The organism is Stutzerimonas marianensis, from assembly GCF_022810315.1.
Taxonomy (GTDB): Bacteria; Pseudomonadota; Gammaproteobacteria; order Pseudomonadales; family Pseudomonadaceae; genus Stutzerimonas; species Stutzerimonas marianensis.
This window is the reverse complement of the sequence record NZ_JALGRD010000008.1, coordinates 1-56,526: the sequence shown is the minus strand read 5'-3', so window position 1 is coordinate 56,526 and position 56,526 is coordinate 1. Positions and strand designations below refer to the sequence as shown.

The 56,526-nt window shown below is 62.1% G+C and carries 51 protein-coding genes and 1 tRNA gene (1 of these 52 only partly in view); 26 read left to right on the top strand and 26 right to left on the bottom strand.

The features are described from left to right. The 3 genes from MST27_RS14755 to MST27_RS14745 form a co-directional block, all read left to right on the top strand. Positions 1–768: the 3' portion of an SDR family oxidoreductase gene (locus MST27_RS14755; protein ID WP_275973241.1), read on the top strand. 291 nt of this gene lie to the left of the window's left edge; 768 of the gene's 1,059 nt are visible here — the last part of the coding sequence; its start codon lies off the left edge, out of view; its stop codon occupies positions 766–768. A 204-nt stretch (positions 769–972) separates the two neighbouring features. After that, positions 973–1,554: a class I SAM-dependent methyltransferase gene (locus MST27_RS14750; protein ID WP_243606702.1), complete on the top strand. Its 582-nt coding sequence runs from the start codon at positions 973–975 to the stop codon at positions 1,552–1,554. 32 nt (positions 1,555–1,586) lie between these two features. Next, positions 1,587–2,738, top strand: a complete 1,152-nt coding sequence (locus MST27_RS14745) for an alpha/beta hydrolase family protein (RefSeq protein ID WP_243606701.1) — start codon at positions 1,587–1,589, stop codon at positions 2,736–2,738. A gap of 180 nt (positions 2,739–2,918) precedes the next feature. Here the strand turns inward: MST27_RS14745 and MST27_RS14740 are convergent, their stop codons facing one another. Beyond that, on the bottom strand, positions 2,919–3,896 hold the full coding sequence (locus MST27_RS14740; protein WP_243606700.1) for an AraC family transcriptional regulator: 978 nt from the start codon (positions 3,894–3,896) through the stop codon (positions 2,919–2,921). Positions 3,897–4,460: 564 nt separating this feature from the next. On the opposite strand from MST27_RS14740, the gene MST27_RS14735 reads away from it, so the two are divergent. The 4 genes from MST27_RS14735 to MST27_RS14720 all read left to right on the top strand — a co-directional run bounded on the left by MST27_RS14735 (position 4,461) and on the right by MST27_RS14720 (position 11,122). Continuing rightward, complete coding sequence (locus MST27_RS14735; protein WP_243606699.1) at positions 4,461–5,549, top strand: efflux RND transporter periplasmic adaptor subunit; 1,089 nt, start codon at positions 4,461–4,463, stop codon at positions 5,547–5,549. Positions 5,550–5,552: 3 nt separating this feature from the next. Next, positions 5,553–8,711: an efflux RND transporter permease subunit gene (locus MST27_RS14730; RefSeq protein ID WP_243606698.1), complete on the top strand. Its 3,159-nt coding sequence runs from the start codon at positions 5,553–5,555 to the stop codon at positions 8,709–8,711. 61 nt (positions 8,712–8,772) lie between these two features. Next, the gene (locus tag MST27_RS14725; protein WP_243606697.1) at positions 8,773–9,894 is read left to right on the top strand and encodes a phospholipase A; all 1,122 of its coding nucleotides are present in this window, start codon (positions 8,773–8,775) and stop codon (positions 9,892–9,894) included. A 157-nt stretch (positions 9,895–10,051) separates the two neighbouring features. Continuing rightward, positions 10,052–11,122 carry an NmrA family NAD(P)-binding protein gene (locus MST27_RS14720; RefSeq protein WP_243606696.1) on the top strand — a complete coding sequence of 357 codons (1,071 nt, stop codon included), beginning with the start codon at positions 10,052–10,054 and terminating at the stop codon, positions 11,120–11,122. Positions 11,123–11,374: 252 nt separating this feature from the next. Here the strand turns inward: MST27_RS14720 and MST27_RS14715 are convergent. The 4 genes from MST27_RS14715 to rpsU form a co-directional block, all read right to left on the bottom strand. Further along, positions 11,375–11,451, bottom strand: a tRNA-Ile gene (locus MST27_RS14715). Between the two features lie 123 nt (positions 11,452–11,574). Next, positions 11,575–13,428: an RNA polymerase sigma factor RpoD gene (gene rpoD / locus MST27_RS14710; protein ID WP_243606695.1), complete on the bottom strand. Its 1,854-nt coding sequence runs from the start codon at positions 13,426–13,428 to the stop codon at positions 11,575–11,577. Between the two features lie 67 nt (positions 13,429–13,495). After that, positions 13,496–15,427, bottom strand: coding sequence for a DNA primase (gene dnaG / locus MST27_RS14705; RefSeq protein WP_243606694.1), 1,932 nt, complete (start codon positions 15,425–15,427; stop codon positions 13,496–13,498). Positions 15,428–15,565: 138 nt separating this feature from the next. Then, complete coding sequence (gene rpsU / locus MST27_RS14700) at positions 15,566–15,781, bottom strand: 30S ribosomal protein S21 (RefSeq protein WP_003283508.1); 216 nt, start codon at positions 15,779–15,781, stop codon at positions 15,566–15,568. 194 nt (positions 15,782–15,975) lie between these two features. Between rpsU and tsaD the strand changes: the two genes are divergently transcribed. Continuing rightward, the gene (tsaD, locus tag MST27_RS14695) at positions 15,976–17,001 is read left to right on the top strand and encodes a tRNA (adenosine(37)-N6)-threonylcarbamoyltransferase complex transferase subunit TsaD (protein WP_243606693.1); all 1,026 of its coding nucleotides are present in this window, start codon (positions 15,976–15,978) and stop codon (positions 16,999–17,001) included. 7 nt (positions 17,002–17,008) lie between these two features. Here tsaD and plsY read toward each other — a convergent pair whose 3' ends face one another. Beyond that, on the bottom strand, positions 17,009–17,578 hold the full coding sequence (gene plsY / locus MST27_RS14690; RefSeq protein ID WP_243606692.1) for a glycerol-3-phosphate 1-O-acyltransferase PlsY: 570 nt from the start codon (positions 17,576–17,578) through the stop codon (positions 17,009–17,011). Positions 17,579–17,653: 75 nt separating this feature from the next. Here plsY and folB point away from each other — a divergent pair, with 75 nt between their 5' ends. After that, on the top strand, positions 17,654–18,007 hold the full coding sequence (gene folB / locus MST27_RS14685) for a dihydroneopterin aldolase (protein ID WP_243606691.1): 354 nt from the start codon (positions 17,654–17,656) through the stop codon (positions 18,005–18,007). Beyond that, positions 17,998–18,543, top strand: a complete 546-nt coding sequence (gene folK, locus MST27_RS14680) for a 2-amino-4-hydroxy-6-hydroxymethyldihydropteridine diphosphokinase (protein ID WP_243606690.1) — start codon at positions 17,998–18,000, stop codon at positions 18,541–18,543. Before folB ends, folK begins: the two co-directional genes overlap by 10 nt. A gap of 11 nt (positions 18,544–18,554) precedes the next feature. Here the strand turns inward: folK and MST27_RS14675 are convergent, their stop codons facing one another. The 11 genes from MST27_RS14675 to MST27_RS14625 form a co-directional block, all read right to left on the bottom strand. Beyond that, complete coding sequence (locus MST27_RS14675; protein WP_243606689.1) at positions 18,555–19,730, bottom strand: multifunctional CCA addition/repair protein; 1,176 nt, start codon at positions 19,728–19,730, stop codon at positions 18,555–18,557. 85 nt (positions 19,731–19,815) lie between these two features. Continuing rightward, positions 19,816–21,369, bottom strand: coding sequence for a SpoVR family protein (locus MST27_RS14670; protein WP_243606688.1), 1,554 nt, complete (start codon positions 21,367–21,369; stop codon positions 19,816–19,818). A 10-nt stretch (positions 21,370–21,379) separates the two neighbouring features. After that, positions 21,380–22,651, bottom strand: coding sequence for a YeaH/YhbH family protein (locus MST27_RS14665; protein ID WP_243606687.1), 1,272 nt, complete (start codon positions 22,649–22,651; stop codon positions 21,380–21,382). Positions 22,652–22,731: 80 nt separating this feature from the next. After that, positions 22,732–24,654, bottom strand: coding sequence for a PrkA family serine protein kinase (locus MST27_RS14660; protein ID WP_243606686.1), 1,923 nt, complete (start codon positions 24,652–24,654; stop codon positions 22,732–22,734). Between the two features lie 269 nt (positions 24,655–24,923). Continuing rightward, a complete protein-coding gene (glpE, locus tag MST27_RS14655) occupies positions 24,924–25,253 on the bottom strand; it encodes a thiosulfate sulfurtransferase GlpE (protein WP_243606685.1) in 330 nt (109 codons plus the stop codon). Next, the gene (locus MST27_RS14650) at positions 25,250–26,071 is read right to left on the bottom strand and encodes a symmetrical bis(5'-nucleosyl)-tetraphosphatase (RefSeq protein WP_243606684.1); all 822 of its coding nucleotides are present in this window, start codon (positions 26,069–26,071) and stop codon (positions 25,250–25,252) included. The genes glpE and MST27_RS14650 overlap by 4 nt, the downstream gene beginning before the upstream one ends. After that, positions 26,068–26,448, bottom strand: a complete 381-nt coding sequence (gene apaG, locus MST27_RS14645; protein WP_243606683.1) for a Co2+/Mg2+ efflux protein ApaG — start codon at positions 26,446–26,448, stop codon at positions 26,068–26,070. Before apaG ends, MST27_RS14650 begins: the two co-directional genes overlap by 4 nt. Before the next feature lie 27 nt (positions 26,449–26,475). Further along, positions 26,476–27,270: a 16S rRNA (adenine(1518)-N(6)/adenine(1519)-N(6))-dimethyltransferase RsmA gene (gene rsmA, locus MST27_RS14640; RefSeq protein WP_243606682.1), complete on the bottom strand. Its 795-nt coding sequence runs from the start codon at positions 27,268–27,270 to the stop codon at positions 26,476–26,478. A gap of 133 nt (positions 27,271–27,403) precedes the next feature. After that, positions 27,404–28,402: a 4-hydroxythreonine-4-phosphate dehydrogenase PdxA gene (pdxA, locus tag MST27_RS14635; RefSeq protein WP_243606681.1), complete on the bottom strand. Its 999-nt coding sequence runs from the start codon at positions 28,400–28,402 to the stop codon at positions 27,404–27,406. An 86-nt stretch (positions 28,403–28,488) separates the two neighbouring features. Continuing rightward, the gene (locus MST27_RS14630; protein WP_243606680.1) at positions 28,489–29,796 is read right to left on the bottom strand and encodes a peptidylprolyl isomerase; all 1,308 of its coding nucleotides are present in this window, start codon (positions 29,794–29,796) and stop codon (positions 28,489–28,491) included. Continuing rightward, positions 29,777–32,551 (bottom strand): LPS-assembly protein LptD, encoded by a 2,775-nt coding sequence (locus tag MST27_RS14625; RefSeq protein ID WP_243606679.1) that lies wholly within the window; start codon positions 32,549–32,551, stop codon positions 29,777–29,779. The genes MST27_RS14630 and MST27_RS14625 overlap by 20 nt, the downstream gene beginning before the upstream one ends. Positions 32,552–32,682: 131 nt before the next feature. Here MST27_RS14625 and MST27_RS14620 point away from each other — a divergent pair, with 131 nt between their 5' ends. The 3 genes from MST27_RS14620 to MST27_RS14610 are packed head-to-tail and all read left to right on the top strand — an operon-like array spanning position 32,683 to position 35,147. Further along, positions 32,683–33,705 (top strand): aminoglycoside phosphotransferase family protein, encoded by a 1,023-nt coding sequence (locus MST27_RS14620; protein WP_243606678.1) that lies wholly within the window; start codon positions 32,683–32,685, stop codon positions 33,703–33,705. Beyond that, positions 33,702–34,376: an N-acetylmuramate alpha-1-phosphate uridylyltransferase MurU gene (gene murU / locus MST27_RS14615; protein ID WP_243606677.1), complete on the top strand. Its 675-nt coding sequence runs from the start codon at positions 33,702–33,704 to the stop codon at positions 34,374–34,376. Before MST27_RS14620 ends, murU begins: the two co-directional genes overlap by 4 nt. After that, positions 34,377–35,147 (top strand): DnaJ domain-containing protein, encoded by a 771-nt coding sequence (locus MST27_RS14610; RefSeq protein ID WP_243606676.1) that lies wholly within the window; start codon positions 34,377–34,379, stop codon positions 35,145–35,147. It abuts the gene before it with no gap. Between the two features lie 20 nt (positions 35,148–35,167). Here MST27_RS14610 and MST27_RS14605 read toward each other — a convergent pair whose 3' ends face one another. Beyond that, positions 35,168–36,196, bottom strand: coding sequence for a DUF3530 family protein (locus MST27_RS14605; protein WP_243606675.1), 1,029 nt, complete (start codon positions 36,194–36,196; stop codon positions 35,168–35,170). Positions 36,197–36,419: 223 nt separating this feature from the next. On the opposite strand from MST27_RS14605, the gene gabT reads away from it, so the two are divergent. The 7 genes from gabT (at position 36,420) to trpC (ending at position 43,313) form a co-directional block, all read left to right on the top strand. Next, positions 36,420–37,700, top strand: coding sequence for a 4-aminobutyrate--2-oxoglutarate transaminase (gene gabT, locus MST27_RS14600; protein WP_243606674.1), 1,281 nt, complete (start codon positions 36,420–36,422; stop codon positions 37,698–37,700). A gap of 102 nt (positions 37,701–37,802) precedes the next feature. Then, positions 37,803–38,477, top strand: a complete 675-nt coding sequence (gene rpe, locus MST27_RS14595; protein ID WP_243606673.1) for a ribulose-phosphate 3-epimerase — start codon at positions 37,803–37,805, stop codon at positions 38,475–38,477. Continuing rightward, positions 38,474–39,175, top strand: a complete 702-nt coding sequence (locus MST27_RS14590; protein ID WP_243606672.1) for a phosphoglycolate phosphatase — start codon at positions 38,474–38,476, stop codon at positions 39,173–39,175. The genes rpe and MST27_RS14590 overlap by 4 nt, the downstream gene beginning before the upstream one ends. A 181-nt stretch (positions 39,176–39,356) precedes the next feature. Then, entirely contained in the window at positions 39,357–40,841 is a 1,485-nt protein-coding gene (gene trpE, locus MST27_RS14585; protein WP_243606671.1) for an anthranilate synthase component I, read from the top strand. Positions 40,842–40,843: 2 nt separating this feature from the next. Then, entirely contained in the window at positions 40,844–41,437 is a 594-nt protein-coding gene (locus tag MST27_RS14580) for an aminodeoxychorismate/anthranilate synthase component II (RefSeq protein WP_243606670.1), read from the top strand. Next, positions 41,437–42,483: an anthranilate phosphoribosyltransferase gene (gene trpD, locus MST27_RS14575; RefSeq protein ID WP_243606669.1), complete on the top strand. Its 1,047-nt coding sequence runs from the start codon at positions 41,437–41,439 to the stop codon at positions 42,481–42,483. The genes MST27_RS14580 and trpD overlap by 1 nt, the downstream gene beginning before the upstream one ends. Beyond that, positions 42,480–43,313 carry an indole-3-glycerol phosphate synthase TrpC gene (gene trpC, locus MST27_RS14570; RefSeq protein ID WP_243606668.1) on the top strand — a complete coding sequence of 278 codons (834 nt, stop codon included), beginning with the start codon at positions 42,480–42,482 and terminating at the stop codon, positions 43,311–43,313. Before trpD ends, trpC begins: the two co-directional genes overlap by 4 nt. A 58-nt stretch (positions 43,314–43,371) precedes the next feature. Here trpC and crp read toward each other — a convergent pair whose 3' ends face one another. Next, positions 43,372–44,016: a cAMP-activated global transcriptional regulator CRP gene (gene crp, locus MST27_RS14565; protein WP_243606667.1), complete on the bottom strand. Its 645-nt coding sequence runs from the start codon at positions 44,014–44,016 to the stop codon at positions 43,372–43,374. 216 nt (positions 44,017–44,232) lie between these two features. Between crp and MST27_RS14560 the strand changes: the two genes are divergently transcribed. Beyond that, positions 44,233–44,655 (top strand): OsmC family protein, encoded by a 423-nt coding sequence (locus MST27_RS14560; RefSeq protein WP_243606666.1) that lies wholly within the window; start codon positions 44,233–44,235, stop codon positions 44,653–44,655. A 229-nt stretch (positions 44,656–44,884) separates the two neighbouring features. Then, positions 44,885–45,679, top strand: a complete 795-nt coding sequence (speD, locus tag MST27_RS14555) for an adenosylmethionine decarboxylase (protein WP_243606935.1) — start codon at positions 44,885–44,887, stop codon at positions 45,677–45,679. 54 nt (positions 45,680–45,733) lie between these two features. Here speD and coq7 read toward each other — a convergent pair whose 3' ends face one another. Then, on the bottom strand, positions 45,734–46,381 hold the full coding sequence (gene coq7, locus MST27_RS14550) for a 2-polyprenyl-3-methyl-6-methoxy-1,4-benzoquinone monooxygenase (RefSeq protein WP_243606665.1): 648 nt from the start codon (positions 46,379–46,381) through the stop codon (positions 45,734–45,736). 48 nt (positions 46,382–46,429) lie between these two features. Next, complete coding sequence (locus MST27_RS14545) at positions 46,430–46,771, bottom strand: histidine triad nucleotide-binding protein (RefSeq protein WP_243606664.1); 342 nt, start codon at positions 46,769–46,771, stop codon at positions 46,430–46,432. A gap of 79 nt (positions 46,772–46,850) precedes the next feature. Between MST27_RS14545 and MST27_RS14540 the strand changes: the two genes are divergently transcribed. Further along, complete coding sequence (locus MST27_RS14540) at positions 46,851–48,326, top strand: AAA family ATPase (RefSeq protein WP_243606663.1); 1,476 nt, start codon at positions 46,851–46,853, stop codon at positions 48,324–48,326. 6 nt (positions 48,327–48,332) lie between these two features. Here MST27_RS14540 and MST27_RS14535 read toward each other — a convergent pair whose 3' ends face one another. The 3 genes from MST27_RS14535 to hemJ form a co-directional block, all read right to left on the bottom strand. Beyond that, positions 48,333–49,280: a DUF805 domain-containing protein gene (locus MST27_RS14535; protein WP_243606662.1), complete on the bottom strand. Its 948-nt coding sequence runs from the start codon at positions 49,278–49,280 to the stop codon at positions 48,333–48,335. Between the two features lie 103 nt (positions 49,281–49,383). Beyond that, the gene (locus MST27_RS14530) at positions 49,384–50,346 is read right to left on the bottom strand and encodes an NAD(P)H-dependent flavin oxidoreductase (protein WP_243606661.1); all 963 of its coding nucleotides are present in this window, start codon (positions 50,344–50,346) and stop codon (positions 49,384–49,386) included. A gap of 14 nt (positions 50,347–50,360) precedes the next feature. Continuing rightward, positions 50,361–50,789, bottom strand: coding sequence for a protoporphyrinogen oxidase HemJ (gene hemJ / locus MST27_RS14525; RefSeq protein ID WP_243606660.1), 429 nt, complete (start codon positions 50,787–50,789; stop codon positions 50,361–50,363). Between the two features lie 132 nt (positions 50,790–50,921). Here hemJ and argC point away from each other — a divergent pair, with 132 nt between their 5' ends. Continuing rightward, positions 50,922–51,956: an N-acetyl-gamma-glutamyl-phosphate reductase gene (gene argC, locus MST27_RS14520; protein WP_243606659.1), complete on the top strand. Its 1,035-nt coding sequence runs from the start codon at positions 50,922–50,924 to the stop codon at positions 51,954–51,956. A gap of 117 nt (positions 51,957–52,073) precedes the next feature. Beyond that, positions 52,074–52,424 carry an iron-sulfur cluster insertion protein ErpA gene (gene erpA, locus MST27_RS14515; protein ID WP_243606658.1) on the top strand — a complete coding sequence of 117 codons (351 nt, stop codon included), beginning with the start codon at positions 52,074–52,076 and terminating at the stop codon, positions 52,422–52,424. Positions 52,425–52,452: 28 nt separating this feature from the next. Here the strand turns inward: erpA and MST27_RS14510 are convergent, their stop codons facing one another. Beyond that, positions 52,453–53,544: an anhydro-N-acetylmuramic acid kinase gene (locus tag MST27_RS14510; RefSeq protein WP_243606657.1), complete on the bottom strand. Its 1,092-nt coding sequence runs from the start codon at positions 53,542–53,544 to the stop codon at positions 52,453–52,455. Between the two features lie 2 nt (positions 53,545–53,546). Next, positions 53,547–54,941: a peptidoglycan DD-metalloendopeptidase family protein gene (locus MST27_RS14505; RefSeq protein ID WP_243606934.1), complete on the bottom strand. Its 1,395-nt coding sequence runs from the start codon at positions 54,939–54,941 to the stop codon at positions 53,547–53,549. Between the two features lie 172 nt (positions 54,942–55,113). Here MST27_RS14505 and tyrS point away from each other — a divergent pair, with 172 nt between their 5' ends. Next, complete coding sequence (gene tyrS, locus MST27_RS14500; RefSeq protein WP_243606656.1) at positions 55,114–56,319, top strand: tyrosine--tRNA ligase; 1,206 nt, start codon at positions 55,114–55,116, stop codon at positions 56,317–56,319. The last annotated feature ends 207 nt before the right edge of the window (positions 56,320–56,526 follow it).

Genomic DNA, 56,526 nt, shown 5'->3' with positions numbered 1-56,526 from the left:
ATCGACCGGATCAAACAGGAAGTGCCCAACGCCCAGGTGCAGTTCGAATCCGTTGACCTGTCCGATCTGTCCTCGGTCCGTGCGCTGGGCCAACGTCTCGGCACCACGCTGCCCCGACTGGATGGACTGATCAACAACGCGGCCATCATGGCGCCTCCCGAGCGCGGCACCTCTGCGGATGGCCTGGAGATGCAATTCGCCACGAACTACGCGGGGCACTTCGTTCTGACTGCCGAGCTGTTGCCGCTGTTGCGCAAGAGCGATTCTCCTCGCGTCGTAACGTTGTCCAGTATTGCCGTTCACCGTGGCAGCATCAATTTCGACGACCTTCAGTTCACGCAGGCGTACGAGCCGATGCTTACCTATGCCCAGTCCAAACTGGCATGTTTGATGTTCGCGTTCGAACTGCAACGGCGCAGCGATGCCGCAGGCTGGGGCATCCAGAGCCTGGCCGCCCACCCCGGCGTCGCGGTGACCGAACTGGTTGCGCGCGGCCCCGGCCTGGAAAGCGAACAGGGGCGTCAATGGTCTGCGATGCGTGAGCACCTCCAGACCGCGGCTCAGGGCGCAGTGCCTACGCTGTATGCCGCCACCGCACCCGAGGCGCAAGGCGGAGCCTACTACGGGCCGACTGGCCCCAACGAGATGGCGGGGCCGCTTGGCCTGGCGACCGTTCCCCCGCTCGCCAGCGATGCTGCGGCCGCTGCCCGTCTATGGACGATCACCGAAGAGATCACCGGCACGAGGTTCCCTGCGCGCGGCCGTTGATCGCATCGTCAGGGACAAGCGCCTCTTCTTCCTGATCGCAGTCGGCGGCACGCTCTGCGCGATCTTCGGCTCCTGGCTGTTGATCGAATCGGAACGGCTGCCTGACGTGTTTCTCCATGGACGAGGCGCAGGACTCCAGCGTCGCCATCATCCGAAATTAGTCCCTGCCGATCCGCTGGCCGTCCCTCAATCGAGTCTTGTCCGATGAACGAGCAACTTAGCTTTCTATGCAACTGGGTCAGTGCGCCGAGGCGCGTCGCAGCAATCGCTCCATCGAGCAAAGCGCTCGCCACGCTGATCACGAGCGGAGTCTCACTCGACGACGCGCCCGTGATCGAACTCGGCCCAGGTACGGGCGTGTTTACACGACAGCTCATTGAAAGGGGCATTCCACAGGAACAACTTGCCCTCGTCGAATTCGGCTCGCACTTCGCGCGAAGTCTGCGAGAGGAGTTCCCAGCGATCAGAGTCTTCTGCATGGATGCGGCCCGGCTCGGGGGTATACAGCCATTCGGTAGAGAAAAGGCCGGTGCGGTGGTCAGTGGCCTGCCCTTGCTTTCGATGCCGCCCTTGCAAGTTGTACGCATCCTGAGGGGAGCGTTCGCACATCTACGTCAAGACGGTGCGTTCTATCAGTTCACCTACGGCCCCCGTTGCCCCGTTCCTCGGGCGATCCTTGAGCGTTTCGGCCTCCGGGCGCGCTACGTCGGCGGGACTCTGGCGAACCTTCCACCAGCGGCTGTCTTTCAAATATCTCGCAATCCCATTCCGGCCAAGGGCTTCTAGCCGAAGCAGCGCGGTTTGACGCCAGGAGTCTTATGAGCGATATCCCAGAACGCGGGCCAGTCACCGGAGGCCTCAATCCTAAGGCGTGCGGCATCCCGCCGAAAACGCCAAAAATGCGGGGGAGCATGGGGCGGCGGTACGTGAATGCCATGCTGCTGTTGGCTGCGTTGACCTTGTCGCATCCGGCCGCGAGGGCACAGGGCACCGAGCCACCCTATCTGGTAATTGATTTCGACTGGGTCGATCAATCTCGATCGCGCCCGGTGCCAGCGCGCCTGTACTGGCCAACCGGTACCGTGCCTAATTCGTCGGTGCCATTGGTGGTGTTCTCGCATGGCATCGGCGGTTCTCGGCAAGGCTACAGTTACCTCGGCAAATACTGGTCGGCCCGTGGCGTCGCCAGCCTGCACGTCCAGCATGTCGGCAGTGACGTGGAGCTTTGGAGGGGCAACCCGTTCGGTGTGGTTGGTCGTTTGCAGGCCGCGGCTCAGGAAAAGGAGGCCATCGCACGTGCCGGCGATGTGCGCTTCGCGCTCGACCGAATGCTCTCGGACGAAATGGGCAGCCGTGGTGCTGCGGTAGACCGCCAGCGCCTGGTCGCGGCCGGCCATTCGTACGGCGCGAATACCACGCTGCTTACGGTCGGCGCGCAAGTCGTCAGAGACGGTCAGACCATCAACTACCTGGACTCTCGCTTCTCCGCGGCGGTCGTCATTTCGGCACCGCCGTTCTACGGCGAACCCGATCTGGCGGCAGTGCTGAGCAAAGTGTCGGTTCCGACCATGCACGTGACATCGACCGACGACATGATCGAGATTCCGGGCTATCGCTCGGGTGTGGAGGATCGACTGGCCATCTTCGATGCGATCGCCCATCCGAACAAGCTGCTAGCGGTATTCCATGGCGGCTCCCACAGCATGTTCACCGACCGTTCATTCACCGGCGGCCCATCGCTCAATGCCAAGGTGAAGGTTGCCACCGCAGATCTCACCTTGGCCTTCCTCGACTTGATCTATGAGCGTGACGGAACAGCGCTCGCGCAGTGGCAAACCAACTGGCAATACATCTTGATGCGGGCACCAAGCTCGAATGACACGCCGCGAAGCATGACGACACGGGCCGGCGTGAGGACAGGACTGCCCTCCTTGGAGGACGCCGACTCAACCCAAGCCAACGTGAGATGAAACAACTCCCGCTTTCGTCATGACTGGCTCGATGGTCGCTGCATGGTGCCCCTTCGATGGTCGGATTGTGCCAATAATCGAATACGCATGGGTGACGCTGAACATTGAGCCCATGGCGCTTGACCTTCCTGTATCGAACGCGCCATGGCATTGGCCCGACAGGATGCGATACTCGCACCATCAATCGCGAGCATCGAACTGGAGCTGCCTCGCACCCTTTACAAAGGTGGCAGGGCCGCTCGAAATGGGTGCCGTTCGCCGGCAATACTGTCGAGGCGAAGCGCCCATTACACGCTTGAACGCCGTGCTGAACGCGCTTTCCGATTCGTAGCCGAGCGACAAGGAGATGACGGATACCGGATCGCTGGAATTTTCCAGCTTGTCCCCCGCCAGCAGCATGCGCCAGCGCGTCACATACTCCATGGGTGCCACTCCCACCGTCTCCTTGAATTTCTGGGCGAACGCCGAGCGCGACATGCAGGCGTGTCCGGCCAGCGCTTGCAAGGTCCAGCGGTACGCCGGGTCGGCATGAATCGCGCTGATGGCCGGACCCAACTGCTTGTCCGCCACGCCGAACAGCCATCCCGCACCATCTGCTTCGCCCTTGGCGACATGCAGTCGCAGGGCCTGAATCAGCATCATGTGGGCGAGGTGCTGGGCGATCAAAGAGCTGCCGGCCTGTGGGGCGTGCAGTTCCAGCATCATCCGTTCCACCGACCAGCGCAGTGCGGCCTGTTCCGACTCGTTGTGGATATGCACGATGGGCGGCAGCATGCCCATCAGGATGCCGGCATGCCCGCCGCTGACGCCGAAACGGCTGCCGACGAGGAAGAAGTCACCTCCGCCGTTAATTTTCACGACGGCGCCAGGGCGCGGCGGGGGGAAGTAGTTGCTGGACGGCTCCGGTGCTAGCGCCAAGTCGCTCGCCAGGCGGAACGGACGTCCGCTCGGCAGGACGAAGCAGTCGCCTTGTTTCAGATGCGCGGCGTCAGGAACGCCATCGACGACCAGCCAGCATTCCCCGGTCACCACTGCGTAGCACTTGATGAGCTTGTTCTGGTCAGGGAACTGGATCGACCAGGTTCCCCCGGCATCCACGCCCGAAGATACGTAGCTGCGCGGCTTCAACAGCGAAAGAACATCTGAGAGCGGATCCATGGCATTCCCTGGACGATTGCAAAGATAAGGGGAACTTTATCGTATAGATAGCACAGCCACATTATGGCCTCGCAGACGAACTCGCAGCTGCTGGCGCAGCGATAAGGCGCTGACTGGGCAAGCCACAGGCTATGTGCGAGTCACCGGCGGCGGGTAGTAGGCGGGTGTAAGGGTGTAAGTGCGTTGTCTGGCGCCGCCGTCATGGACGATCGCAAAAGAAGTCCGGCTCATCTCGCATGGTTCGTATCGTTCAGGCCGCCTATTGTCGGAGCAACGGTGTACAGCGGACCCGCGGCCCACATGAGTGCAAGCGTGATCTAGCGAAGTCGGACATGAAGCATGGACGACGGTGCCCCGCATGCCCAGCAGGCTTTGCCTGTCACAAGCGTCGGACTCCACACCATCGTCCACTACCGGTGCCGCGACATCATGCAAAACAGTTGTTCGAGCCTCCACGCCCGATTGCCCGGATTGTCCTCTTCGACCTCATGCGCGATATGCGCTTCGCCCTCGGCCCTACATGCCTTCCGGGGCGCCGATGGGTACCCACCGGTACGCGCCGCGGTGCGGTCGGTTCTTTCGCTGACGCTCGCCTATCTGCTTGCCGCATGCGACAGCGCATCCGAGGATGACGGAACGAATCAGCCCGCCTCGGCAATGCGAGTGACCGTGGGCGTGGCTGAGCCGGCCGCGTTCGGCGAACGCTTCTCGCTATCGGGCACCCTGACCGCCGAACGTCAGGCGCGGCTGTCGGCACGCGTCGACGGGCTGGTTTCGCGTGTGCATGTCGATGCTGGTGCTCATGTCGAGGCCGGACAGGTACTGCTCGAGCTCGATCCGGCCATCTCCCGCCAGGTGCTGCTGCGCACGCGTGCGGAAGCAGCGGAGGCCGCCGCTTCCGTGCGCGAGGCCGAGCGCCTGGTCACCGAGGCGCAGCTGCTCGTCACGCACAACGCTATCGCCGCCACAGAGCTAGGGGCGCGAACCTCTGCCCTGGCGCTCGCTCGAGCGGCGGAAGAGTCCGCCCGCGCCAGTGCACGCGAGCAGGAGGAGATCGTCGCCCGGCATGCACTGCCGGCGCCGTTTGCCGGCGTGATCGCTGAAAAGCTCGCAGAGGCCGGGGAGTGGGTTCAGCGTGGCACGCCGGTGCTGGCGCTGGTAGCGACCGACCGTGTTCTCCTAGATATACGCGTGCCGCAGGAGCGCTTTGGTCAAATCGATGATGGTGCGCAGTTCCGCGTTTTCGCTGATGCGGTTGGTAGCGCGCCTTTGCCGGCGCGCGCAGCGGCGCGGGTACCGGTCACCGATCCCGGCGCAAGAGCCTTTCTGCTGCGGCTGCTGGTGGATGATCCCCAAGGCCGACTACTCCCCGGCACTTCCGCCCGTGCCGAAATCTCACTCTTGCCAACCCGCGGCACAGTGGCTATCAGCCGTGACGCCTTGCTGCGCCAGCCCGACGGTAGCCACAGCGTCTATGTAATCGAAGACGACGGAGACCAACCCGTGGCGCGCAGGCGCACCGTGCAGATGCTCTATGGGCGCAATGGCCGGGTCGCTATCGTCGACGACAGCGTTAGAGAAGGGGAACGGATCGTCATCCGTGGCAACGAGGCCTTGGCCGATGGCCAGTCCGTAGAAGTGGTAGAGCGCTGAGCAATGGTATTCGGACGCGTTCTTCAACACAGCACCCTGATCGCCGTTGCGGTCCTGATCATGTGTATACTGGGCGTCAGCGCCGCGCTGCGTGTACCGGTGCAGATGATTCCGGACTTGGAAGTACGCACCATCAGCGTGGACACGCGCTGGCCCGGTGCCTCGCCGCGGGATGTCGAGCAAGACATCCTGATCGAACAGGAACAGTATCTGCGCTCCTTGCCCGGTCTACGCCGCATGGTTTCGATCGCCAGCACTGGGCAGGCCACCATCGAGCTGGAGTTTCCCTTCGGCGCCGATATCAACGAGGCCCTGATCCGCACCAACAATGCGCTGAGCCAGGTATCCGGCTACCCGGAGAACGTCGATGCGCCGGCGCTGACCATGATCTCCTCGTCCAACCAGCCCTTTATGTACTTCCGCGTCGGCCCGCGCGGCGAAAGCGGCGCCAGTCTGGACCTGGCGATGATGCGTAGCTTCCTCGAAGACGAGGTACGGCCGCGCCTGGAACGTGTCGATGGCGTCTCCTTGGTGGAGATCCGTGGTGCTGAAGAACGGCAGGTGCGCATCGAAGTCGATCCGTATCGCCTGGCCGAACGCGGACTGGACATGAGCGACCTACGCAACGCGCTGCGCGCGCGTAACATCGACCGCTCCGCGGGCGACCTGGACAGCGGAAAGCGCAGCGTACTGGTGCGCACAGTCGGCCGCTTCCGCGAGCCTGCCGACATCGGTGCGCTGATCATCGCCGAGCACGACGGCGCTCTGGTGCGGCTGTCCGATGTGGCCGACCTGCAACTCAGCCACCATGAACTGCGTTCCCTTTCGTACTACAACGGATTGCCGGCGTTGATCCTCTCGGTTCAGCGCGAGACCGGTTCTAACGTTGTACAAACCAAGAACGCCATGCTGCCAGCGGTCGATGCCGTCAACACCGAGGTCTTGGCGCCGCTGGGTCTGGAGATGACGCTTGTCAACGAGGACGCGCGCTACGTGGAGGAGTCCGTCGCCAACGTCTGGAACAACCTTCTGCTAGGCACGCTGCTGGCGACGCTGGCGATGTACTGCTTCCTGCGCTCTGCCCGCAGCACGTTCGTTGGCGTCATCGCCATTCCGATCTGCACCATTGCCGCCTTCATCGGCCTGCTGCTGGCCGGCCGCACGCTCAATGTGATCTCGATGGCCGGCGTGGCCTTCGCCATCGGTATGACGCTGGACAATACCATCGTCGTGCTGGAGAGCATCGACCAGGCACGGCGGAGAGGCCTCAAGCCCTTCGAAGCTGCCGTAGAGGGAGTGAGTCGGGTCTGGCCCGCCGTGCTGGCCTGCACGTTGACCACCGTACTGGTGTTCGCGCCTACGCTGTTCATCCAGCAGGAAGCCGGGCAACTCTACTCGGATATCGCCATCGCCATATCCGCCTCGATCCTGGCGTCGATGGCGGTTGCGGTGACGGTGCTTCCTACTATGGCGGCACGGCTGCTACCTGCGTTGACACCCGCCGCGTCCGCGGGGAGCGGTGCATTCGAGCGAATGGGCCGCGTTATTGGCAGGGCGTACCGTACCCCGACGCGGCGGGCCGCGATCCTGCTTGGGACGCTGTGCGCATCGGTGTTGGCCGTGGTATGGCTGACGCCGCCGGCTGAATATCTGCCGGAGGGCGAAGAGGCGCGGGTGTTCTCTCGTATGATAGCGCCGCCGGGCTACAACCTGGCGGAGATGGAGGGCATCGCGCAGGTTCTGATTTCGGAGTTGCAGCAGCGCCTCGAAGACGACCCGGCCCGTTTCCACCGCGGCGAGACGGACGTGCCCGCCATGCGATTCTTTTCGATGTTCGTCGATGCTCAGGGCATCAGCGTCATCACCGACCCCAAAGATCCCGTCGACCTGCAGGCATTGATGACCGCGCTTGAAGCGCGCTTCACGGCTTGGCCGGGCATGCGAGCGTTCGCCTCGCGCGGCTCCATCATCTCAAGCAACGACGGTGGCACGCGCAGCATCAACCTGAACATATCCGGCACTGATCTCGGGCAGATCTATCAGGTGGCCGGCCGTGCCTACGCGCGTGCCGAGATCCTGTTCGACGGCGCGCAGGTAGGCTCTGAGCCCAGCTCGCTCAGTCTGGACCAGTCACTACTGGAAGTGCGGCCGCGCTGGGAGCGCCTGGCAGAGGTCGGTCTGGATGCGGAACGCTTCGGCTATTCGGTGGCGGCGCTGAGCGATGGTGCCTTCGCCGACGAGATGATCTTGGATGATCGTCGGGTGGACATCTATCTGTTCAGCCGCGCGGGCAGGGACCAACGGGCGGATCTCCTTCGCGAGCTGCCGATCGCAACGCCGTCGGGGGCGGTGCTTCCGCTGTCCGCGCTGGCCGACCTGCACGAGGCCGCCGATACCGACAGCATCCGCAGGCTGGATGGCCGCCGTACGGTTACGCTAAACATCGTGCCTCCGCGCTCAGTGGCGTTGGAAACGGGTGTCGAGCGGGTACGCAGCGAGCTGATCGAGGCCATGGTCGCCGCTGGTGAGGTTCCACATGGCATCGCGATGAACATCACCGGTGCCAGCGACCAGTTACAGGCAACGCGTGAGGCGGTCACTGGCAATTTCCTGATCGCGATACTGCTGTGCTATCTGATGCTGGTAGCGATCTTCCGCCACTGGGGGCGGCCACTGTTCGTCATGGCCACGATCCCGCTCGGGCTGGCCGGCGGGATCGTCGGACTGGCGATGCTCAACGGCATCGGCGCCGTCTTCGGCATCCACCAGCCGTTCGACATGATCACGCTGCTCGGCTTCCTGGTGCTGCTAGGTGCCGTGGTCAACAACCCGATCCTGATCGTCCAGGAGATGTACAAGCGATTGGAGGAAGGCGCCGAGTCGATCGCCTCGGCGGTAGACGATGCGGTGCGCATCCGCTTGCGGGCGATCCTGATGTCGAGCCTGACGACCATCCTGGGCGTGGCGCCGCTGGTGCTGGTCCCCGGTGCTGGTACCGAACTCTATCGGGGTTTGGGCGCCATCGTGATGTTCGGCATCGCGTTCTCCACTGTCGTCACGCTGACCTTCCTGCCCAGCCTGATGGTGGCGACGCTGGCGCTGCAGGCGCGTGTCGGTGCGCGTTTAGGCTCTCGCCTGGGAGGTCTTCCTGCGAACGGATGATCCGGGGCGCAAGCGTGCCGCGCATAGGAGCGTCATTCCTCCCAGGATCCTGGGCGGCACCGTGGCCGCCTGGCTGTATGCCTGTCTCGCCGCGCCTGCGACCCGCGCGAACGAGATCGGCCCACCGGCGACCGTTGGGCCGGCCACGGAGTCGGCCTGGCAGCACTGCCGACAGTTGGACGGCCGTGACGCGCGCCTCGCCTGCTTTGACCACTGGGCGCGACAACAGACTGAGGCTGCAGCTGCCGAGCCGGCTACGTTGTCTCGGGTGCAGCCCAGCGAAGTGCCGAGCGATGACACTCCAGTCACCCGCGTGGCGTCAGCCAGCCCGGCCGGTGATTGCCGTGACGGCCGGTACTCTGCCTTGTCGCGGTTCTGGGAACTCGAAGCCGGTACTGATTGTGGAACCTTCGGAGTCCGCGGCTACCGGCCGTTGAGTATGTCGATCTCAACGGCGACCCACCGTCCCGAGATGCCTGCTTCGCTGGGCGGACGGGCCGTCGAGCGCGCGGACTATCAGGCCAGTGAGGCGCGTATAGGCCTGTCGCTGCGCACCAAGGTCGCCCAGAACCTTTTGACGCGCCACGACATCAAGCAGGACTCACTGTGGTTTGGCTATAGCCAGCAATCGACCTGGCAATTGTTCAACGAGGATATCTCTCGGCCATTCCGCAGCACCGACCACGAGCCGGAAATCATGTACGTGTACCCGACTGACCTCGGCCTGCCCGGCGGCTGGCGCCTTCGCTATGCCGGCGCGGGCGTGGTTCACCAATCGAATGGGGAGTCGGAGCCGCAGTCGCGCAGTTGGAACCGTGCTTACCTGATGGGCGGTATGGAAATCGGCGATCGCTACCAGATCAACGGCCGCATCTGGCACCGGATTAGGGAAGCTCCCGCGAATGACGACAATCCGGACATCGCGGATTACATCGGCCGGGCCGAGATAACGGGACGTTGGAGTCCCGGCCGGTCGAACGCCTTCGATGCAACGCTGCGTAGCAACTTGCGCAGCAACGGACATGGATCGATTCGCCTCGAGTGGTTCAAGGTCATCGGCGATCCGGCCACGAGCAACCTGCGCTTGCATACCCAGTTGTTCCACGGATACGGCGACACACTGGTCGACTACAACCGCAGTCGCACAGTGTTGAGCATTGGCTTGAGCCTCGTGGATTTTTGAGAGAAACCTTTTGCGTTTGTCCGACTCTGGCTCCGCGTGTCGATGGACGATCGCGAAGATTAAACAGACTTCGGCACATAGATCGTACAAGCGTCGTTTTCTAGTCTTTGTAACAGGTCGGCATCACATCGATGCCGTCTGGCCAAAGAGGTGACGTATGGTCAACAAAGCAGATCCCGATTTTGTAGGCGATGCACGGCGGCAGTCCGAGCACGGTATCGACAGACGCCGCTTTCTGGGCGGTCTGGTGCTGGGCGCCGGTGCCGGTATGCTTGCGAGCCTTGGCGCTCCGCGCTTTTCACATGCTGCCTCGACGTCCATGCGCAACAGGATCGTCGTGACCGCTCCGACGGGCAACATCGGCCATCAGGTTCTCCACAACCTGCTGGACAGTGATGCCCTGCACAGCGGCGTCTCGATCCGGGTAATCGCGCGCGACCCCTCGCGTCTTCCCACCGCAACGCGAGGGCGCATCGAGGTCGTGCAGGGCTCTCACGGGGACTCCGCGGTCGTCGACGAAGCATTCAAAGACGCAGACACCGTTTTCTGGTTGTGCCCTGCAGACCCAACTGCCGAAAGCGTCATGGCGGCCTATGTGGGATTCACCCGTCCGGCCTGCGAAGCCATCACGGCGCATGGCGTCCGCCGCGTGGTCGGTATTTCCGCGCTGGGGCGCGGTACGCCGATGGCCGCCAGCGCTGGGTACGTCACCGCGTCGCTGGCGATGGATGACCTAATCGCGGGCACGGGTGCGGACTTCCGTGCGCTGACCATGCCGTCGTTCATGGACAACATTGCCCGCCAAGCCAAACCGATCCGCGATCAGGGCGTGTTCTTCCTGCCGATCGATGGCGACCGCAAGCTGCCGGCGGTGGCCACTCGCGACATCGCCTCGGTGGCCGCCAGCCTGCTGCTCGACACCTCATGGAGCGGGCGCAGCGAAGTGCCGGTGCTCGGTCCAGAAGACCTGTCCTTCAACGAGATGGCGAGCATCATATCCGACGTGCTGGGCAAGCCCGTGCGCTACCAGCAAGTCAGTTTCGAGGCCTACAAGGCCGGCTTCGTCCAGCGCGGCATGTCGGAGGCCATGGCCCAGGGCATGACCGACATGGCCAGGGCCAAGAACGAGGGGCTCGACAGCGCCGTGCAGCGCACGCCGGCAAGCCGTACCGCGACCAGCTTCCGACAGTGGTGCGAAGACGAGTTGAGGCCCGTTGTTCTCCGCTAGCGACACACACCGACCCCGAGGCGAATCGGACGCTGCTTGCCCACGCACGCAACATCATCCTACTCAGCACGCCGTTGCAGCCGACACTGATGCGTGCTGTCCGGACTGCGCGTGTAGCCTGTCCGTCGAAGAGCGCAGCGATGTCCCGCGACGAAACCTGCCAGCCCAGAAATGAGATACGGCTAAAGCGGGGACTGAAATTGCCGCAAACGAAAAAGCCCGTCATTGCGACGGGCTTGAATCGTTAATTTATGGTGGGCCCACACGGACTCGAACCGTGGACCAAAGGATTATGAGTCCTCTGCTCTAACCAACTGAGCTATAGGCCCCCAGAAGGCCGGCGGATTATACCGGCGAGGGGAGGGAGCGCCAACAGACGAGGGCGTGTTCTGGGTGCATAAACAAAGAAACCCCGGCCAGAGCCGGGGTTTCTTTGATGCCAATGACGTTTTTTATTCGTCGAGGAAGGAGCGCAGATGCTCGCTTCGTGTCGGATGGCGAAGCTTGCGCAGTGCCTTGGCCTCTATCTGACGGATACGTTCGCGGGTGACATCGAACTGCTTGCCGACCTCTTCAAGGGTGTGGTCGGTGTTCATGTCGATGCCGAAACGCATGCGGAGCACCTTGGCTTCACGGGCTGTAAGGCCGGAAAGCACCTCGCGAGTGGCTTCCTTGAGGCTCTCCACCGTTGCAACGTCGATCGGCGATTGCATGGCCGAGTCTTCGATGAAATCGCCGAGGTGCGAATCTTCGTCATCACCGATTGGCGTTTCCATGGAGATCGGTTCCTTGGCGATCTTCAACACCTTGCGGATCTTGTCCTCAGGCATCTCCATGCGCTCGCCCAGCTCCTCCGGCGTGGGCTCGCGACCCATTTCCTGCAGCATCTGGCGGGAAATACGGTTGAGCTTGTTGATCGTCTCGATCATGTGCACCGGGATGCGGATGGTCCGCGCCTGGTCGGCAATGGAGCGCGTGATCGCCTGACGAATCCACCAGGTGGCGTAGGTCGAGAACTTGTAGCCGCGACGGTATTCGAACTTGTCCACTGCCTTCATCAGGCCGATGTTGCCTTCCTGGATCAGGTCGAGGAATTGCAGGCCGCGGTTGGTGTACTTCTTGGCGATGGAGATGACCAGGCGCAGGTTGGCCTCGACCATTTCCTTCTTGGCGCGGCGGGCCTTGGCTTCGCCGATCGACATGCGACGGTTAATGTCCTTGATGTCGGCAATCGCCAGCGCGCACTCTTCTTCGAGGGCGAGCAGTTTTTCCTGGCAACGCTGGATGTCTTCCTTGCGTGCAGCAATTGCTTCGGCGTACTTGGCCTTGCCGTTGGTAAGTTGCTCGGCCCAGCTCAGGTCGGTTTCGTTGTTCGGGAACTGCCGCAGGAAGTCGGCGCGCGGCATGCGGGCATCACGCACACAGATCTGCATGATGGCGCGTTCCTGAGCGCGAACCTGATTCAGCGCGTTGCGAACTCGCTCGACCAGCGCATCGTACTGCTTGGGGATGAGCTTGATCGGCATGAACAGCGTGGCCAGTTCCTGCAGGGCTTCGTTGGCCTGCTGGCTGCCTCGGCCATGCTTCTTCAGGGCGCTCTTGGCGACTTCGAGCTGTTCGGCTACGGCACCGAAGCGGACGCGTGCGACTTCCGGGTCCGGACCGCCATCGCCTTCTTCCTCTTCGCTGTCGCTTTCGTCCTCGTCTTCGTCGTCCTTGTCGTCATCGGCCGGCTTGGCGGTGGCCTGCGGCGCGACCGGCTCGACTTCCTGGGGCGCAGCCGCGCCGTCATCGTCAGGGTCGATGTAGCCACTGAGAATGTCGGACAGGCGACCACCTTCGCTGGTGACGCGCTCATAGTCGGCGAGAATGCTGTCGACGGTACCGGGGAAATGGGCGATGGCGCCCATGACTTCGCGGATGCCTTCCTCGATGCGTTTGGCGATTTCGATCTCGCCTTCGCGGGTCAGCAGTTCCACGGTGCCCATTTCGCGCATGTACATGCGCACTGGATCGGTGGTGCGGCCGATGTCGGTCTCGACAGCAGCCAGGGCGGCGGCTGCCTCCTCGGCGGCGGCTTCATCGGTATCGGCTTCGGCCAGCAACAGGGCATCGGCATCCGGGGCAACCTCGAATACATTGATACCCATGTCGTTGATCATGCGAATGATGTCTTCCACCTGTTCCGGATCGGAAATATCCTCCGGGAGGTGGTCATTGACCTCGGCGTAAGTCAGGTAACCCTGCTCACGGCCACGCTGGATCAATTCTTTGAGACGAGACTGCTGTTGCGCTTTTCCGGACATATAACCCTATCCACTGACGGTTCTGGCGGGCTGAAAACAAGCTGAGCATTATAGCTGAGCAAGGACCTCACGCGCCAGTTGAGGTCGATATAGCGGTTGCCGAGCCGCGGCTCAGCAGCTTGCGTAGCTGGTCTTTCTCTTCCGCACTCAGTTCACCCTGGCGTGCCTTGCGCAGCAGTGTTTCCAGGCTGCGTTCGCGTTGCCGGGCGGCTAAGGACGTTATGGTGTCGAAAAACTGCTGTTCAAGGTTGTCGGCCGATATCAGCCATTCTTTCTCGGCCAGGGCGCGTAAAAGGCGCCCTTGGTCGGTTCCATGCCATCGGGCGATCAGTTGCAGGCTCCTCAGCTTCGGATTCTTCTGGAGCGTGCCGAGCAAGGCCACGAGCAACTGGGCGTAGGTGTCGTCTTCCGCGGCGAAATGGCTGACATCCTCGACTTTCTGCGCGAGTTCGGGATGGTGCAGCAGGGTGCGCAAGGTGGTCAGCGTGGGCGGCTCGACCGTCGTTGGCTTTCGCGGTGCACGTGTTGTTAAGTCTGGACGCTGGCCAGGTTTTTTCCAGTCCTTTTTCCATTCCTTCTTGCCGCCGCGTTTCGGCTGGCTGGCTTCAGGCGGCGGGTAGTAATCCGCTTCGTCGTAAGCCGAGCTGGTGTCGTAGTAGGCGCTACCATCGAAGTCGGACGGCGCGCTGGGGGCGGTGGCCGGCGGCGACTGCAGCGCTTCGCCATGAAGGCCCGTGATGTCGCTGAGGCGTTTGCGCATCAGGGCCCGCAGGTTTGCACCGGGGATCTTTTCGATGAGCGGTGCGGCCAGAGTGGCAAGATGCGCTTTGCCTTCCAGTGAGCGTGGGTCCGCTTCTTCGCTCAGTTGCTGGAAGAAATAGTCGGCCAGCGGTTGGGCTTGCTGCTGGATGCGCGCCAGGAATGCATCCGTGCCTTCGCGGCGAACCAGGCTGTCCGGGTCTTCGCCTTCGGGCAGAAACAGGAAGCGGGCACGGCGACCGTCCTGCAGATTCGGCAGTGCCGCTTCGAGGGCGCGCCAGGCGGCCTTGCGCCCCGCACCGTCGCCATCGAAGCAGAACAGCACGCTCGGCACGATGCGGAACAGGCGCTTGAGGTGCTCGTCACTGGTGGCGGTGCCCAGCGTGGCGACGGCGTTGCGCAAGCCCTGTTGGGCCAGGGCGATGACATCCATATAGCCTTCGACCACCATGATCTCGTCGAGATCGCGGTTCGCCTTGCGCGCCTCGTACAGCCCGTAGAGCTCCTGCCCCTTGTGAAAGACAGGAGTTTCCGGAGAGTTGAGGTACTTGGGCTTGTCGTCACCGAGCACGCGTCCGCCGAAGGCGATCACACGGCCGCGGCTGTCGCGTATCGGGAACATCACCCGGTCGCGGAAGCGGTCGTAGCTGCGGCCGGTTTCGGTGTTCTCGATCAGCAGTCCGGCGTCGATCATCGCCCTTTGCTGGAGCCCGTCGCCGCCCAGGTGCTTCATCAGGTTGTCCCATCCGGGCGGGGCGAAACCGAGCCCGAAGTCGCGTGCGATCACCCCGGACAGGCCGCGGCCCTTGAGGTATTCGACCGCGGCTTTGCGGGCCGGGTGACCCTTGAGCGCCTGGCGATAATACTCGGCGGCCGCCTCGAGCAGCGGATACAGCGGTGAGTCGACGGGTTGACGTGGCTTGCGCCCCGGGCCGCCTTCCTCGCGCGGAACCTCCATGCCGGCGCGCTTGGCCAGCTCCTCGACCGCCTGGGGAAATTCCAGGTTGTCGTGATCCATGATGAAGCCGAGCGCGTTGCCGCCTGCGCCACAGCCAAAACAGTAGTAGAACTGCTTGTCCGGGCTGACGCTGAAGGAAGGCGTCTTTTCCTGGTGGAACGGGCAACAGGCGGTGTAGTTCTTGCCCGATTTCTTCAGTTGCACGCGCGAACTCACCACCTCGACGATGTCGGAGCGGTTGAGGAGGTCGTCAATGAAGGATTGCGGTATCAGGCCGGCCATAGGGGTATGACAATACGCTCGCGCTGTTCGGGCCGGAATGAAAAAAACTCCGACCATTCGCCGGCCGGCGAAGCGGAGTCTATCTCAAACGCAAAGCCCGGCATGTGCCGGGCTTGATGCAGCTTCAGCCGTACGGGATCAGTACAGGCGAACGCTACGGCGCTGCTCGCGCTGAACCTTCTTGGCGTGGCGCTTGACTGCGGCAGCAGCTTTACGCTTGCGCTCGGCAGTGGGCTTCTCGTAGAACTCACGGCTGCGGACTTCAGCCAGTACACCGGCTTTTTCGCAAGAACGCTTGAAGCGACGCAGAGCTACGTCGAATGGTTCGTTCTCTTTGACTTTAACGTTGGGCATCCAGGACGTACCTTCACTTGTTTACCGGTTCAACGCGCTTCGGCAAATTCGCGAGCACGCTGGTTTTAAGGGTTGCGGATGTTAACGCCTTGCCGTCGGGAATGCAAAGCCCCCCGGTCGAAAAGCGCTGGCCGGTCGCGGGCCGCGGCTATTAATATGCGCGGCTTCATTCGCTTCCATGAAAGGTTGTGCCCATGCTGGTGCTGGGGCTTGAAACTTCCTGCGACGAGACGGGCGTCGCGCTGTACGACAGCGAGCAGGGCTTGCTGGCCGACGCGCTATTCAGCCAGATCGACCTCCACCGCGTCTATGGTGGCGTGGTGCCGGAGCTGGCATCGCGTGACCACGTCAAGCGTATGCTGCCGCTGATCCGCCAGGTGCTCGAAGAGGGCGGGCGCCAAGCGGGCCAGATTGACGCGATTGCCTACACGGCTGGGCCAGGGTTGGTTGGTGCGCTGCTGGTCGGCGCGTCCTGCGCCCAGGCAATGGCCTTCGCCTGGGGCGTTCCGGCAGTCGGTGTGCATCATATGGAGGGGCATCTGCTGGCGCCGATGCTGGAAGCGCAGCCGCCGGCGTTTCCGTTCGTCGCCTTGCTGGTCTCGGGCGGCCATACTCAGCTGGTTCGTGTCGATGGCATTGGCCAGTACGAGCTGCTGGGCGAATCCATTGACGATGCCGCGGGCGAGGCGTTCGACAAGACCGCCAAGCTGATGGGGCTGCGCTACCCGGGTGGGCCGGAGATCGCCGCACTCGCCCAGCGGGGCACTCCGGGGCGTTTCGTCTTCCCCCGCCCGATGACGGATCGCCCAGGCCTGGACTTCAGCTTCAGCGGCCTGAAAACCTCGACCTTGACCACCTGGCAGCAATGCCGCAGCGCAGGCGATGACGGCGAGCAGACCCGCTGCGACATCGCGCTCGCCTTCCAGCAGGCGGTGGTGGATACCCTGACCATCAAGTGCCGCCGGGCGCTGCAGCAGACCGGCCTGAACAGCCTGGTCATCGCCGGCGGCGTGAGCGCCAACCTGTCGCTGCGCGAGAGTCTGGAAAGCATGCTAGGCGAGCTGAACGGCCGAGTGTTCTATGCGCGGCCGCGCTTCTGCACGGACAACGGGGCGATGATCGCCTATGCCGGTTGCCAGCGCCTCTTGGCCGGGCAGCAGGATGGCCCGCAGATTACCGTCCAGGCGCGCTGGCCGATGGAAACCCTGGCGGCGGTCTGATCCGGGTTCAGAAATGTCGCTCTCGACCGGCATGCAGGTCGCGCAGGTTGCTACGGTGGCGCCAGACGATCAGGCAGGACAGCAACGCCATCGGCCCAAGGGCGGCGGGTTGTTGCCACGCCAGCAGAGGCAGGCAGAGGGGCAGGGCGACGAGCGCCGCGAGCGAGCTGGTGCGGGTCAGCCGGATCGTGACCAGCCAAGCGCCGATGGCCAGCAGGGCGGCTGGGGGATAGAGACCAAGAAGCGCACCGGCCGCCGTGGCGACGCCCTTGCCGCCTCGAAAGCAAAAGAACAGCGGATAGAGATGGCCGATCACCGCGGCCAGGGCGATCCAGGCCTGTTCTTCGATCGACAGGCCGAGCCATCGGGCCAGCAGGATCGGTAGCAGCCCCTTGAGGACATCGCCGAGCAGCGTGGCGATCGCCAACCTCTTACCCGCCAGCCTTAGCATGTTGGTGGCGCCGGGATTTCCCGATCCGCTGGCGCGAGGATCAGGCGCGCCGGTCAGACGACTGAGTACAATGGCGAACGACAGTGAACCAAGCAGATAGGCGAACAGCGTCAGTTGCCAGAACATGGCATCCATCCGGGGCGGTGAGCCCTTGAGTCTAGCGGCCGCGCGATGCGTTGTCGTGCGGTGGGAGAAAGTTGCGTGGATAGGGTTTTCATCGAAGGGCTGGAAGTGGATACGCTGATCGGCGCCTATGACTGGGAGCGCGGCATTCGGCAGTGCCTGCGTCTGGATCTGACTCTGGGTTGGGACATTCGTCCCGCCGCGGCGGGTGACGACCTGGCCAAGGCGCTGGACTATGCCGCCGTCACCCAGGCGATCGATCGCTTTGCCGCATCGTCTCGCTTCGAGCTCGTGGAGACTTTTGCCGAGCGGCTGGCGAGCACGCTGATGGAGGACTTCGGAATTCCCTGGCTGCGCCTGCGGGTGACCAAGCCGGGCGTGAATACCCGGGCGTCGGCGCTCGGCGTGGAGATCGAACGCGGATGTCTCTGACTCCCGTATTGCTCGGTCTGGGCAGCAATGCCCGGCGCGAGCACAACCTGACCGCTGGGCTGGATGCGCTGGCTGACCTGCTTGAGGAGATGCGCTGCTCGCCGGTCTTCGAAAGCCTGGCGGTGGGTTACAAGGGCGACAACTTCTACAACCTGGTCGTCGCCGGCGTGACGGAGCTGCCGTTGATGGAATTGGACCGACGGCTCAAGTTCATCGAGGCGGATAACGGCCGCTATGCCCCCGAGCGCAAGGGGCTGCCGCTGGACATTGATGTGCTCATGTACGGCGACCAGGTGGGTAACTTTCATGGCCTGGAGCTGCCGCGCCCGGAAATATTGAAGAACGCCTTCGTGCTCTGGCCGCTGGCGCTGCTCGAGCCCGGACGTCGCGAGCCGCGTTCAGGGCAGTCCTTCGAGGATCTGTGGAGGGCCGCAGCGATCGATCAGCGCCTCTGGCCTGTCAGGTTTCGCTGGCGAGAAGGGGAGCTGACGCCGGCCTCGCTGATCGAGGCCTTTCCGCCCCCGTTAACGGCGTGAGCCGCCGCGTGTCAGAGGGCTCTATCGGCCTGGAATCGGCCAATGGCTTCGAGGCGTGCGCGCTTGAGTGCAGCACCCAGCGCCGCGCCTTTCAACCCTTCTTCCATCAGTGGCTTAACCTGGACGGCGCGGGCCGCGTCGGCGGCGTCACGTAGATAAACCGTCGCCGGGTTGAGGCCTTCATGGGCGAAGCGTCCGCGGGCGATCATGTCGCATGCCGCTAGAAACTGCTCGAAGCGCTCGGGGCGGCGATAGATGTCGAAGTGCTGTAGCAGATCAAACAGGGCTTCAGGTGCCAGCGTGGCAGGTTTCCGTGCCGCGTGCTGGAAGTGGCCCACCAGCAACGCCAGCTCCTGGCAGTCGCGCGGCGCCTTGACGCGCTGGTTGAGCTCCTCGATGGCTTGGCCTGGCCTCTCGCTCTGCGGGTCCTCTTCTCCGAGTGGGTGCAGCAGGCAGGCCCACCGGACCGGTAGCGGCTGATCATGATCGGCGCACTGGCGCAGCGTTGCGAGCATGCCCGGCGTGGTGCCGACTCGATCGTTGTCGAAGAGCGCGTCCAGCGGCGGAAAGAGTTCAGCCAGTGCGCCACAGTCACGCAGCACCTGGATGAACACATCCGGGCGAGGCTCCATCAGCGCGCGCGAAATCTCTTTCCAGCTCCGTTCCGGGGTCAGTGCCTGCAGTTCGCCGGAGCGAGCCAGTTGCCTCATGAGCGCCATGGTTTCGTCGGCGACGCGAAAGCCCAGCTCGGCATAGCGCGCGGCGAAGCGGGCTACGCGCAGCACGCGTAGCGGATCTTCGGCGAATGCAGGGGAAACATGGCGGAGCAGACGCGCGGCGAGATCGGCCTGCCCGCCGTAGGGGTCGATCACCTGGCCGTGCTCGTCCTCGGCCATGGCATTGATGGTCAGGTCGCGCCGGGTCAGGTCGTCTTCGAGCGTCACGTCGGGACTGGCGTAGAAGGTGAAGCCGCCATAGCCGCGCCCGCTCTTGCGCTCGGTGCGAGCCAGCGCATATTCCTCGCCGGTCTGCGGATGCAGGAACACCGGAAAGTCGGCGCCTACGGGCCGATAACCCTTTGCCTGCATCTCCTCTGCACGAGCGCCCACAACGACCCAGTCGACCTCGGTGACGGGGCGTCCCAGGAGCCTGTCGCGTACTGCGCCGCCTACTTTATAGATCCGCATGTGTCCTCCGTTGGCGCGGAGGATAAACGATGGGCCCCGTAAGGCGAACAGTGGAGGTGATTCAGTCGCTCCGCTGCCCGGCGCTTCAGATCGGTGGAAGCGCTAGGTTCATGCCGGCGAATTTGCCCTCCGGCTCGGAGTCGACCCGCGGCGGCATGTGGTGGGTGGACACGACTTTGTCGTCCTGCATCGATTGCAGGTGTACATCGAATCCCCAGAGCCGGTGCAGGTGCTTCAACACCTCGTCGGTGGAGTTGCCCAGCGGTTTGCGGTCGTGCTGCTGGTGGCGCAGCGTGAGGGAACGGTCGCCGCGCCGGTCCACGCTCCAGACCTGGACGTTGGGCTCGCGATTGCCCAGGTTGTACTGCGCCGCCAGCAGCTCGCGGAGGGTGCGATAGCCGCCCTCGTCGTGAATCGCCGGGACCAGCAGTTCGTCCTTGCGGTCGTCGTCCAGGATGCTGAACAGTTTCAGATCGCGGATCACCTTGGGCGAGAGGAATTGCAGGATGAAGCTCTCGTCCTTGAAGTTGTTCATGGCGAATTTCACCGTCGTCAGCCAGTCGCTGCCAGCGATGTCCGGGAACCAGCGCTTGTCCTCCTCCGTCGGGTGCTCGCAGATCCGGCGGATGTCCTGATACATGGCAAAGCCGAGCGTGTACGGATTGATGCCGCTGTAATAGGGGCTGTCGAAGCCCGGCTGGTAGATCACGCTGGTGTGCGACTGGAGGAACTCCATCATGAAGCCGTCGGTGACCAGCCCTTCGTCGTAGAGATCGTTGAGCAAGGTGTAGTGCCAGAAGGTGGCCCACCCCTCGTTCATGACCTGGGTCTGACGCTGCGGATAGAAATACTGCGCGATCTTGCGCACGATCCGCACGATTTCGCGCTGCCAAGGTTCGAGTAGCGGGGCGTGCTTCTCGATGAAGTAAAGGATGTTTTCCTGCGGCTCTGCCGGGAAACGTTGCATGTCGGCCTGGCCGTCGCCCTTGTCCGCGCCCTTGGGAATGGTGCGCCAGAGGTCATTGATCTGCCGTTGCAGGTGCTCCTCGCGGTCCTTCTGCCGGCGCCGTTCTTCCTCGGCGGAGATCGGGTAGGGGCGCTTGTAGCGGTCGACGCCGTAGTTCATCAGGGCGTGGCAGGAGTCGAGCAGGTCCTCGACGGCGTCGATGCCGTGGCGCTCCTCGCATTGCATGATGTACTGCTTGGCGAACACCAGGTAATCAATGATCGAACTGGCGTCGGTCCAGGTGCGAAACAGGTAGTTGCCCTTGAAGAAGCTGTTGTGCCCGTAGCTGGCGTGGGCGATGACCAGCGCCTGCATCGTGATGGTGTTTTCCTCCATCAGATAGGCGATGCAGGGATCTGAATTGATCACGATCTCGTACGCCAGCCCCATCTGGCCGCGCGAATAGGATTTCTCCGTGCTGAGGAAATGCTTGCCGTAGGACCAGTGGTGGTAGCCCAGCGGCATGCCGACCGAGGCGTAGGCGTCCATCATCTGCTCGGCCGTGATCACCTCGATCTGGTTGGGGTAGGTGTCCAGGGCGTAGCGCTCGGCGATGCGGCCGATCTCACGGTCGTAGGTGCGGATCAGGTCGAAGGTCCATTCCGAGCCGGTGGAGATGGGCTGTCGTTTCATGCTGCTTACCTCAGCTGGCCATGCGCCGCTGGAAGAGTTCGCGGAACACCGGGTAGATGTCGCCTGCGGTCACCAGTTGCTGTTGCGCGAACGAATCACTGAAGGCTTCGGCTACCTGGTTGTATTCGTACCACAAGGCCTGGTGTTCGCGAGGCGTGATTTCGACATAGGTGAAGTATTGGACGAACGGCATGATCTGGTTGACCAGGATGTCGCGGCAGATGGGTGAGTCGTCGTTCCAGTTATCCCCGTCGGACGCCTGCGCCGCGTAGATATTCCACTCGTTGACCGGGTAACGCTCGGCCATGATCTCCTGCATCATCTTCAGCGCGCTGGAAACGATGGTGCCGCCGGTTTCGCGCGAGTAGAAGAACTCTTCTTCGTCGACCTCCTTGGCGCTGGTGTGGTGGCGGATGAACACCACTTCGATCTTGTCGTAGTTCCGCTTGAGGAACAGGTACAAAAGGATGAAGAAACGCTTGGCGATATCCTTGGTGGCCTGGGTCATGGAGCCGGAAACGTCCATCAGGCAGAACATCACCGCTTTCGAGCTGGGGTTGGGGTGCTTGACCAGCAGGTTGTACTTGAGGTCGAAGGTATCGAGAAAGGGCACGCGATGAATGCGCGCGCTCAGCCGCTCGATTTCCTCCTCGGCGGCCTGGATATCGGTGAAATTCGCTGGTTCCTCGAGCTTCAGGCGAGCCAGTTCAGCTTTGACCTCCCGCAGCTTGGCCCGGCTGCTGCCTGACAGGGCGATGCGCCGGGCGTGCGCCGAGCGCAGCGTGCGGATGATGTTGATGCGCGAAGGGTTGCCCTCGTTGCTGATGCCGGCGCGCACGGTCTTGAAGGTGTCCGTCCCGGCCAGGTGCCGCTTGACCAGGTTGGGCAGTTCCAGGTCCTCGAACATGAAGTCGAGGAATTCTTCCTGAGTGATCTGAAAGACGAAGTCGTCCATGCCTTCGCCGCTGTTGCTGGCCTGGCCGGACCCTTGTCCGCCGCCTCCGCCCTGCGGCCGGGGAATGCGCTCGCCAGCGACGAATTCCTTGTTGCCCGGGTGGACGATCGTCTGTCGACCACCACGACCGTGATGGAGGATGGGTTCGTCGATATCCCGGCCAGGGATGCTGATCTGCTCGCCATGCTCCATATCGGTGATGGACCGGCGGCCGACGGCCTCTTCCACCGCCTTCTTGATATGCCCACGGTATCGCTGCAGGAATCGCTGGCGATTGACCGTGCTCTTGTTCTTGCCGTTCAAACGGCGGTCGATCACATAGCTCATAGAAGCCCTCCGGGCAGAGCTGGAAGTCGTAAGCCTGAAGCCGGTGCCGTGTGCGCATCCGGCTTCAGGCTACCAGCTGCTTACTGCGATTTACGCACCCGCAGGTACCACTCCGACAACAGGCGGACCTGCTTCTCGGTGTAGCCGCGCTCGACCATGCGCACGACGAAATCGTTGTGCTTCTTCTGATCCTCCTTGCTGGCCTTGGCGTTGAAGCTGATGACCGGCAGCAGGTCCTCGGTGTTGGAGAACATCTTCTTCTCGATCACGACGCGCAGCTTCTCGTAGCTGAGCCACGAAGGGTTCTTGCCGTTGTTGTTGGCGCGGGCGCGCAGCACGAAGTTGACGATCTCGTTGCGGAAATCCTTCGGATTGCTGATGCCTGCCGGTTTCTCGATCTTTTCCAACTCCTCGTTGAGGGCTGCGCGGTTGAGAATCTCCCCGGTCTCCGGGTCGCGGTATTCCTGGTCCTGAATCCAGAAGTCGGCGTACAGCACGTAGCGGTCGAAGATGTTCTGCCCGTACTCGCTGTAAGACTCGAGGTAGGCGGTCTGGATCTCCTTGCCGATGAAGTCGACGTAGCGCGGCGCGAGGTATTCCTTGATGAAGCGCAGGTAACGTTCGCGCACCTCGGCCGGGAACTGCTCCTGCTCGATCTGCTGCTCGAGTACATAGAGCAGGTGCACCGGGTTGGCGGCGACTTCGTGCGGGTCGAAGTTGAAGACCTTGGACAGGATCTTGAAGGCGAAGCGGGTCGAGAGCCCGTTCATGCCCTCGTCGACACCGGCGGAGTCGCGGTACTCCTGAATCGACTTGGCCTTGGGATCGGTGTCCTTGAGGTTTTCGCCATCGTAGACGCGCATCTTCGAGTAGATATTCGAGTTTTCCGGTTCCTTCAGACGGCTGAGTACGGAGAACTGCGCCAGCATCTTCAGCGTGTCCGGTGCGCAGTGCGCCTTGGCCAGCGAGCTGTTGGCCAGCAACTTGTCATAGATCTTGATCTCATCCGAGACGCGCAGGCAGTAGGGCACCTTGACGATGTAGATGCGATCGATGAACGCCTCGTTGTTCTTGTTGTTGCGGAAGCTGTGCCACTCCGACTCGTTTGAGTGCGCCAGCAGGATGCCGCTGTAGGGAATCGCGCCCAGGCCCTCGGTACTGTTGTAGTTGCCCTCCTGGGTCGCCGTCAGCAGCGGATGCAGGACCTTAATCGGTGCCTTGAACATCTCGACGAATTCCATCAGGCCCTGGTTGGCCCGGCACAGCGCGCCCGAGTAGCTGTAGGCATCGGCATCGTTCTGCGGGAATTCCTCCAGCTTGCGGATATCCACCTTGCCGACCAGCGCGGAGATGTCCTGGTTGTTCTCGTCTCCCGGTTCGGTCTTGGCGACGGCGATCTGGTTGAGGATCGAGGGGTAGAGCTTGACCACGCGGAACTGGCTGATATCGCCGCCGAATTCCTGCAGGCGCTTGGTGGCCCAGGGCGACATGATCGAGGTGAGGTAGCGGCGCGGGATGCCGTAGTCTTCCTCGAGGATGTCGGCGTCCTCTGCAGGATTGAACAGCCCGAGGGGCGATTCGAATACCGGCGAACCCTTGATGGCGTAGAAGGGCACCTTCTCCATCAATTGCTTGAGCTTTTCGGCCAGGGATGACTTGCCGCCGCCTACCGGGCCGAGCAGATAGAGGATCTGTTTCTTCTCTTCCAGCCCCTGCGCGGCGTGACGGAAGTACGACACGATCTGGTCGATGCAGTCTTCCATGCCGTGGAAATCCTCGAACGCCGGGTAGCGACGGATCACCTTGTTGGAAAAGATGCGTGACAGGCGTGGATCGGCGGAAGTGTCGACCAGTTCCGGTTCACCAATCGCCATCAGCAGGCGCTCCGCGGCGGTGGCGTAGGTGCTCCGGTCTTCCTTGCACAGATCGAGATATTCCTGAAGCGAATATTCTTCCTGGCGGGTCGCTTCGAATCGTTGCTGGAAATGGCTAAAAATGCTCATTGACTTCACCTCGGACGATGCTCGGAGCCGGTGTTGTCATCAGGCATTCAGGTACCGGCCGACTATCGGCCCTTGGAGTCCCCCCGAACACCTAATGGTCGAAACCTGAGGCCTCTAGCCGAAAGCGGCTTCCATTTGTTTGGATGGCCTGAACTCAAGGATAGTTCGGATTCAGCAAATTCAAGGGAAAGGACGCGCGATAACCGCTGCGTTTCGTCGGGAGGGTGCTGTAAGGCCACGGGTTTCGCGGCCTTACGCGGGAAAAATTTTTACGTGGGTTCGCCCGTCTCGACCTGGTCGGGGTAGGTTTGCCGCCAGAGTTCGAAACCGCCGTCGAGGCTGTAGACGTCCGAAAACCCCTGGTGGGCTAGGTAGGCGGCTGCACTCTGGCTCGAATGGCCGTGGTAGCAGGTCACAATCAGGGGCTGGTCCAGATCGGCAGCGGCGATGAAGTCGGGCAGGGAGTGGTTGTCCAGGTGGGACGATCCGGCGATATGGCCGTTTGCATAGCTATGAGTGTCGCGGATATCGACCACGACGCCGCCTTGGCTGCGCAATGCCTGGGCCTGTTCGGGGGAGATGCGTTTGAAATCGGTCATGGCTGGGGCTCGCAATCGCAGTGGTGCAGTTCGTCGTTGTCCAGATTCATCAGCGTCATGCTATTGCCCCAGACACAACCTGTGTCCAGCGCGAAGACGTTGGGTTCGTCGCAGCGCCCTTCGAGCGCAGCCCAGTGGCCGAAAAGGATCCGGCATCCGCGCATCTTGCGGTTCGCATGACTGAACCAGGGCGCAAAGCCCGCCGGTGCGCTGTCGAGCCCTTCCTTGGCTTCGAGATCCAGGGTGCCGTCGGCCTTGCAGAAGCGCATGCGGGTGAAATAGTTGGTGATCAGCCGCAGCCGCGGAATGCCCCTGAGCTCCTTGTTCCATTTCGCTGGCTGGTTGCCGTACATGCCGTCGAGAAAGGGCAGCAGCCTGGCATCGTCGCGCAACACCTCCTCGACTTCAGCTGCGCGCCGCAGGGCCTTGTTCAATGACCACTGCGGTGGAATGCCGGCATGCACCATGGTGGTTTCGCGGTCGGCATCGTGATGGACCAGTTTCTGCTGGCGAAGCCAGTCGATCAGGTCCGCCCGGTCGGGGGCGTCGAGGATGGGTTGAAGGGTGTCGTTTTTCTTCAGCCGCTCGATGTTGTGCGCCACGGCGAGCAGGTGCAGATCGTGATTGCCGAGCACGGTGACGCCGGACGTGCCCAGGTCACGCGCAAATCGCAAGGCTTCGAGCGATTGCGGGCCGCGGTTGACCAGATCACCGGCCAGCCAGAGGCAGTCGCGGGAGGGGCTGAAGTCGACGCGGTCGAGCAGGCATTTCAGCGGTTCGAGGCAACCCTGGAGGTCGCCGACAGCGTAGGTAGTCAATGCAAGGCTCCGGGTACGGCCAGCCGGAAGGGCGCGATCTCGGCGTCGAAGGTATGGCCGTCCTCGGCCAGCATCTGGTAGCTGCCCTGCATGGTTCCGACGCGCGAGGCCATCAGCGTGCCGCTGGTATAGATATGGCGGTGGCCAGGTGCGATCACGGGCTGCTCGCCAACCACGCCGGGGCCGCGCACTTCCTGCACCTGGCCGTCGCCGTCGGTGATGATCCAATGACGGGACAGCAGCTGTGCGGTGAGCTGACCATTGTTTTCAATGGTTATGGTGTAGGCAAAGGCATAGCGGTTTTGTTCAGGCTGCGACTGCGCCGCCAGGTATTCGGGACTGACGCTGACATCGATCCTGTAACGGTCATCTGACATTCGTTGCTCCTGCTCGGTGTTACGCCTTCAGCCGCGCGCGGAAAGCTGGTCGGACAATCTTACGAACGCGGCCAGGTCCAACTGTTCCGGCCGCAGGCTGCCATCGACGCCTGCCGCGGCAATGGCGTCGGCGTCAAGTAGGCCCTTCAGTGTGTTGCGCAGCGTCTTGCGACGCTGGTTGAAGGCCTGGCGGACCAGGATTTCCAGCTGGCGCGGATCCTGAGCCCGATGTGGCAGCACTCCATGCGGTACCAGGCGCACGATTGCCGAATCGACCTTGGGGGCCGGGTTGAACGCACCGGGCCCAACGTTGAACAGGTGCTCGACCCGGCAGTGGTACTGAACCATGATCGACAGCCGTCCCCAGTCGCCACCGCCTGGCTCGGCGGCCAACCGCTCCACCACCTCCTTCTGCAGCATGAAATGCATGTCGCGGATCAGCTCGGCGTGGTCGAGCAGGTGGAAGATCAGCGGCGTGGAAATGTTGTAGGGCAGGTTGCCGACGATGCGCAGAGTGCGTGGCTCGCTGCAAAGCTGCCGAAAGTCGAACTTCAGCGCATCGCCCTGGTTGAGGGCGAAGTTGTCGCGTTCCGCGAATTTGTGCTGGAGGATCGGGATGAGGTCTAGGTCCAGCTCGACTACATCCAGGTGCGCACCGCTGTCGAGAAGGCCTTCGGTCAAGGCACCCTGGCCGGGCCCGATCTCCACGAGCCGTTCGCCGGGTTTGGCGTGGATGGCGCGCAGGATGCGGTGGATCACCCCGGCGTCGTGAAGAAAATTCTGGCCGAAGCGCTTGCGCGCACGGTGTTGGTAATCGGACATCGAAAGCTCCAAGGGGCAGCTCGAAGCCTGAAGCTTGAAGCTGGAAGCGAAAAGGCGCGCATTTTAGCAGGCGGGGCAAGGGGGCGACGACAAAAGCGCTGGTCGCCGCGATACGTAACCTGAGGCGCCCGGGTTACGCACCCGCCAGCGTTCGATCTCCGGCCATCTGATAGGCCGTCTCGAGTGCCACCTGCAGGCTGCCCGTATCGATTCTCCCGGTGCCGGCGAGATCCAGGGCGGTGCCGTGGTCGACCGACGTCCGCACGATGGGCAGCCCTAGGGTGACGTTCACCGCAGCGCCGAAGCCTTTGTACTTGAGCACTGGCAGGCCCTGATCGTGATACATCGCCAGCACGGCGTCGCAGTGCTCCAGATGCTTGGGCGTGAAGAGGGTGTCGGCCGGTAGCGGGCCGACGAGATCGATGCCTTCGTGGCGCAGGGTCTGCAGGGTCGGTTCGATGATGTCGATCTCCTCTCGTCCCAGATGCCCGCCTTCGCCCGCATGGGGATTGAGCCCGCAGACAAGGATGCGCGGCCTGGCGATTCCGAATTTGCCGACCAGGTCCCGTTGCAGGATGCGAATGACGCGCTGCAAACGTTCGACGGTGATCGCGGCAGCCACCTCCTTGAGTGGCAGGTGCGTGGTGACCAGCGCGACCCGCAGGCCGCGTGTGGCCAGCATCATCACCACCTGCTCGGTGCCGGTCAGCTCGGCGAGGAACTCGGTGTGCCCGGAAAAGGGAATGCCGGCTTCGTTGATGATGCCCTTGTGCACGGGCGCAGTGATCATCCCGTCGAAGCTGCGGTCCAGACAGCCACGCCCGGCACGTGACAGCGTTTCCAGCACATAGGCCGCGTTGGCCATATCCAGCTGGCCTGCGTGCGCCGCTCTGCCCAGCGGCGTGTCCCAGACATAGAGACAGCCGGCAGCGACTGGAAGGCTTGGCCAATGACCGGGGCTGACCTCGACGAGCTGAATGCTCAGGCCCAGCGCTTCGGCCCGGGATCGCAGCAGGTCCTTGCTGGCGACGGCGACGAGCGCGTGTGGTTGTGCTTCGCGGGCCAGCAGCAGGCACAGGTCCGGCCCGATGCCAGCGGGCTCGCCGGGGGTCAGGGCAAAGCGTTTGGTCATGATCGGGGCCTCAATGAAAAACGGGCCGGCCAATGCTGGCAGGCCCGTTCGGGTGGCGAATGATCAAGCCGGTCCGGCCCGATCGGTCAGATCTTGATTTCGATGTAGGCCTCGTCGCGGATCTGGCGCAGCCAGGCCTGCAACTCTTCCTCGTACTTACGGTTGCGCAACGCGTTTAGTGCCTGCTGCTCGCGGAACTCCTCGCTGGCATCGGTGGCGCGACGGCCCAGTACTTCGAGGATGTGCCAGCCGTACGGCGTCTTGAAGGGCTCGGACAGCTGGCCGCTCGGAATGTTGGTCATCACATCGCGGAATTCCGGTACCAGCGAGTTCGGGTCGACCCAGTTCAGGTCGCCACCGTTGAGCGCCGAACCCGGGTCCTCGGAGAAGTTCTTCGCCAGGTCGGCAAAGCTCTCGCCCGCCAGGATACGGTCACGCAGCCGTTCGATCAGACGACGGCTCTCCTCCTCGCTGCGAATCTGGCTGGGTTTGATCAGGATATGGCGGACGTGGACTTCATCCCGAACCTGGGTTTCGCCGCCGCGCTTGTCGAGGACCTTGAGCAGGATGAAACCTGGCGGTGTACGTACTGGCTGCGTGACTTCGCCAACGGACATCTCCCGGACCTGGCTGTCGAAAGGCGGCGGCAGTTGTGCGGCCTTGCGCCAGCCCATGTCACCGCCTTCCAAGGCGTTCTCGCTCGCCGAACGGCTGACAGCCAATTGGCCGAAGTCGGCACCGTTCTGCAGCTGCTGGTAGGTCTCCATCGCGGTCCGCTCAGCGGCCTGAATGGCTGCCGAGTCGGCCGATTCGGACACCGGGATCAGAATGTTGGCTAGACGATATTCCTCGGAGAGCTGCAGCTTGCCCAGGTCGGACGCCAGGAAGTTCTTCACCTCCTGATTCGATACCTGTACCCGCTCGGCGATGCGACGCTGGCGGACTCGGCTGATCACCATCTCCCGGCGGATCTGCTCGCGTGCGGTCTCGAGGCTCAGGCCGTCCCGCTCGAGGGCAGCGCGGAACTGATCGAGGGACATGTTGTTGCGTTGGGCGATGGTGCCCATCGCCTGGTTGAGTTCCTCGTCGGAAATGCGAATGCCTGAGCGCTCACCGATCTGCAGCTGCAGGTTCTCGGTGATCAAGCGTTCGAGCACCTGCTGTTCCATTTCCTCGGTCGGCGGCATCTGCGCGCCGCGCTTCTCGATGGTCTGCCGGACCTCCTGCATGCGCTGGTCCAGTTGGCTCTGCATGATCACGTCGTTGTCAACGATCGCCACGATGCGATCCAGCGGGCGAACCTCGGCCGATACGCTGGTGGCGATCGAGGCGTTACCCAGGAGCAGTGCACCCAGCAAGAGCGGGCGCACGAAATCAGAAAGCTTGGTCTTCACGTTCACGGTAGCCTTGTATGCCCTCCTCGAGGAACGTCTCGGTCGAGCTGCCAAACACGCCGCCGAGTCCCTTGAGGACGATTTGCAGGAAGATGCCATTGTCTGGCTCGTCGTTCTGCGATGGGTTGAGACTGGTTTCGTCGTAGTCGATCCAGTAGCGGTTGATCAGACGCAGCTTCCAGCAGCAGCTGTCGTACTCGAAGCCGCCGTAGGCTTCGAGGGTGCGGTTGCGGCTGTAGTCGTGCTGCCAGCGACCGATGACGCTCCACTGCGGCACGATCGGCCAGATCGCCGAGATGTCGTGCTGGTTGATCTTGTAGTAATCCTCGATGTACTCGGGCGTGCCCGGCGTGCCGTAGTCGCCGCCGTAGGTCCATTGGCCGGTCGCCTGGTCGAAGCGAACGGTGTCGTTGCGATAGCGATAGCCAACGTTGAGGATCTTGTTCGGGTTGTCCGCCGGCTGGTAGTGGAACATGGCACTGCCCGAGCGGGTGCGGCCTTCGTCCGGGTCCCAGTTGAAGGTCGAGGTGAAGCGCCAGTCGCGGTTGAAGCGGAACATGTATTCCAGCGCGTAGGGCGACACATCGGACGTCGAGCCCGGGCGGTCCTCCAGATTCGGCAACTGGACCTTGCGATCGCGGAAGTAGTAAGTCTGGCCGATGCTGAAGCGCTGGCGCTCCATTCCGTTCGGCTCGATCCAGCGGTTGGTCACACCCAGCGAAACCTGGTTGGCGTCACCGATGCGGTCCTTGCCGGAGAAGCGATTCTCGCGCCACAGCGAGGCGTAGCTGAAGGTGCTTTCGCCGGTATCGAAGACAGGGATGTCGCTCTGGTCTTCGTAGGGGACGTACAGGTAGAACAGGCGTGGTTCGAGCGTCTGGCGATAATCCTTGCCGAACCAGTTGGTGTCGCGATCGAAATACAGCCCGGTGTCGAGGCTGGCGATCGGGATGCTGCGATCGGGTGAATCATCGAAGTCGGTGACTTCGCTGCGGCCCCTGTTGTCGAGCGTCAGGTCGTAACGGGTATACGCGTACTTCAACGAGGGCTTGATGAAGCCCCAGCTCCAGTCTAGAGGCAGACTCATGCCCGGCTCGAGGTGCAGGCGTTCGCCTTCGGCGCGATTCAGGCCTCTTAGCCGAGCGTCATACCAAAGCTGTTCGGAAGTCCCGGTGTTGCCATCCTCGTCCGTGAAGTAGCCGCTGCGCAGGCTGCGCTGGAAGCTCACGAACTCGGTGTTGTAGGCGAAGCGTACGCCACCCGGCTGGAAGGGCAGGGCACCGTTCAGAGTCAACTGGGGCAGCCGCTCGTAGGGCGTGACATCGGCGATCGTGGCGCGCTCGTAGGCGTGCACGTTCAGGCGTGCCGTGTAGCTCGGCGCTCGGTAGGTCAGGGTGCCTCGCTGGTCGAGATGGTCCGGCTGGTCGATGTCGAGATTGGTGTCCAGATCCTGGAAATAATAGGGATCGCTGATGTCGGTGTAGTCGACCTCTGCCAGCCAGCGCGAATCCAGACCGGTTCGGTGCTGCCAGCTGTACATCCAGCGCTGGTCTTCGTATTCGGATTGCAGCTTGCGGTCGTCGTTGCTGTCGTCCAGATAGGCCGCGCCGAACTGACCTTCGCTGTTGCGCGTCAGATAGCGAAATTCGCCTTCCATCAACAGGCCGCGATCGCTCATGTAGTTCGGGTACAGGGTGGCATCGAAGTTCGGCGCCAGGTTGAAATAGTAAGGCGTGACGAGTGACAGGCCGGTGTCGCTGGACGAGCTGATGCTCGGGGCGAGGAAGCCGGACTGGCGGCGGTCGTCGATCGGGAAATAGATGTACGGCGTATAGAATACCGGTACGCCCTTGACCCGCAGCGTCACGTTGGTGGCCGAACCGAAACCGGTGGCCGGGTTCAGGGTCACGTTATTGCCTTGCAGGTACCAATCGTTGTCGCCCGGCTCGCAGCGGGTGTAGGTCCCGTCCTTGAGGCGAATGATGGCGTTTTCTTCGCGCTTGGCGTATTGCGCGTTACCCCGGACCTTGCCTTCATGCACCACGTATTCGGCGTTCTCGACCTTGGCCTCGCCGGTGTCGAGCAGCAGTTCGGCACGGTCGCCGACCATGAGCGCGCCACGATCGCGCAGGCGCACGTTGCCGCGAAGTTCACCACGGTTTTCAAGCTGGTAGAGGTTCGCCTCGTCCGCTTCGGCCTGGATGCTGCCCTGGCGCAGCACCACATCACCGGCGAGCGTGGCGACTTCCTGTTGCTGCTCATAGCGCGTCGCCCGCGCCGAAACATAAGTCGGCGCCTCGCTCATCGGCGTGTCATCGAACTGTCCGGGACGGTTCGGTTCGACATAGGTACCGGAGCAGTACGGGCCGGTTTCGGCCAATTGCGCGTTGGTCAGTTGATCACGCGGGACCCAGTCCAGATGGCTGTAGTCGGCGCTACGCGACGCCAGGGCGCGGCCGCGAGCTTCTGACACCTGAGTAGTGGTGGCGGTCGCCGGGCGGGAAGCGGTCTTGCGCGTTTCGGTCGCGGGCTGGGCCGGGTCGCTGGCGGCGGCGCTTCCCGGGTGGACGGGACGGGGAGGCAACGCCTCGGCGGGCGTCTCGGTCGCGCAGTCCCAGCCGCCGTTGGCGCCGGGCTGACAGGCGAATTGTTCTGCCGCGATGACCAGGGGTGTCGCTACGGGTTGCAATGCCAGCAGCCCACCCGTAACCAAAAGAGGGAATTTTTTACGAAAAGCGGGATATTTGACTGCCATCTTGTTTTTCGGGTCCGTGCTTGCGGCGAGCCATCGGCCGGGCTAGGCCGCACGCCTCTCGATGGTCTGAAAAAGATGCTGGATAATAAAGCATGACCTGCTGATCGGCTAGCGCCGTGGAGACCCCTGATATGCCGCAACATGATCAACGCCTGGCGGACCTGAGCGCCTGGCTCGAGCCGCGACTGACCGAGCTGTACACCCGGCGTGGCTGGGGAGAGGTGCCTGAAGCGTCGTTGATCGCGGCGAGCAGCGATGCCAGCTTCAGGCGCTATTTCCGCTGGCAGGCGCCGGAGCGCAGTTTCATTGCCATGGACGCGCCACCACCGCAGGAAAATTGCCGTCCCTTCGTAACCATCGCGAGAACCCTGGCGGATGCCGGTGTGCATGTGCCCGAGATTCTTGCAGCGGATCTGGAGCGCGGCTTTCTGTTGCTGAGTGACCTCGGTCGCCAGACCTACCTGGACGTAATCGACGAACAGAACGCCGACCGCCTTTTCTCCGATGCGATCGACGCGCTGCTGACGCTACAGGTAAAAGCGGCACCGACCGGACTGCCTGCCTATGATGAAGCGCTCTTGCACCGCGAGTTGCAGCTCTTTCCCGAGTGGTACGTGCAGCGCCATCTGGGCCACAGTTTTTCCGCCGCGGAGCAAGCCCTGTGGGATAGCACGTGCCGTCTGCTGATCGACTCGGCACTTGCGCAGCCGAGGGTGCTGGTGCACCGCGACTACATGCCGCGCAACCTGATGATCAGCCAGCCGAACCCAGGCGTGCTGGATTTCCAGGATGCGGTGGCCGGCCCGGTCACCTACGACATCACCTCGCTGTTCAAGGACGCCTTCGTCAGCTGGCCGCCAGCACGGGTGCAGAGCTGGTTGCAGGAATACTGGAACAAGGCGCGCGATCTTGGCGTCCCGGTGCAGGACGGCTTCGAGGATTTCCTGCGCGCCAGTGACCTGATGGGCGCGCAGCGCCACCTGAAGGTCATCGGTATCTTCGCGCGGATCTGCCATCGTGATGGCAAACCACGCTACCTGGGCGACGTACCGCGCTTCTTCGCCTATCTCGATGCGGTGATCGAGCGCCGGCCGGAGCTGGCAGCGCTATCCCAGCTTCTGCAGGCGTTGCCAACGGCGCAAGGAGCATCATGAAAGCGATGATCCTGGCGGCCGGCAAGGGCGAACGTCTCCGTCCGCTGACGCTGCACACGCCGAAGCCGCTGGTTCGGGCTGGCGGCGTCCCCCTGATCGAATACCACATCCGCGCGCTGGTCGAGGCCGGCTTCGATGAGCTGGTGATCAACCATGCGTGGCTCGGCGAGCAGATCGAGGCTCACCTGGGAGACGGCTCGGCGTTGGTCGCACGAATCCACTATTCGCCGGAAGGCGAGCCGCTGGAGACCGGCGGCGGAATCTTCAAAGCGCTGCCGCTTCTGGGCGATGAGCCCTTCGTGGTGGTCAATGGTGACATCTGGACGGACTTCGACTTCCGCGCCCTGTCGGCCCAGTTGCCCGGGGCCGGCCTCGCGCACCTGGTGCTGGTAGACAACCCCGCCCACCACCCGCAGGGTGACTTCATGCTTCGCGATGGCGCGGTAGTCGATGCGGTCGGCGAGGGTGCGCTGACCTACAGCGGTATCGCCGTACTGAACCCACGGCTGTTCGACGGTTGCCAGCCAGGGGCCTTCAAGCTGGCTCCGCTGCTGCGACAGGCCATGGCGGCGGGACGCGTCACCGGCGAGCATTACAGGGGCCGCTGGGTCGATGTTGGCACGCACGAGCGGCTGGCCGAGGTGGAACGCATAATCGAGGCCGGGCGCTAGATGTTCTGGCCGATGACCTACCTGGGCGCCCTGGCTGGCTGGTGGCTGGCCAGCATTCCCGGCGCGCTGTTGGGCGGACTGATTGGTCATGTCGTCGACCGCCGCCTGGGCTTGACTTCCTGGTCCCGGCTGCGTCAGCGCCTGTCTGGCGGGCCACCTGTCATGCAGGGCCACGAGCTGCTGTTCTTTCTGCTCGGGCGCCTGGCCAAAAGCAGTGGGCGGATCAGCGAGGCGCACATCCAGGCGGCGCGCGGCGAGATGCGGCGTCTGCAGTTGACGGCCTCGCAGCAGCGCGCGGCCATTGATGCCTTCTACCGCGGCAAGGCCGGCGGCGACGGCTTGCGCGAGCCGCTGCAGCGCTTGCGCGGTCGCCAGGACGAGGTGCGAAGTGTGCTGCAGGCATGCTGGCGGATGGCGCGGGCGCAGGGGGCGGTGGATACGCGTGAGCACGAGCTGATCATGCTCTGGGGTAAATGGATGGGCTGGGATGCGGCGGCAGTCGCCGCGCTGGACCAGGGTGGCGGGCCGCGCCAGGGGGCGCCGCGCCACGTTGGCGGCGCCTATGAGCAGGCCTTGCGCTTGTTGGGGGTCCGGGCTGACAGTGACCCGCAGGTCATCAAGCGTGCCTATCGACGCTTGCTCAGCAAGCACCACCCCGACAAGCAGGCGGGCGCCGGGGCCAGTGCGCTCCAGGTGCGTGAAGCGACCGAGCGGACTCGCGAACTGCACAGCGCCTACAGCCTCATTCGCGAACGACGCGGGTTTCGCTGAGCCGCTCGTTCGCGCAGCCTTCAGCCCTGCCGGTCGAGCCACCCGCGCACGCGGCGCACCAGTCGCTCCTGCTCGGCCTGGCGATCCCCCTCGATGGCTTGCAGTCCGACCTGCTGGTAGGCCGGATGTCGGCTACGGCGGCTTTCGTCGAGCCGAGCCCTGGCAGATGCGACGCTGCTGCCAGTCCTGAAGTAGAAATCCCCAATCGCGATCTTGAGCGTGCCGAGCCGCTGCACCAGCGGCTCCTCGGTCGCGGCAGGTTCCTTGGGCTGAACCAGGATCAGGCGGCTGACATCGCCAGGGTTCGCCTGCTGCAGGTAGCGCGCCGCCCAATAGGCACCGGTGCCCTGACCCAGCATCACGATCACGTCAGGCTGACTGGTGCGGATGTGCGCGAGGGCCGCTTCAATGCGTGCATCGATGCGTTCGGCGAGGTCGAGCGGTGCGGGCGCGCTCACTGGCGCTTCGCCTTCTTGTTGTGCGCTGCCCTCCTCGTCGGGCTCGGAAGCCGCTGGTGCCGTCTGCTCGGGTAGATAGCCGGCCTCGCTCGGTGCCCCCTCTGATGGCTCGGCCTCCGCCTCGGGCTCTGGTGTTGGTGCTTCGGTCGGCGGAGTTTCGCGGGGTGTGACGGCCGTTGGCGTGATGCGTTCGGACTCCGGCAAGCTGAGGCTCAGTGTGTGCCAGCCGTGATCGGGCAGCTGGCGACGCAGTGGCCCGATGCCGCGTGGCCAGTCCGGGCTTTCGCCGTCGTCCGGCAGCAGGATCAGTACACCCTTGGGGGCGCCGACATTGGCCGGTCGCCATAACGCCGAGAAGGTTTCGGTGCCCGTCTTCAGTTCGATCACCTCGCCGACCGGCAGTTGACGTAGCAGGTCGCTCGCCATCACCTCGCTGCGCGATGGCAGGCCTGGGCGTTCAGCTGGCGCGGCGGGTGCGGCGTCGGGCGCAGGCGCCTGCTCGTCGCTGGGCTGGTCGGCAGCATTGGCCGTCAACGCTAGTGCTGCCAGATAGAGCACTAGCGCCCTGGTTGCATGGCGGAAGTGGGTCATTGAGTTTCCTGCGTTATGAACCGCTCTTGCTGGACTCGCCCCAGCTAACCTGATTTGAAACCTGACGGCCAGCAGTAATATCGAGCGTGCAAAATAATGCACGGAGTTTTATTGTAATCCGAACGCTCTGGATGGTGCGGCAGTCGATCATCGTATGCTGCCGTGCCCGCTTCCTGGCGTTCTTTCCGACCCGTGCCGACGATGAGCGGCTACCGAGGAGCTTATGAGCAAGACCAACGAATCCCTGATGCAACGCCGTGTCGCCGCCGTCCCCCGTGGTGTCGGTCAGATTCACCCGATCTTTGCGGATCATGCCAAAAACAGCAGCGTGGTCGACGTGGAAGGCCGCGAGTTCATCGACTTCGCCGGCGGCATCGCCGTGCTGAATACCGGTCACCTGCACCCGAAGATCGTCCAGGCGGTGGAAGACCAGCTGCACAAGCTCACCCACACCTGCTTCCAGGTGCTGGCCTATGAGCCCTACGTCGAGCTGTGCGAGAAGATCAACGTGCGGGTGCCGGGTGATTTCGCCAAGAAGACCCTGCTGGTCACCACCGGCTCCGAGGCCGTGGAGAACGCGGTAAAGATCGCCCGCGCCGCCACGGGCCGTGCCGGTGTGATTGCCTTCACCGGCGCCTATCACGGCCGCACCATGATGACCCTCGGCCTGACCGGCAAGGTCGCCCCGTACTCCGCCGGCATGGGCCTGATGCCGGGCGGGATCTTCCGTGCGCAGTATCCCTGCGCAATCCATGGTGTCAGTGTCGATGAGTCGATCGCGAGCATCGAGCGCATCTTCAAGAACGATGCTGAGCCGCGCGACATCGCCGCGATCATCGTCGAACCGGTGCAGGGCGAGGGCGGCTTCAATGTCGCGCCGAAGGATTTCATGGCCCGCCTGCGCGCGCTCTGCGACGAGCACGGCATCCTGCTGATCGCCGACGAGGTGCAGACCGGCGCCGGGCGCACCGGCACCTTCTTCGCCATGGAGCAGATGGGCGTGGTCGCCGACCTGACCACCTTCGCCAAGTCGGTCGGCGGCGGCTTCCCGATCGCCGGCGTGTGCGGCAAGGCCGAGATCATGGATGCCATCGCGCCCGGCGGGCTGGGCGGCACCTATGCCGGCAACCCGCTGTCCTGTGCGGCGGCGCTGGCGGTAATGGAAATCTTCGAGGAGGAGCATTTGCTTGACCGCTGCAAGGCCGTGGCGGAGAAGCTCACCGCCGGTCTCAAGGCGATCCAGGCCAAGCACAAGGAGGTCGGCGAGGTGCGCGGCCTCGGCGCGATGATCGCCATCGAGCTGTTCGAGGAGGGCGACCTGGCGCGACCGGCTGCGGCGCTGACGTCGCAGATCGTCGCCCGGGCGCGGGACAAGGGGCTGATTCTGCTGTCCTGCGGTACCTACTACAACGTGCTGCGCGTGCTGGTGCCGCTGACCGTCGAGGACGATCAGCTCGAACGCGGCCTGGCCATCATCGGCGAGTGCTTCGACGAGCTGACCTGATCCGACCTGGCGCGCCGGCATTCGTGGCGGATGTCAGGCGCGCCGCAACCCTGACCCCTCGGGTACAATGCGCGGCATCTTGCCGTGCTACCCGAGGTCGTCATGCAGCCGTTCGCCATCGCCCCTTCGATTCTTTCCGCCAATTTTGCCCGCCTGGGCGAGGAAGTGGACAACGTGCTGGCCGCCGGCGCCGACATCGTCCATTTCGACGTGATGGATAACCACTACGTGCCCAACCTGACCATCGGCCCGATGGTCTGCTCGGCGCTGCGCAAGCATGGCGTCACCGCGCCCATCGACGTGCACCTGATGGTCAAGCCGGTGGATCGCATGATCGGCGACTTCCTTGAGGCCGGCGCTACTTACATCACCTTCCACCCGGAAGCCTCGGAGCACATCGACCGTTCGCTGCAGCTGATCAAGGACGGCGGTGCCAAGGCCGGCCTGGTGTTCAACCCGGCGACACCGCTGGATGTGCTCAAGTACGTCATGGACAAGGTCGACATGGTCCTGCTGATGAGCGTCAACCCTGGCTTCGGCGGGCAGAAGTTCATCCCCGGCACGCTGGACAAGCTGCGCGAGGCGCGTGCCCTGATCGACGCCAGCGGCCGCGAAATTCGCCTGGAGATCGATGGCGGCGTCAATCCGAAGAACATCCGCGAGATCGCCGCGGCGGGTGCTGACACCTTTGTTGCCGGCTCGGCCATCTTCAACCAGCCGGACTACAAGGCGGTGATCGACCAGATGCGCGCCGAACTCGCACTGGCCCGCTCATGACTCGCCTGGAGCAGCTGTTCGACGGCACGCTGCCACGGCTGGTGATGTTCGATCTGGACGGCACCCTGATGGATTCGGTACCGGACCTGGCCGCCGCAGTGGACAAGATGCTGATGCTGCTCGGCCGGAAGCCCGCCGGCATCGAGCGGGTACGCGACTGGGTCGGCAATGGCTCGCGGGTGCTGGTGCGGCGCGCCCTGGCTGGCGGCCTCCAACATGAGGGCGTTGCGAACGAGCTGGCCGACGAGGCGCTGGCGCTGTTCATGCAGGCCTATTCCGGCGGTCACGCTCTGACAGCGGTCTACCCCGGCGTGCGCGACTGCCTGGACTGGTTGCGTGAGCGCGACATCAAGCTGGCGATCATCACCAACAAGCCGGCGCAGTTCATCGAACCATTGCTGGAGGAGAAGGGGCTGGCCGGCTATTTCCAGTGGCTCATCGGGGGCGATACCTTGCCGCAGCAGAAGCCCGATCCGGCGGCTTTGTTTTATGTAATGGACAAGGCGGACGTTGCTCCGGCCGACGCGCTGTTCATTGGCGACTCGCGCAACGACGTGCGCGCCGCCAAGGCGGCTGGCGTCCCCTGCGTGGCGCTGAGCTATGGTTACAACCATGGGGAGCCGATCGTTAACGAAGCACCTGCGCTGGTGCTCGACGACCTGCGCGAGCTGGTTGCTTCGGTTCCGGGGCTGCGCTAGTGTGGCCCCTGTTCCGTAACCCGCCGAGCCGAGATCAGATCGTGGTGGTCACTCGCAAACAATGGATGAATGTCATCAAGGCACTGGCCCGTTGGCGCTGGCGCGCCTGACATTTCCTGCCGGCTTGCCCGGTCCGTTTGCACGTATTGACCCAGCAGTTCCCTCCGACCACGAGGCTGACATGACCCGCGAAGAATTCCTGCGTTTGGCCGACGAAGGCCATAACCGCATTCCCCTGTCGTTCGAGACGCTCGCCGACTTTGATACCCCGCTGTCGCTCTACCTGAAACTCGCCGATGCGCCGAACGCCTACTTGCTCGAATCCGTTCAGGGCGGTGAGAAGTGGGGGCGCTATTCGATCATCGGCCTGCCGTGCCGCACGGTGCTCAGGGTCCAAGGGCATCAGGTCAGCGTCACCACTGACGGCATCGAGCAGGAACGCAGCGAGGTGGAAGACCCCTTGGCCTTTGTCGAGGCCTTCCAGCAGCGCTACCGGGTGGCGCCAGTCGAGGGGCTGCCGCGTTTCAATGGTGGACTGGTGGGCTATTTCGGTTATGACAGCGTGCGCTATGTCGAACGCAAACTTGCGCAATGCCCGAACCCCGATCCGCTCGGCACGCCGGACATCCTCTTGATGGTGTCCGACGCCGTGGTGGTGTTCGACAACCTCGCCGGCAAGCTTCACTGCATCGTGCTGGTCGACCCGTCGCAGTCGGATGCCTACGAGGCAGGCCAGGCGCGGCTGCAGGCGCTGCGGGCGAAGCTTCGTCAGCCGATCACACCGCGCCTGGGCCTGGATTTCGAAAGGAGCAACGGCGCCGAGCCGACCTTCCGCTCCAGCTTCAGCCGCGAGGATTACGAGCAGGCGGTCAACCGTATCAAGGACTACATCCTCGCCGGCGACTGCATGCAGGTGGTGATTTCCCAGCGCATGTCGATCCCGTTCAAGGCTGCGCCGATCGATCTCTACCGCGCGTTGCGCTGCTTCAACCCGACGCCCTATATGTACTTCTTCAACTTTGGAGACTTCCACGTGGTGGGTTCGTCGCCGGAAGTGCTGGTGCGGGTCGAGGAAGGCCTGGTCACGGTCCGCCCCATCGCCGGCACGCGCCCGCGCGGTGCGAGCGAAGAGGCTGACCTGGCGCTCGAAGAGGATCTGCTCAGCGACGCCAAGGAGCTCGCCGAGCATCTTATGCTGATCGACCTCGGACGCAACGACGTCGGCCGGGTTGCCGAGAACGGTTCGGTACGGCTCACCGAGAAGATGGTCATCGAGCGCTACTCCAACGTTATGCACATCGTTTCCAACGTCACGGGTCAGCTCAAGGCGCCATTGACGGCGATGGACGCGCTGCGCGCGATTCTGCCGGCTGGCACCCTGTCCGGGGCGCCTAAGATCCGCGCTATGGAAATCATCGACGAGCTCGAGCCGGTCAAGCGTGGCGTCTACGGCGGCGCGGTCGGCTACCTCGCCTGGAACGGCAACATGGACACCGCCATCGCCATCCGCACGGCCGTGATCAAGGATGGCGAGCTGCACGTGCAGGCCGGTGCCGGCATCGTGGCCGACTCTCAGCCCGCTCTCGAATGGGAGGAAACGCTGAACAAGCGCCGCGCCATGTTCCGCGCGGTCGCCCTCGCCGAACGCGACCCGCAGGAGAACTGATCATGCTGTTGATGCTCGATAACTACGATTCCTTCACCTACAACGTGGTCCAGTACCTGGGCGAGCTGGGCGCAGACGTCAAGGTCGTGCGCAACGACGAGCTGAGCGTGGCCGAAATCGAAGCCTTGAATCCCGAGCGCATCGTAGTATCGCCCGGCCCCTGCACTCCGAACGAGGCGGGGGTGTCGCTGGAGCTGATCCGCCATTTCGCCGGCAAGCTGCCGATCCTCGGCGTCTGCCTAGGCCACCAGAGCATCGGGCAGGCGTTTGGGGGCGATGTGGTTCGCGCACGCCAGGTCATGCATGGCAAAACCAGCCCCGTCATGCATGCGAACACCGGCGTCTTTGCCGGGCTCAACAACCCGCTCACCGTCACGCGCTATCACTCCCTGGTGGTCAAGCGCGAAACGCTGCCCGATTGCCTGGAAGTCACCGCCTGGACCCAGCTCGAGGATGGCTCTGTCGATGAGATCATGGGGCTGCGGCACAAGACGCTGAACGTCGAGGGCGTGCAGTTTCATCCCGAATCCATCCTGACCGAACAGGGTCATGAACTGTTCGCCAATTTTCTGAAGCAGACCGGAGGCGTGCGCTGATGGACATCAAGGAAGCCCTGAACCGGGTCGTCGGTCAGCTTGACCTGAGCACCGACGAGATGAAGGCCGTCATGCGCCAGATCATGACCGGGCAGTGCACAGACGCCCAGATCGGCGCGTTCCTCATGGGCATGCGCATGAAGAGCGAAACCATCGATGAAATCGTCGGGGCCGTGCAGGTGATGCGTGAGCTGGCCGCTCCGGTGCAGTTCGATACACATCGCCTGGTGGACACCTGCGGCACCGGTGGCGATGGCATGAACATCTTCAACGTCTCCACCGCCGCGGCCTTCGTGGTCGCGGCCGCTGGTGGCAAGGTGGCGAAGCACGGCAACCGCGCCGTATCCGGAAAGAGCGGCAGCGCCGACCTGCTCGAGGCGGCTGGCGTGTATCTCGACCTGACACCCGAGGAGGTCGCTCGCAGCGTGGAGGCGGTCGGCGTGGGGTTCATGTTTGCACCCGCCCACCACGGCGCAATGAAATACGCCGCCGGGCCGCGTCGCGAGCTAGGGCTGCGGACGTTGTTCAACATCCTTGGGCCGATGTCCAATCCGGCGGGGGTCAAGCACCAGGTTCTGGGCGTGTTCAGCAAGGAACTCTGCCGGCCGATGGCCGAGGTGCTTTCGCGCCTGGGAAGCAAGCATGTGTTGGTGGTCCATGCGCAGGATGGGCTCGATGAAATCAGCCTTGCCGCACCGACCTTTGTTGCCGAGTTGAAGGATGGCGAAATCAGCGAGTACCGGATTCAGCCAGAGGATTTCGGCATCAAGAGCCAGAGCCTGATCGGGCTGAATGTCGAAGACGCGCAAGGCTCGCTCGCCTTGATTCGTGACGCGCTAGGGCGACGCAAGACCGAGAATGGTCAGAAGGCCGCCGACATGATCGTGCTCAACGCCGGGGCTGCGCTCTACGCGGCAGACGTGGCGAACAGCCTCAAGCAAGGTATCGAAATCGCGCATGATGCGTTGCATACGGGCCTGGCGCGCGACAAGTTGGACGAGCTCGTCTCCTTCACCGTGGTGTTCAAGCAGGAGCAGGGCCGATGAGCGTGCCGACCATTCTGGAAAAGATCATTTCCCGCAAGCACGAGGAAGTTGCCGAGCGACGCGCTCGTGTCGGCCTGGGGGAGCTGGAACGGTTGGCCGCTGGCGCCGACCCGGTGCGCGGCTTCGCCATGCGCTTGCAGGAGCAGGTCGCGCGCAAGCAGCCGGCGGTTATCGCTGAGGTCAAGAAGGCTTCGCCTAGCAAGGGCGTGCTGCGCGACGATTTCCAGCCGGCAGAGATCGCCAGAAGTTACGAGGCCGGGGGCGCAACCTGCCTGTCGGTGCTGACGGACGTTGATTTCTTCCAGGGTGCAGACGACTACCTGAAGCAGGCCCGTGGTGCCTGTTCCTTGCCCGTCATCCGCAAGGACTTCATGGTCGATCCTTATCAGGTCGTCGAAGCGCGTGCGCTCGGTGCCGATTGCATCCTGCTGATTGCCGCGGCACTCGACGATGCCCAGATGCATGAGCTCGCCGACGTGGCCTCGGCACAGGGGCTCGATGTGCTCGTCGAGGTGCATGACGGCGCGGAGCTCGAGCGCGCCTTGCAGCTTTCGACACCCCTGGTCGGGATCAACAACCGTAACCTGCACACCTTCGAGGTCAGCCTGGAAACCACGCTCGACTTGCTGCCGCGTGTGCCACGGGATCGGTTGGTGATTACTGAAAGTGGCGTGCTGCACCGCGCCGATGTCGAGCTGATGGAAATCAACAAGGTGTACGCCTTCCTCGTTGGGGAAGCGTTCATGCGTGCTGAACAGCCGGGTGTCGAATTGCAGCGTTTGTTCTTTCCCGGCCGCGCCCGGACCCAGGCGCCTGCCGACCCGGAGTGACAGGTAGATGCAAAAAAGCCGGCGGAAGCCGGCTTTTTTGCTGGGTGGCAGAGGCGTCTTAACGCGTTCCGAATACCACCATCGTCTTGCCCTTGACGTGCACCAGACCTTGCGATTCCAGACTCTTCAGGACTCGCCCGACCATTTCGCGCGAGCAGCCAACGATCCGCCCGATTTCCTGACGGGTGATCTTGATCTGCATGCCGTCCGGATGGGTCATGGCGTCGGGTTGCTTGCACAGATCAAGCAGCGTGCGGGCGACTCGACCGGTCACGTCGAGGAATGCCAGGTCGCCTACCTTGCGTGTCGTGTTACGCAGGCGCTCAGCCATCTGGCTGCCCAATGCATAAAGAATGTCCGGGTCCTGCTGGGTCAGTTCGCGAAACTTCGCATAACTTACCTCGGCGACTTCGCACTCGGTCTTGGCGCGGACCCAGGCGCTGCGTTCCTTTTCGTTGCCTTCCTTTTCGAAGAGCCCCATCTCCCCGAAAAAGTCCCCCGAGTTGAGGTAGGCAATGATCATTTCGCGGCCGTCGTCATCCTCGATCAGGATGGTGACCGACCCCTTGACGATGAAGTAAAGCGTCTCCGAGCGATCACCCGCGTAGATGATGGTGCTCTTGGAGGTGTAGCGGCGACGATGACAATGCGCAAGTAGCTTGTCGATGTTCTTGATCTTGGGCGTGAGTGTAATAGCAACCATGCTGTAGTCCCGGAAGATAGTCCAATAGAAGGCTGGTTCTTATTTTTATGACTGAGTTCTTTATCAGTGCCGTTGAGCTTAACAGACAGACTCAGCTGGACAACAAAACTGGGACACGAATATCAACTTCATTGCCATCATTTCGTCGGATTGTCAGCCCGGGCCCGCTTGAGCTGTCGTGATAAGCTTTGCTCCCTTTTTCTTGCGGAGTCGAAGATGAAAGCGCGCATTCAGTGGGCCGGCGAAGCCATGTTTCTCGGCGAGTCGGGCAGTGGCCACGTCGTGGTCATGGATGGTCCGCCGGAAAATGGTGGACGCAACCTCGGTGTTCGGCCGATGGAGATGCTCCTGCTTGGCCTGGGTGGGTGCAGTAACTTCGATGTAGTCAGCATCCTGCGTAAGGCGCGACAGCCAGTCGAAAGTTGCGAGGCATTTCTGGAGGCCGAGCGGGCCAGCGAAGATCCCAAGGTGTTCACCAAGATTCACTTGCACTTCGTGGTCAAGGGGCGTGGCTTGAAAGAGGCGCACGTGAAGCGAGCCGTCGAACTCTCGGCGGAAAAGTACTGTTCGGCCTCGATCATGCTTGGCCGTGCCGGCGTTGAAATTACACATGACTATGAGATTGTCGAGCTGGGCTGAGCCGTCGCGGGTCTGAAACCGATCGTCGAAGCCTATTCGGACGCCCGTGGCACTGGCACCGGGCGCCGCCAATCTGCATAATGCGCGCCCCGTTTTCAGCGGGGCGCTTCACAAGAACAGCACAGCCAGTCGCAAATGCGCAGAGGTGTAAACGGTCCTACGCAGATAATCCTTATCTGACGGGCATGCTCAATCACGCGGTAATCCGCATCAAAGAGAGTCTCCAATGGTGAAAAGCAAACTCAAGCTCCACGGGTTCAACAACCTGACCAAGACCTTGAGCTTCAATATCTACGACATCTGCTATGCCGAAACCCAGGAAGATCAGCAGGCGTACGTCCAATACATCGACGAAGAGTACGATGCCGAAAGGCTCACGCAGATTCTGACCGATGTTGTCGACATCATTGGTGCCAATATTCTCAATATCGCCCGGCAAGATTACGAGCCGCAAGGCGCGAGCGTGACGATCCTGATCTCCGAGCAGCCTGTTACTCCGACGGACAGTCAGATCGAAGAGTCTCCGGGGCCGCTACCTGAGACGATTCTCGCGCATCTGGACAAGAGCCATATCACGGTTCACACCTACCCGGAAATTCATCCGGTCGAAGGCATCGCCACCTTCCGTGTCGACATCGATGTGTCCACTTGCGGCGTGATCTCTCCACTCAAGGCGCTCAATTACCTGATTCACCAATTCGAGTCGGACATCGTCACGGTGGATTATCGCGTTCGCGGATTCACGCGAGACGTCGAAGGCAAGAAGCACTTCATCGATCACGAGATCAATTCGATTCAGAACTACCTCTCGGAGGACACGCGGTCGGCTTACCAAATGACCGACGTGAACGTGTACCAGGAAAATCTGTTCCACACGAAGATGCTGCTAAAGAACTTCGAACTCGAAAACTATCTGTTCGGAGATGCGACGAGCAACCTGTCCGCCGAGCAGCGCCTGCAGGTCGAAGATCGCCTACGTCATGAGATGCTTGAGATCTTTTACGCGCGCAATATGCCGGGTTGATCGTTGCGGTAAAAGAAAGGCGCCTTCAGGCGCCTTTTTTTTTGAGCTCCGAGGTTACAGCCGGTAGGTCGTTTTGGTCATAAGCTTGGCTACGAGGCTCATGCCGAACTTGACTGGAGCAGGAAACCTTACCCCGCCGGCCTCCAGCGCGACCGTGGAATGGTGCGCCTCGTCCTCGCGCATCTGTTCGAGAATCGAGCGTGACTTCTGATCGGCTTCCGGCAACTGCGCGAGATGTTCGTCAAGGTGTTTGCAGACCTGATCTTCCGTCGCTGCAACGAACCCCAGGCTGATCCGGTCGCTGATCAAGCCGGCCGAGGCACCGACCCCAAATGAAAGCCCATAGAACAGGGGGTTCAGAACACTGGTATGGCTGCCTAGCTGACGGATCCGCTGCTCGCACCAGGCAAGATGGTCAATTTCCTCGTCCGCGGCTCGCTCCATCGCCTGGCGTACGCGCGGCAGACGCGCGGTCAGGGCCTGCCCTTGGTACAAGGCCTGCGCGCAGACCTCGCCGGTATGATTGATGCGCATCAGCCCCGCAACATGCCGAGCCTCGCTTTCGCTCAGTTCCGCATCCGCCTTCAGCACGGCCGGATTGGGGCGATTCGGTTGGCCGCTGAACGGCAGCAGCGTCCGCAGGGCGGCATCGGCCTGCATCAGGATGCGGTCTGCAGGCGAGTACTGGCGTTGGTTGGGCATCGTGCCTCCAGAGGTAAATACGTTTCGGCAGTATGAAGGGACTGACCCTCAGCCCGGCGGCCAATGCATCTGGCGCTGGCCAAGGACATGCATATGGATGTGGTAGACCGTCTGGCCGCCCTGGTCGTTGCAATTCATGACCACGCGAAAGCCGTCCTGGCAGCCTTGCTGCTCGGCGAGGCGCTGCGCGGTGATGAGCATGTGCCCGGCCAGCTCTTTGTCGTCCTTTTCGCTTAGGTCGTGCAGTGTGGCGATGTGCTTCTTGGGTATGACCAGAAAGTGAACCGGTGCTTGCGGCGCGATATCGTTGAAGGCAATGACTTGGTCGTCCTCGTACACTTTGTGCGCGGGAATATCACCCGCGACGATTCTGCAGAACAGACAATCCATGGCGTTTCTCCGGAAGCCGTATGGGTAAAGAGTGTAACAGGCGATATTCCAGGCGGTTAGCCTGCACAGGAAGTGACATATGAAGAACGATGTTCGTGATCTGGGCCTGGTGCTCGATTCGCCCGTCCGCTTGATTGTCATCGAGTCCTGGGATGAACGGCGGGTGCTAGAGACGTTGACCGGTTTGGCGATCAGCCGAGGGTTGGCGTTGCATCTGTGGTCGGCGACCGAGGGGTTGCGCAAGACTGCCTTTGGCGGGGAAGCGCTCGATGGGGGTGAAAGCTGCGCGCCAGATGTGGCGCTCAAATGTGTCAAGTTCGATCAAATGGGCGGCCTTTACGTATTCTGCGATCTGCATCCTTATCTTGATCAACCGCCCTTGGTGCGGTTGATCAAGGAAATCGCCATGGCCGAGGGCCGCTCGGCTCCGACGCTGGTGCTGGTTTCTCATGCATTGACACTTCCCGCCGAGTTTCAGCGCTATGCGGCTCGTTTCCGTCTAGCGCTGCCAAGCGAGGAGGAGCTGCTTTCTATCGTGCGGGAGGAGGCGGCTCGCTGGAGCGAGCGCAACCGAGGTCTACGCGTCCGCACTGACAATCGCACCTTGCAGCAGGTGGTGAAAAACCTTCGCGGGCTCAGCCACGCCGAAGCCCGAAAATTGGCCCACAACCTGATTTGCGATGATGGGGCGATTACCCAGGATGACCTGCCGGAACTCAACCGCAAAAAGTTCGAGCTGCTGGACATGCAGGGCGTGCTGGGCTTCGAACATGACACCGAGCGCTTTGCCGACGTAGGAGGCTTACATAATTTCAAGCGTTGGTTAGGCGAGCGGCAAGCCGCGTTTCTGGCGCCCGACGTTAGCGACATGCCGCGTGGCGCGATGCTTGTCGGCGTGCAGGGCGGAGGGAAAAGCATGGCGGCCAAGGCCGTGGCCGGGCTGTGGGGGCTGCCGTTGCTGCGCCTGGATTTCGCCTGCCTGTACAACAAGTTTTTTGGCGAAACCGAGCGCAACCTGCGCGAAGCGTTGAAGCTCGCCGAGGAAATGGCGCCTTGTGTACTTTGGATGGATGAGCTGGAAAAGGGGTTGGCGACCGGGGAGATGGATGGCGGTGTCAGCCAGCGTGTGCTGGGAACGCTGCTGACCTGGATGGCTGAGCGCAAAGCTCCGGTGTTCATGGTTGCCACTGCCAATTCAGTCGAGCGGCTGCCAGCGGAGCTGTTGCGCAAGGGGCGCTTCGATGAGCTGTTTTTCGTTGATCTGCCTGACCGGGAGACGCGGGTGGATATCCTTCGCATTCACTTGCAGCGCCGGGATCTGGACCCGGGTCATTATGATCTGCTCGCGCTGGCCAATGCCTGCGACGGGTTTTCAGGGGCCGAAATCGAGCAGGTAGTGGTTTCGGCTGTCTATGCCGGCCAGGCGCAGGCGAGGGAGCCGGATCAACAGATGCTACTTGGCTGTATCCAGGGTACCTCGCCCTTGTCGGTGATCATGGCCGAAGCCTTGACCAGACTCCGTAGTTGGGCCGATGGTCGCGCGATAAAGGCGTAATCGAGGCTAGAGGTCCGCTTGCCCCAAACCAAGCGACTGCATGTAAGCGGGTAGGGCGATAGCAGCCAGTATCCCAATCACTGGCACGAGCAGCCAGAGCGCAGCGAGCACCTTCACCGCGGTGCTGTTAGGCGGCTGCGGAGGGCCGAATCGGTTGGCGCCTTGCGTGCCGGGTACCAGCAACAGTGCCAGCGGAAACAGCGACCCCACAAAGGGTACGAAACAGAGAAACAGGAACCAGCCTGACCAGCCGAAGTCATGCAGGCGCTGTGCGCCGATCTGGAAGCTGACTACGAGATAAGCCAAGGCAACGAGGAGCAGTAGCAGCCCGCCAAACACCTCGGAAAGGGCAAAACCCAGTGCCGCAATGAGTGCGCAACCGCAGGCAGCGGCCGTGAGACCAAGCGACCAAGCAAGGTAGCGAAGGCGCCCGATCCGTCCATTGAAGCTGAACACCCGCAGCGCTCCCTGTTCCGGGCTCGCTCCGGCCACATCCGCGCTAGGTGGCGCATAGAATTGTTTGAGAGCGCCTGCCCCTTCGCCTGCTCGGATGGCTTCTTCTCGGGCGAGGCGGGCACGGTATTTCTCGAAAACGATTCCACATCCGTTGCACTGCACAGTGCCTGTCTGACGATGCCCGCACTTCGGGCATGACAGCTCGTTAGTGGCCTCTGGCTTGATGTCGGTTTCTTGCGGTTCGATGGTCAGCGCGAGTGTCACCGCTTCCGGCTCCTTGCGAGCCTTGGCGCCGGCAGTAGCCAGGGCTCGGATATAGCGATCCGCCTCGGCTTCGGTGAGTGAGCGCTTTACGGCTACTGGCGAGCCGGCGAAGAGCTTCTCGAGCCGCTCTGGAGCGGTCCGAAACAGCCGAGCCATGTTCGCCCTGACGGTTTCGGTCGTCATCCCAGGCATCAATTCGCCGTCGAACACGATCTTGTATTGGTCGGAAATCATGCAGCGTCCCTGGCACGATGAAAGAAACAGAGCCTAGAGGTTGGGCGCAGGTGCTACAAGCGGTGATCCCGCTACCGCGTGTGATCCGCATCACGGTCAGTCGCTATCGAGGCCACTGTCGTATCAGCTCAGTGGCCCGGGTGGCGGCTGCCCTGTACTCGCTGTCCAGCCGCGCGATCAGCTGTTGGACGCCGGGAATGTCAGCGATGCCGCCAACGCCTTGGCCGGCTGACCAGACCGTTTTCCAGGCTTTCGCTTCATCATTGATCGGCTTGAGCGTCGCATCGTGGGTCAGGCCCTTGGTTAGTTGCGATATGTCATAGCCGGCCTGTTGCAGACTCTGCCGAAGAAAGCTCGCTGGTACTCCAGACACTGCTGCGGTGTGCACGACGTCTGCGGCCTGAGCTTGCAGAAGCATCTCTTTATAAGCGTCGCTCGCTTGGCTTTCACGCGTCGCGATGAAACGAGTGCCGATGTACGCCAGGTCGGCGCCCATCATCTGGGCGGCCAACATCTCGTGTCCGTGATTGATGCAGCCGGACAGCAATACAGTCTTGTCGAAGAACTGCCTGATCTCGGCGATCAGTGCAAAGGGGCTCAAGGTTCCAGCGTGACCACCGGCGCCAGCTGCCACGGCGATCAGTCCGTCAACGCCGGCTGCGGCTGCCTTTTCGGCGTGTCGGCGAGTGGTGACATCATGGAACACCAGGCCGCCATAGGCATGGACGGCATCGACCACTTCCTTCACCGCTCCAAGGCTGGTGATCACGATCGGCACCTGTTCGTCGACGCAAATTGACAGGTCCGCCTGCAGGCGAGGATTGCTGCCGTGCACGATCAGGTTCACCGCATATGGCGAGGCGTCGGGCGTGCGTTCGAGGGTGGTGCGGATCTGCTGCAGCCAATCGCGAAAACCGCTGCTTTCGCGCTGGTTGAGTGCCGGAAAGCTGCCGACGACGCCGTTCTGGCAGCACGTGACCACCAGTGCGGGGTTGGATACCAGGAACATGGGCGCGGCGACGAGCGGTAGGCGCAAGCGCCCTTCGAGTGAAACAGGTAGCGGCATGGGACCTCCTGACCTCAGAACGGTTTGACCACGACGAGAACAACGATGGCCAACAGCAGCAGTACAGGAAACTCATTGAACCAGCGATAGAACACATGGCTGCGTTGGTTTTCTCCCCGTGCGAAGCGCTTGAGCTGCGCGCCGCAGAAATGGTGATAGGCAATCAGCAGCACGACCAGCGTGAGCTTCGCATGAAGCCAACCGCCTCCGCTGAACAACGCGGGATTGAGCGCCAACATCCAGAGACCGAAGATCAGCGTCGCAACCATCGATGGCAGCATGATGCCTCGATAGAGCTTGCGTTCCATGACCGCGAATCGGTCACGGCTGGTCTGGTCATCGCTCATGGCGTGGTAGACGAAGAGCCGAGGCAGATAGAACAGTCCGGCGAACCAGCAGACCACCGAGACAATGTGCAGGGCTTTGACCCATAGATAGAGCATTCCGAAATTCCTTGGCTGGATATTGGCTGGATAGTAGAGGCTGTGCCCTCCATACGTCATCTGGGGAGTTGGCCCTGACCGTTCGCAGCCTTATCATCACCGCTCTTATCAGCTCCTATTCGAGAGGCAGGCATGGTCAAGGTCGGGATCGTCGGCGGTACGGGCTACACAGGTGTCGAGCTGTTGCGTTTGCTGGCGCAACATCCTCAGGCTGAAGTGGCTGTCATCACGTCTCGATCCGAGAACGGCGTACGTGTCACCGACATGTTCCCCAATCTCCGCGGTTTCTATGACTCACTTGCGTTCAGCGTACCCGACACCGCGACGCTTGGCGCTTGCGATGTGGTCTTTTTCGCTACGCCTCATGGTGTCGCGCACTCCCTGGCCGCCGAGTTGTTGGAAGCCGGGACCCGCGTCATCGACCTGTCCGCCGACTTTCGGCTCCAGGACGCGGTTGAATGGGAAAAGTGGTACGGCCAACCCCATGGGGCGCCGAGCTTATTGCCTGAGGCTGTTTACGGGCTGCCCGAAGTCAACCGCGAACTGATCAGGCGTGCGCGCCTGATTGCGGTGCCAGGCTGCTACCCAACGGCGACTCAGCTGGGCTTCCTGCCGTTGCTCGAGAGCGGGCTGGCCGACGCATCGCGTTTGATTGCCGACTGCAAGTCCGGCGTCAGCGGAGCAGGGCGGGCGGCCAAGATTGGTTCGTTGTTCACCGAGGCAGGCGAAAGCATGATGGCGTATGCCGTAAAGGGACACCGGCATCTACCTGAGATCACCCAAGGTCTGCGTCGTGCTGCCAAGGGCGAGGTCGGCCTGACGTTCGTCCCGCATCTGACGCCGATGATCCGAGGCATCCACGCGACGCTGTACGCAACCGTCGCGGACACGTCAGTCGACCTCCAGGCGCTTTACGAGGAACGCTACGCCGATGAACCGTTCGTCGATGTGCTGCCTGCCGGTAGCCATCCTGAGACTCGAAGCGTACGGGGCGCAAATGTATGCCGCATAGCGGTGCACCGGCCGCAGGGAGGCGATCTGGTTGTGGTGCTGTCGGTCATCGATAATCTCGTCAAGGGTGCGTCCGGCCAGGCGCTGCAGAACATGAACATCATCTTTGGCCTCGATGAGCGGCTTGGCTTGAACACTGCGGCCCTGCTGCCATGAGCGAGGCGAGGCAGCACCCGCGATGGCTGGTATGCGAATAGTTGACCGATTTCGTAGGGTAAGCCGATAATGCGCGTCAATGCGGTAATGGGGCGCTTTGCGCCGGGAGAGCCTTAAATGAGTGTCGAATCCTTCACGCCAACTGCCATCCAGTTCACACAGGGGGCGGCGAGCAAGGTGAAGAGTCTTGTCGATGAAGAGGGCAATCCACGTTTGAAGCTGCGCGTATTCGTCACCGGTGGTGGCTGCTCCGGTTTCCAATATGGATTTACCTTTGATGAGGATCTGGCCGACGATGACACGGTCATCGAGCGCGAAGGTGTCAGTCTTGTGGTCGATCCGATGAGCTTTCAGTACCTGGCGGGTGCCGAGGTTGACTATCAGGAGGGCCTGGAGGGGTCGCGGTTTGTCATCAAAAACCCGAACGCCAGCACTACCTGTGGATGCGGGCAGTCGTTCTCGATCTGAGCGAACGAATCGGCGCGCTGATCGCCATTCAGGCTGGGTAGATGGCGCCAAGGATGCGTTGTCCCTTGGCGCCGGTCACTTGGGGACGGTTGGCTGGGATAGCTTCCAAGCAGCAGTGTGCCAGCCAAGCGAACGCCATGGCTTCTATCCAGTCGGGATCCACCCCCACGGAGGCCGTGCTCGCGACCTTACATCCAGGGAGCAAAGCGCGCAGCCTATCAAGCAGCGCGGTGTTATGCGCTCCTCCACCACAAACGAGCACTTCCTCGGTGTCAGGCTGGCTCTGCGTCAGCGCATCTGTAATGGTTCGTGCGGTTAGCTCTAGCAGCGTGGCCTGAACATCCACAGCGGCCAGGCCCGTCATGGTACTGAGTTTGCCGTCGAGCCAGGCCAGATTGAAGACCTCGCGGCCAGTGCTCTTGGGCCCGCGAACGGCGAAGAATGGATCGTTGAGTAGTTGCGTCAGCAGCGAAGGAACAAGTGCGCCGCTAGCGGCCCAATCACCATTGCGATCGTATGGAAGTTTCTGGTGCCGCTCGATCCAGGCATCCAACAGCACGTTGCCCGGCCCGCAGTCGAACCCCTCTATAGGGCTGCCAGGTTTCAAAAGGCTCAGGTTGCTGAAGCCGCCTATGTTGAGTATTGCCCTGGTGCGCGCTGTTGAGCTGAACAGGACTTCGTGAAACGCAGGTACGAGGGGCGCGCCTTGTCCACCTGCGGCCACGTCACGTCGGCGAAAATCCGCTACGACTGTTATGCCGGTCAGCTCTGCGAGTAGGGCGGGATTTCCAATCTGGACGGTAAAGCCAAGCGCGGGTTCATGTCGCACTGTCTGGCCATGGCTGCCGATTGCGCGAATGGCCTCTGGCTTGACCTGGGCGGTCGCCAGCAGTGTCTGTATGCCGGTTGCGGCAAGTCTTGCCCACGTGTTCTCAGCAAGAGCCGAACGGGCCAGCTCATCGGGCCCTGAGACACAGAGATCAAGCAGTTGCTGCTTCAAGGCGGACGGCATCGGTTCGTAATGCGTGCCGACCAGATGTGTATGGGTGGTGTGCTCTATAAGCGCAAAGTCCAGCCCATCGAGACTGGTACCGGACATCACGCCGAGATAGAGACTCATGCTTACTCTTGCTGCATGGCTAACGTCGTGGCGCGCTCTTCATCCATGCGAGCCATAAGCGGTTGGCTCATCTGCAAAAAGCGTTGTTTTTCGGCTTTTGCAATCGGATCCGCCATCGGCAATTTCAGCCCGAGCGGATCTACATGGCGACCGTCAACCTGAAACTCATAGTGCAGGTGAGGGCCGGTCGACAGCCCTGTGGTCCCGATATACCCGATGATCTGGCCTTGCTTGACTGATGCACCGTTTCGAACGCCCTTGGCGAATCCCTGCATATGGGCATATAGCGTGCGATAACGGTTCCCATGCTGGATGACGACCGTATTGCCGTAACCACCCTTGCGGCCCGCTAGGATAACCTTTCCATCCCCGGCGCTTTTGATTGGTGTGCCACGAGGCGCAGCATAATCCACACCCTTGTGGGCTCGAATTTTGTTCAGGATTGGATGCTTGCGCCCGTTGGAAAAGCGAGAGCTGATACGCGCGAAGTCGACTGGTGTTCTGATGAACGCTTTGCGCATGCTGTTGCCATCGGCGGTGTAATAGCTCGTATTACCCTGCTTGTTGGTATAGCGCACGGCGGTGTAGCTCTTACCGCGATTGGTGAAACGAGCAGCGAGGATGTTGCCAGTGCCAACCCTTTCACCACCGACCATTTTCTCCTCATAAATGACTTCGAAAGAGTCACCTTTGCGGATGTCCATGGCGAAATCAATGTCATAGCCAAAGACGTTCGCCAGGTCCATGGTGAGGTTGTGATCCAATCCTGCACGCTTAGCCGCCAGGAACAGGCTGCTGTCTATCTGGCCTTGAGCGTACGCAGTATGGATTTCTGGTTTGATGTGCTCTTTGTTGAAGGTGAAACCGGCCTCGGTCTTGATGACCTGATAGCTTTCAAGCTTGCTGATCGGGCTGCTCAAGCGAGCAAGTTGGCCCTGTTCGTTAAGCTCGAATTCGAGGCGTTGGCCCACCTTCAACTGGGTCAAGCGCTTTGCTTCCTTGCTGCTGGCCAAAACCTCGTGCATGGTCGTCGAAGGAAGGCCAACCTTTGCAAATAGCGTCGATAGGGTATCCCCATTGGCCACCACCACCTCGTTTATCAGAGGATTGGGTTCGGGTTTTGCGAGGTTATCGAGTGCGGCTTCGGTCGGTTCCTCGGCCGCTTTCAGGTCAGCCGTCGAAAGCGGTTTGTTGTCCTCTGCCTGGGTAAGAGGGTCAGTCACGCCAGTGGCGAGCTCGGCCGAGGTGTCGAGTTGCAGGTCGAGAAATGTTTTCTTGGCTTCGACCTCGCGCGATGGGAACACCAGAAGCGCCAGGCTCAAGAGCGCAGCTACTCCGCTTGCAGCCAGCAGATGGCTTTTCGGGTAGTTGGGAACCCTGGGTTTTGGATTGGTCATTAGTGTCTGGCGGTTTTTTGTACAGAAAAAAGATCGGCCTAAAATATAAGCAAAGTGCCTACGAAGCAACCCTGGAGTGCGCGCCACGCCTGCTTGGCCACGTTTTCGACGTTGTTTTTTTTGATCGTTCTTGTAAGGATTATCCCCTTTCGTTTTGGGTACGGATCGATCCATGAAGTCGGTGCAAGAGCAACTGTCGGTAATCAAGCGTGGCGCTGATGAGGTGCTAGTGGAGTCAGAGCTGGTCACCAAGCTCGAGCGCGGCGCGCCCCTGCGAATCAAAGCTGGCTTCGACCCGACTGCGCCAGATCTGCATCTCGGTCACACGGTGCTTATTAATAAGCTTCGTCAGTTTCAGGATCTCGGCCATCAGGTCGTTTTCTTGATTGGTGATTTTACCGGGATGATCGGCGACCCCAGTGGCAAGAGTACTACTCGCCCGCCGCTGACGCGTGAGCAGGTTCTCGAAAATGCCGAAACCTACAAAAATCAGGTCTTCAAGATACTCGATCCGTCGAAAACGGAGGTTGCGTTCAATTCGTCCTGGATGGATCAGTTGTCTCCGGCTGATTTCATCCGTTTGGCGTCGCAGTACACCGTTGCTCGCATGCTGGAGCGAGATGATTTCAGTAAGCGCTACGCCGCCAATCAGTCGATCGCGATTCATGAATTCCTGTATCCGCTGGTGCAGGGCTATGACTCGGTCGCATTGAAGGCTGACGTCGAGCTTGGTGGCACCGATCAGAAATTCAATCTGCTGATGGGGCGTGAGCTCCAGCGATCCTATGGGCAGCCGTCTCAGTGCATTGTCACTATGCCCTTGCTGGAAGGGTTGGATGGTGTGAAGAAAATGTCCAAGTCGCTGGGGAACTATGTTGGTATCCAGGAGCCTCCAGGCGTGATGTATAGCAAGTTGGTGTCGATTCCAGATTCGCTGATGTGGCGTTATTTCGAGTTGTTGAGTTTCAGGGATATGGCTGAAGTCGAGGGCTTCAGGACTGATGTGGCGCGTGGCGCCAATCCTCGCGATATCAAGATGAAGCTTGCCGAAGAAATTGTCGCGAGATTCCATGGCGAGGAGGCGGCAGCGGGAGCTTATCGCTCCGCTGGTAATAGAATGAAGGATGGCGAACTGCCGGACGATATTCCTTCGATTGATTTACAGTCGACCGAAGACATGCCTATTGCTGCAGTGCTGAATCGGGCCGGTTTGGTGAAGAATGCGGCGGTAGCCCGAGATCTGCTCGCTGCAGGCAGCGTTCGGGTCGACGGTGAGGTGGTGGATCGCTCGTTCATGTTCCGTCGGGGGGCGACCCATGTATGCCAGGCGGGCAAGAAAGCGTTCGGGCGTATTTCTCTGAGCGCGGAACAATCGTAACTTTCTGGTTGACGTGCAGGTCGTGCGCCCTATAATGCGCACCTTCTTCGGCGCGAGCCCTTTGAAAAACCATTTGTATATCAATAGGTTATCGAGATAAAGGGCTTGCACGAAGGGCGGATTCGGGTAGAATGCGCCGCGCTGGCAGGGCGGAGGTTGAGCGCTGCTGGCGGCTCTGGTCGGATGATCGGGGTGGTGGAAGGAGGT

What these genes read in the sequence shown, in the direction of transcription:
- MST27_RS14750 (WP_243606702.1), top strand. Translation starts at nt 973, where the DNA reads ATGAACGAGCAACTTAGCTTTCTATGCAACTGGGTCAGTGCGCCGAGG.
- MST27_RS14745 (WP_243606701.1), top strand. Translation starts at nt 1,587, where the DNA reads ATGAGCGATATCCCAGAACGCGGGCCAGTCACCGGAGGCCTCAATCCT.
- MST27_RS14740 (WP_243606700.1), bottom strand. Translation starts at nt 3,896, where the DNA reads ATGGATCCGCTCTCAGATGTTCTTTCGCTGTTGAAGCCGCGCAGCTAC.
- MST27_RS14730 (WP_243606698.1), top strand. Translation starts at nt 5,553, where the DNA reads ATGGTATTCGGACGCGTTCTTCAACACAGCACCCTGATCGCCGTTGCG.
- MST27_RS14720 (WP_243606696.1), top strand. Translation starts at nt 10,052, where the DNA reads ATGGTCAACAAAGCAGATCCCGATTTTGTAGGCGATGCACGGCGGCAG.
- rpoD (WP_243606695.1), bottom strand. Translation starts at nt 13,428, where the DNA reads ATGTCCGGAAAAGCGCAACAGCAGTCTCGTCTCAAAGAATTGATCCAG.
- dnaG (WP_243606694.1), bottom strand. Translation starts at nt 15,427, where the DNA reads ATGGCCGGCCTGATACCGCAATCCTTCATTGACGACCTCCTCAACCGC.
- rpsU (WP_003283508.1), bottom strand. Translation starts at nt 15,781, where the DNA reads ATGCCCAACGTTAAAGTCAAAGAGAACGAACCATTCGACGTAGCTCTG.
- tsaD (WP_243606693.1), top strand. Translation starts at nt 15,976, where the DNA reads ATGCTGGTGCTGGGGCTTGAAACTTCCTGCGACGAGACGGGCGTCGCG.
- plsY (WP_243606692.1), bottom strand. Translation starts at nt 17,578, where the DNA reads ATGTTCTGGCAACTGACGCTGTTCGCCTATCTGCTTGGTTCACTGTCG.
- folK (WP_243606690.1), top strand. Translation starts at nt 17,998, where the DNA reads ATGTCTCTGACTCCCGTATTGCTCGGTCTGGGCAGCAATGCCCGGCGC.
- MST27_RS14675 (WP_243606689.1), bottom strand. Translation starts at nt 19,730, where the DNA reads ATGCGGATCTATAAAGTAGGCGGCGCAGTACGCGACAGGCTCCTGGGA.
- MST27_RS14670 (WP_243606688.1), bottom strand. Translation starts at nt 21,369, where the DNA reads ATGAAACGACAGCCCATCTCCACCGGCTCGGAATGGACCTTCGACCTG.
- MST27_RS14665 (WP_243606687.1), bottom strand. Translation starts at nt 22,651, where the DNA reads ATGAGCTATGTGATCGACCGCCGTTTGAACGGCAAGAACAAGAGCACG.
- MST27_RS14660 (WP_243606686.1), bottom strand. Translation starts at nt 24,654, where the DNA reads ATGAGCATTTTTAGCCATTTCCAGCAACGATTCGAAGCGACCCGCCAG.
- glpE (WP_243606685.1), bottom strand. Translation starts at nt 25,253, where the DNA reads ATGACCGATTTCAAACGCATCTCCCCCGAACAGGCCCAGGCATTGCGC.
- apaG (WP_243606683.1), bottom strand. Translation starts at nt 26,448, where the DNA reads ATGTCAGATGACCGTTACAGGATCGATGTCAGCGTCAGTCCCGAATAC.
- rsmA (WP_243606682.1), bottom strand. Translation starts at nt 27,270, where the DNA reads ATGTCCGATTACCAACACCGTGCGCGCAAGCGCTTCGGCCAGAATTTT.
- pdxA (WP_243606681.1), bottom strand. Translation starts at nt 28,402, where the DNA reads ATGACCAAACGCTTTGCCCTGACCCCCGGCGAGCCCGCTGGCATCGGG.
- MST27_RS14625 (WP_243606679.1), bottom strand. Translation starts at nt 32,551, where the DNA reads ATGGCAGTCAAATATCCCGCTTTTCGTAAAAAATTCCCTCTTTTGGTT.
- MST27_RS14620 (WP_243606678.1), top strand. Translation starts at nt 32,683, where the DNA reads ATGCCGCAACATGATCAACGCCTGGCGGACCTGAGCGCCTGGCTCGAG.
- murU (WP_243606677.1), top strand. Translation starts at nt 33,702, where the DNA reads ATGAAAGCGATGATCCTGGCGGCCGGCAAGGGCGAACGTCTCCGTCCG.
- MST27_RS14610 (WP_243606676.1), top strand. Translation starts at nt 34,377, where the DNA reads ATGTTCTGGCCGATGACCTACCTGGGCGCCCTGGCTGGCTGGTGGCTG.
- MST27_RS14605 (WP_243606675.1), bottom strand. Translation starts at nt 36,196, where the DNA reads ATGACCCACTTCCGCCATGCAACCAGGGCGCTAGTGCTCTATCTGGCA.
- gabT (WP_243606674.1), top strand. Translation starts at nt 36,420, where the DNA reads ATGAGCAAGACCAACGAATCCCTGATGCAACGCCGTGTCGCCGCCGTC.
- rpe (WP_243606673.1), top strand. Translation starts at nt 37,803, where the DNA reads ATGCAGCCGTTCGCCATCGCCCCTTCGATTCTTTCCGCCAATTTTGCC.
- MST27_RS14590 (WP_243606672.1), top strand. Translation starts at nt 38,474, where the DNA reads ATGACTCGCCTGGAGCAGCTGTTCGACGGCACGCTGCCACGGCTGGTG.
- trpE (WP_243606671.1), top strand. Translation starts at nt 39,357, where the DNA reads ATGACCCGCGAAGAATTCCTGCGTTTGGCCGACGAAGGCCATAACCGC.
- MST27_RS14580 (WP_243606670.1), top strand. Translation starts at nt 40,844, where the DNA reads ATGCTGTTGATGCTCGATAACTACGATTCCTTCACCTACAACGTGGTC.
- trpD (WP_243606669.1), top strand. Translation starts at nt 41,437, where the DNA reads ATGGACATCAAGGAAGCCCTGAACCGGGTCGTCGGTCAGCTTGACCTG.
- trpC (WP_243606668.1), top strand. Translation starts at nt 42,480, where the DNA reads ATGAGCGTGCCGACCATTCTGGAAAAGATCATTTCCCGCAAGCACGAG.
- crp (WP_243606667.1), bottom strand. Translation starts at nt 44,016, where the DNA reads ATGGTTGCTATTACACTCACGCCCAAGATCAAGAACATCGACAAGCTA.
- MST27_RS14560 (WP_243606666.1), top strand. Translation starts at nt 44,233, where the DNA reads ATGAAAGCGCGCATTCAGTGGGCCGGCGAAGCCATGTTTCTCGGCGAG.
- coq7 (WP_243606665.1), bottom strand. Translation starts at nt 46,381, where the DNA reads ATGCCCAACCAACGCCAGTACTCGCCTGCAGACCGCATCCTGATGCAG.
- MST27_RS14545 (WP_243606664.1), bottom strand. Translation starts at nt 46,771, where the DNA reads ATGGATTGTCTGTTCTGCAGAATCGTCGCGGGTGATATTCCCGCGCAC.
- MST27_RS14540 (WP_243606663.1), top strand. Translation starts at nt 46,851, where the DNA reads ATGAAGAACGATGTTCGTGATCTGGGCCTGGTGCTCGATTCGCCCGTC.
- MST27_RS14535 (WP_243606662.1), bottom strand. Translation starts at nt 49,280, where the DNA reads ATGATTTCCGACCAATACAAGATCGTGTTCGACGGCGAATTGATGCCT.
- MST27_RS14530 (WP_243606661.1), bottom strand. Translation starts at nt 50,346, where the DNA reads ATGCCGCTACCTGTTTCACTCGAAGGGCGCTTGCGCCTACCGCTCGTC.
- hemJ (WP_243606660.1), bottom strand. Translation starts at nt 50,789, where the DNA reads ATGCTCTATCTATGGGTCAAAGCCCTGCACATTGTCTCGGTGGTCTGC.
- argC (WP_243606659.1), top strand. Translation starts at nt 50,922, where the DNA reads ATGGTCAAGGTCGGGATCGTCGGCGGTACGGGCTACACAGGTGTCGAG.
- erpA (WP_243606658.1), top strand. Translation starts at nt 52,074, where the DNA reads ATGAGTGTCGAATCCTTCACGCCAACTGCCATCCAGTTCACACAGGGG.
- MST27_RS14510 (WP_243606657.1), bottom strand. Translation starts at nt 53,544, where the DNA reads ATGAGTCTCTATCTCGGCGTGATGTCCGGTACCAGTCTCGATGGGCTG.
- MST27_RS14505 (WP_243606934.1), bottom strand. Translation starts at nt 54,941, where the DNA reads ATGACCAATCCAAAACCCAGGGTTCCCAACTACCCGAAAAGCCATCTG.
- tyrS (WP_243606656.1), top strand. Translation starts at nt 55,114, where the DNA reads ATGAAGTCGGTGCAAGAGCAACTGTCGGTAATCAAGCGTGGCGCTGAT.